This window comes from Salipaludibacillus daqingensis, from assembly GCF_029891575.1.
Lineage (GTDB): Bacteria > Bacillota > Bacilli > Bacillales > Salisediminibacteriaceae > Salipaludibacillus > Salipaludibacillus daqingensis.
Genome location: NZ_JARZHF010000005.1, coordinates 1 through 57,671, shown reverse-complemented (window position 1 = coordinate 57,671; position 57,671 = coordinate 1). Strand labels below are relative to the sequence as shown.

Here is a 57,671-nt window from a genome sequence, read left to right as displayed (position 1 = left end):
TCATTTAAATGGTTGGCGACGCTTTTTCTTACATAAATTGATTCATCTTCTATGAGATTTTCCAACATAGGAATCAAAGGGAACGGATTCTTTTTGAATGAAGGTACCGATTGTCCCCATGGTAGTTTAGGCCGACAGCCTTCGCTCGCAAATCGTCGGACATGTTCATTTTGACTTTTCATCCATATAAAAACTTGCTCTAGCACCTTTTTTTCATCCATTAATAGAAATGGACGAATGGCAAATTCTGAAGTAGAGAACTTTGTAAACTCTTCTAATGCTTTCATAGATAGATCCCAATCGTTTCGTCCGTAAAGTTCAACATAATCGGGGAAAATAATCCCCGCTAATCCTTCAAAATGAGGGGCCACCTCATGTAAAACCTTTAATGCGTCTTCATACTCTTTAGGTAGTGTTTCATACATTGCTGTTGAAATGCGCCGAACGCGTTGCTTAAATTCTAGTTGATTCCAATCTTTCTGAAATACAATATTTTCAAAATGGTCGATATCAAACGTCGATTTACTATGCTTGGAAAGGCTTTGCCCTAACATGCTAATAAAATGATGATCAAAGATATTTTTTAACTTTTCCATGATGAGTCCTCCATAACATAATTTATTTAGTGATATATCAATAATTTTTTCTAGTATAGGTCAATTTTATTAAGACATCATACGTATTCCCAATTATATTACTTCAAAAATGGTATTCTTAGGATAAGGAATAACTTCAATAAGTTTGTAGCATGTGATTGAGGGGGATGTTTTGATAATTTAACCTAGGGAGATAGATATTTTTCAAACGAATCTTAGAAAAAGATAATAGAAATTTTGGGAGATAAAGTAGATTGCCATATGAAGTCTGATCCTTATTAAAGGAGGATCTTTTTGATCAGATATGATTTTTATGCAAGGACTTAGATATCTGTATGATCATACAAAAGACAGCCAGTTGAAAGCACAAGCAATGGAGGTACTCGAAACCGTACAAGAACTAAAATATCTTAAGAAGTATACGAACCTCTGGAAAAACACGTAAACTTATGAACATCAATCAAAGCACTCCATAAACCTCAGCATAAATAAATGGGAGGAAAAACGATGTCAATAAAAATTGGATTAATAGGAACGGGATCTTTTAGTAAAATGCATGCAGATATTTTAGGTAATATGAAAGATGTGACGATTCGTGGCATATGTGGAACAACGAAAGAAAAAGCAATAGAATTAGCTAAAGGTTTCAAAGAAGCCAATGGGTACGCTGATTTTAACAAGATGCTCGATTTTGAAAATTTAGATGCTGTGTACATTTGTGTTCCACCTATGTCTCATGGAGATATAGAAAAAGAACTGATCCATAGACAAATTCCGTTTTTTGTAGAAAAACCTCTTGGAGCAGATCCAACAATTGTTGACTCTATTTTAGCAGATTTAAAAGAGACTTCGTTGATTACATCGGTCGGTTACCACTTTCGTTACAAACAATCTGTTAAGAATTTAATAGAATTTGTAGAAAACACCCAAATAGGATTGGTGACAGGACATTGGATGGGGGATATGCCAGAAGTTGCTTGGTGGCGAAAGCAAGAAGGATCTGGGGGACAATTCATTGAACAAACGACCCATATTGTCGATTTACTTAGGTTTGTAGCAGGAGAAGTAGAGGACGTTTACGCATCATATGGAAATCGGTTGACAGATAATAAATTTGATAGGGTGACGGTAGCGGATGTTGGTTCAGTAACGTTAACATTAAAAAGTGGCATCGTTGTTTCATTATCAAACACTTGCATATTGCCCAAAGGGATTTCAAAAGTTGGAATGAGTATTTATACGGATCAAGGAATGGTAGATTGGGAACCTGACCATTTAAGTATTTCAGATGCTCAAGGTAAAACAAATGAAACATTAAATTCGGATAACCCTTATGTGAAAGAAAGTGAAGCTTTTATTAAAGCTGTTAGAACTGGAGATACATCGGACATTCTTTCAGATTATTTTGATGCGTATGAAACACACAAAGTAACGTTTGCGGCGTTAGAGTCTTCTAGAACAGGATTACCAGTAAAAATATAAGTTTTATCTATATTTAATCCAATAAGCGATAAGAAAAACGCCATCTTCTAGGGGAAGTTTCCTCTACTTGATGGCGTTTTTGATGATTTAATTTAGATATTGCTGAAATTATTTCTTAGCAATATGCACCTTTAATTGTTTACCTTTGACGGTTTTTTCTTTCATTTCTTGCAAAACAATCGAACCTTTGCCGTTTAGTATGTCGATATAAGTGACGTTTTCTTTGATTGTAATAATACCAATATCATCGGCAGTGATATCGGGAATGTTCGTAATCGTACCAACAAAATCAACAGGTCTTAGCTTTTTTTTCTTGCCGCCATTAAAGTATAGTTTCATGATATTTTTATTTAATACGGCGCTTTTTTCTTTTTTCAACACAACATGTGCATTCATTTTTTCATCAAACGCTGCTTTTTGTCGTTTCACTTCTGTATAAGTCGGAGGTTCCACTACAGGAATAGTAAATCCAACATATCGCTCAATATCAGAAATGAATTTCGACTCGTATCTTGTCACGAATGTGATCGCTTTTCCTGTTTTACCAGCGCGTCCGGTTCTGCCGGTACGATGAACATAGCTTTCTCTTTCTAATGGAAAGTCATAGTTGATGACAAGTGAAATGCTATCAATGTCAATACCTCTTGCTGCCACATTTGTCGCAACTAAGTAACGAAATTTTCCACGTTTGAAATCATTCATCACAGAGAAACGGTCGTCTTGATCAAGACCGCCATGAATTTTTTCACAAGTATAATTCTCTTTTGATAATTCATTGTATACGTAATCCACTTTTTCTTGTGTCCCACAAAAAATCAAACAGCTATCAGGATTTTCAACAATTGTCATGTCTTTCAGTATGGATAATTTGTGATCCTCGGTTACTTCCACAAGGGAATGTTCAATATTGCTCGTCGTTACGCCTGTCCCCACTACTTCAATTTCGATCGGCTCATTTAAATACTTTTGACGAAGATTCTGAACATCATTTGGAATCGTTGCAGAAAAAATAGACGTAACCCTATTGATCGGCAATTCCCGGATAATTGCTTCCACTTGATCGATAAACCCCATGTTAAACATCTCATCGGCTTCATCTATGATGAAGTATTTAATATGGTCTAACGCTAGTGTTCCTTTTTCAATGTGATCCAGTACTCTTCCAGGCGTCCCTACAACAACATGTGTTTTTTGTTTTAATTCTAATTTTTGCAACTTAAACGGAGATTTTCCATAAACTGCTGCTGCTTTGATCCGTTTGAATCTACCGATGTTTGTTATATCATCTTTAACTTGTGTCGCTAACTCTCGAGTAGGTGTAAGGATTAACGCTTGTGGCTTATTTTCCTCCCAATCTACTAATTCACAAATAGGGATACCGAAAGAGGCTGTTTTTCCACTTCCAGTTTGTGATTTAACAACAAGGTCCTTTTCTTCAAGTGCTAATGGAATAACCTTTTGCTGAACTTCCGTTGGTGTATGATAATTTAAATCTGTTAGTGCGCGTTCAATGTTTCCACTTAGTTGAAAAGTCTTAAAATGTTCTGTACTCATGTTTTACCCTCTTTTTTTGATATTAGATTATTAAGCTTATACTATGTCTTTTCCCGATTAATCTCTATTTATTCATGCTTTTATTAGTAATCGAAATGATCTTTCTCAACTTCATGAATGCTTAATCTATAGTTAAACCTACCAATGATTTATCAAAAAGGAAAGAATTCTTTTTTACAATGGAGTAGTTTATTAAATTTTTTACTCATACAATGGTTCATTTAGCAATTGTTCAGTGACAGAAAGTACGAGAAGAATAAACACTCGTATAATAATTTAATATAGAGAGAAAATAATGTCAGGAAATGAAAAGGTGCAATGAAGGAGGAAGGGATGAAAACGACCCAATTTAAAAGAGCGATACCGTTGAAATCTCTTATTAAAAGAAAAAAAGGAGCAGATGTTGATACCTTTAGTGAATCAAAAGACGAATCGGGAGCTCAGCAAAAATCTAGCATAGAAGCTCACGTGGAAAAAATGAATAATACCATGGGTGGAACAAGTGATTTAATTGAGCGAGAAATAATCATAAATACTAAGCCATTAATAAAAGGTGTCGCTTTTTTTATCAATGGCTTAGTAGATAATGAACAAGTCAGTGATTTTATGCTTAAATCGTTGCTAAATGATTCGTTTGATTTGGAAGAGGCAAAGGAATTTTCGAATACAACGTTAGAACATTTAATAGAAAAACAATTATTAACCGTTAGTGAAGTGAAAATGGAAACAGATTGGGACAAAATAATTCATCATTTGTTATCAGGAAATACGATTTTATTCGTGGATGGAATCAATCAGGCTTTCATAGGTTCAACAGAGGGTGGAGAATGGAGATCTGTTGAAGAACCAAAAGCTGAAGTAGCTATTCGGGGTGCAAAAGATGCTTTTATTGAATCTGTGTTCACAAATATGGCGTTGATTAGAAGGCGTATTAAAAGTCCTAAGATGCAATTTGAAATGTTTCAACTTGGGAATTCTAGTCAGACAGATGTGGCGATTATATATATGAACGGCATCACGAATGCTAAATTAGTGCAAGAAGTTAGGAGAAGAATAAATAAAATTGATGTGGAACATTTATTAAATTCGGCTACTATAGAAGAATTCATTCAAGACAAAACATTAACAATTTTTCCAACAGTTTATAATACGGAACGCCCTGATACTGCAGCTAATTCTCTTACAGAAGGAAAGATAGTTATCATTGTAGATGGTTCACCTTTTGTCCTTATAGTTCCGGTCACTTTCTCCCAATTCTTCAAATCAGCTGAGGATTATTATCAACGATATGACATCTCAACACTAATCCGAATATTAAGATATATTAGTTTTACGATAGCTGTATTGGGTCCATCCCTTTATATTGCGCTAATTACGTTTCATCAAGATTTAATTCCAACGAGGTTGGTCATCAGTTTAGCAGCCCAACGAGAAGGTATCCCATTTCCTGCATTTATTGAAGCATTAATTATGGAAACTACTTTTGAAATATTAAGAGAAGCAGGAGTCCGAATGCCACGTGCAATTGGACAGGCGGTGTCAATTGTTGGCGCACTCGTGATAGGACAGGCGGCAGTGCAGGCAGGGATTGTTTCTGCAGCAATGGTTATTGTTGTAGCAGGAACAGCAATTGCCAGTTTCACAACACCTGCTTATAACCTAGCAATTGCAGGAAGAATTCTTAGGTTTGCGATGATGATATTAGCCGCAACGATGGGGTTATATGGGATTACAATTGGGCTCATTGCCCTTGTAGCACATTTAGCCAGTTTACGGTCATTTGGAGCGCCTTATTTAGCCCCTTTTGCGCCATTTATCCCTGAAAATCATAAAGACGGATTGTTTCGTCTCCCGAAAAAAATATTTAATAAGTAAGCAATGAATTGTTTTTATCCAAAGAGAATTTAAAGCATCCCCATTAAAAAAGGAGATTAGGTAATGTCTAAAAGGATGGACTTACATATATTATTAATCATACCTTTATTGTTAACAAGTTGTTGGAATGCAAAAGAATTAACAGACTTGACGATAGTATCGGCTGTTGGAATTGATGAAACAGAGGAGGGGGAATTACTTGTCTCCCTTCAAGTCGCTAATTCTAGCGAGGTGGCGATAGGTCAAGAAGGTGCAGGAAGAGACGCTACAACGACACTTGTTTATACTTCGACAGGTAATACATTAGCTGAAGCGATGAGAAATGTATTAGAAACGCTGCCGAGGCAAGTATATTTTCCTCACATGACTTTAATTATAATAAACGAGAAATTTGCAGAGACGAAAGGTCTTGATCGTGTTATCGATTGGTTTGAAAGAGATTCACAAGCACGGACGAATGCAAACGTTATGATCGCGAGAGAGGCAGATGCTAGAGAGGTCTTAATGGTTCAAACTCCAATTCAAAGGATTTCTGCAACGAAACTAACGGATCAGATTGAGGTAATAGAGAAACGACTAGGCGAAAACATGGTCATGGACGTTGATGATGTTGTTCGTGATTTATCTAGTGGTGGAAAAGAATTGCTTTTAAGTGGTGTAAAAATACAGGGTGATAATAAATCAGCTATTAAAAAAGAAACAATACAGCAATCAGTACCTGACGCGCTATTAGAAATAAATGGAATGGGAATATTTAAAGATGAAAAATTAATTGGATGGCTAGAGGATGAAGAAGTTAAAGGAGCATTGTGGGTTTTAGGACAGATAGAAGGAGCGATTAATAATGTTGAATGCGATGGAAAAAAAGATGCAATTGCGATTGAAACGAAAAAAGCAAATTCAGACATTCGATCAAAGATTAACAATGGAAATCCAGTCATTGATGTTTCTATAGGTCAAGAAGGGATTTTAGATGAAATCAATTGCTCAAAAGATATTACAAAACACAAAGAAATTCAAGAATTAGAAAAATTACTTGAAGAAAATATCAAAAAGATAGTAGAAAAAGTAATTACTAAAGCACAAGAAAGTGAGACGGATATTTTTGGATTTGGGGAGGTATTACATCGACAGAACCCTAAATATTGGAAAGAGAACGAAAAAAAATGGCCTGAAATGTTTGCAAAACTAGAAGTGAATGTTCATGTTTCCTCATACATTCGCCGATCAGGAATGAGGAACAATTCATATCAAAATAAAACGAATGAATAACAAGCACATGTAGGGAAACATAGTAAAAATATAAATCATAAAAATACATTTGAATAGTAGTGAAAAAAATTAACCATGGTCGTAATCGTTATAAAGGGGGGGAGCTCTGTGGAAAATATAAAAATCACTCCTTTTCAACTGTTTGTTTTAATTGTCCTTTTCCAATTAGGCAGTGCGATTGTTGTGGCACCTGGAGTAGAAGCTAAACAAGATGCATGGATGTCAATCATGCTTGGATTAATTGGTGGATTGTTTGTATTTATTATTTACTATCATTTATATAAACAATTCCCTGAATTATCATTAATAGAATACCTACCAAAAATATTGGGGAAACACTTAGGATGGTTCGTTGGATTTTTATACAGCCTTTATTTTCTATATATTGCTACAAGAGTGTTAAGAGATTTTGGAGATCTTTTAGTTACGGCAATTTTCCCTCAAACTCCATTGTTTATCATTAATTTGTTGATGACACTGTCCATCGCGTATGTTATTTACCTTGGAATAGAAGTGTTAGCGAGAACAGGGGAGTTTTACTTTCTTTTATTAATGTTTATCGGTGTTATTGTTAATACGCTTTTTTTTATTTCGGGTGAAGTAGAAACCGACAATTTACTTCCAATTTTAGGAGAAGGATGGACACCGGTAATAAAAGGCGCCGTTCCGACTTTATTAACATTTCCATTTGGTGAAATTATTGTATTTACAATGGTGTTTCCTTATTTACATAATCAAAAATATACGCTAAAAGTAGGACTTATTGGATTGGTTTTTAGTGGTGTACTAATTGCATTTGCTACGATGATGAATATTGCTGTACTCGGTATTGATATCGTAGAGCGTTCTTCTTATCCTTTGCTCTCAGCCATAAGTAAAATTCGAGTAGGAGATTTTTTGGAAAGGTTAGATGCATTAGCCGTTATCTCATTAATTGTTGGAATGTTCTTTAAAATTGCAATATTTTTTTTTGCAGGGGTTTATGGTGCTACTACTTTGTTTAAAGTCAATCAATATCAAAAATTAATAATGCCAATGAGTATCATTGTCTTAGTTAGTTCTATTTCTATAGCTGAGAATTTTTCTGAACACATAGAAATTGGATTAAAAATAGTACCAAACTATTTGCATTTACCTTTTCAGTTTTATATCCCTACAGCATTATTAATGATTACGCTTATTAAAAAAAAGTTTACGATTAAAAGTCATTCTTAAAAATATTAGTTGCTACTAAATATTGAAACTAAATGTTTGAAGTAATGTTTAAGGGGGACCAAAAGAGCGGCTATCAAAAAGATAAAGAGAAAAGCTCGTTCTCCTTTATCCGTTACTGCAAAGGGGTTTAAAATATGAGGTATGCTTGTATTCAAAGGGATACCCACTAATAAATCTAAATATACGATTAGAGATGACATAGCAACAAAGTAAAAAATAAAGATTCCGATTATTTTAGTCATAAAAATCCCCGCCTCATCATGCATTCTTACAATTACAGTATTAGTGTTATTCACCTGTTTTTAATATGTCCACTTTAAAAGGATTAAAAACTCGCCTATATTTACTAATTAATCTTTAAATCATAATATTAATCCACATAAAACGTATCGATAAATTGTATTCAAATTAATTGGTTAAATCTGCATTTCATAAATTCCAGTTGTAGCGTGGACAATAACAAAAAGACATTTCGCTAATTTATGGAATGGAGTGAGGCATTTGTTAAGTAAGAAAACAGAAAAAAATCTCCTTCGAACTATGATGGTTTTTGCTCTAGGAATGGTTCCTTTTTTGCTTAGAAAACCCCCAATTAAAGACTGGCTGTTCGTATTTTTTTTAGATGGATTAAGTAATGGATTTATAGATCAAATCCTTGTCCGGAATAATCTCCTAAAGTACCCAAACAGATTATTACCAAAATATTTTAAATTTCATATCGTATTTGATTACATTCTTTATCCTACTTTCACGATCATTTACAATCAAATAACGATCAAGGACAGTCCATTAAAAGCTTTTATTAAGCTTTTTCTAATTGTTATCCCTTTAACCGCTATAGAAACAGTTGCTGAAAGAAAAACACGTTTAATTCAATGGGGAGATAAATGGAAATGGTACCATACATTTATTTTTGTTGTGTTTAAATCATCATTCACGCGAATTATCATTGCTGTTGTTAGAAAAATTAGTAAACAACAGCATAAAAATGAAGCAGAAAATATCTATTAGAAAGCAGGTTTGTGTATGCATTTAATGTCTGGTCTAGCACTATTGATATTAAATATTCGATTTAAAACATGGCAGCAAATAAGGGGAACAGCTCCTGGAATCCTTTATGTCGTGATGTTTAACGGGCTTTTTTATGTGATATCTCATAAAATGCATCCATTACCTTGGGAATTTAACTCTAAACAAATGAATCGTAAAACGTTGACATATTATCATCTCTTTATCATTATGCCCTTATTAATTTTACTGTTTTTAGCAAACAGACCTCAATCATTATTAAAAAAATTCACGTACGTGATCAAATGGACTGTTGGTTCTTCCATCATTGAATTCTTTGGGCATAAATGGCATGCCATCTCTTTTTACCATAATTGGAAAATGAGATGGTCAACATTGTTGTATGTGCAAATGTACACTTTTTGCCAACTCTTTCTAGTTAAGCCGTGGGTTACATTAGGTTTGTCGTTCATTTCGACTGCTTATTATTATAAACGATTCATTCTATCGTCTTTGCGAATAAAACATTTCATGTATTGAAACGGAATTTAGGATTACATTTATTTAGCATTATAATACAAAGAAATTTTAGTGAAAATTCATTTCGTATTGGTGGAATGTGCTATGAGTATCTTTGATTTTTGGAGGAACAAAAAGAAGACAAAGGAAGAGGATAAAGAACAAAAAGAGAAGAAATCTCAAGACAGTGAATCCTTATCATTTCACCATGTGCTAAATAACTTTGATAATTGTGCGGACTTTAATAAACGAACATTTACATCAAATGATGGATTTGCTCTATTTTTTGCAAGCTTGTTAAACACGGAAGAGTTCGAACGAGATGTCATTCGTTCTATTACAAAAATGGATAATCACCAATTAAGAGAATATTTGGCACAAGAGCATTTTGAAGAAGTGACGACTAACAAAGATATGATTTTAGGGATTGTTGCAGGGTCTGTTGGGTTTTTTCTTGAAGGGAAAGGTTATTTGATTGAAATGTATGGGCCAGAAGGGAGGTCTATAGAGGAATCAGAAACGGAAACGGTTATTACAGGTCCTCATGACGGCTTTGTAGAATCAGCAGGGAAAAATGTGTCCTTAATTCGTAAACGTGTCCGAAGTTCTCATTTGAAGTGTGAAAAAATGGTAGTTGGTGAAGTGTCGAAATCGGAAGTATATTTTCTTTATATAAAAGACATTGCGAATGACCAAATCATTGAAGAGATGAAAAGAAGAGTTGAAAATATTGAAACAGATGGTGTATTTGAGGCGAATACTTTTGTACAAATCCTGGAAGATTCACCTAACTCTGTGTTTCCACAATTTCAAACAACGGAACGACCTGATGTGGCATGTTCTAAATTGTTAGCTGGAAAATTAATTTTGGCTGTTGATAGCAGTCCGGCTGTGATTTCAGCACCGAGCTCATTTGTAGAATTTTTCCAATCGCCGGACGACTATTATAATCGTTGGGTTATTGGGTCTAGTATTCGTTTGCTCCGTTTTGTTTCGTTTATTATTACGATTTTATTTACTGCTCTCTATGTATCCGCCACAACTTTTCATTATGAAATAATTCCTGACCAATTGCTGATCCCTTTAGCAGAGTCTCGAAAGGCTGTCCCGTTTCCACCGATTATCGAGGCACTCCTTATGGAATTTACGATTGAATTATTAAGGGAAGCGGGGGCAAGACTACCAACAAAAGTTGGTCAAACGATTGGTATTGTAGGTGGGATTGTCATCGGACAAGCAGCTGTTGCAGCGGGATTTACAAGTGATATATTAATTATCGCTGTAGCAACATCTGCCATTGCTTCGTTTGTCATCCCCAGTTATATCATGAGTGGATCTATTCGACTTATCCGGTTTGGTTTTATTATTTTAGCTGGGATACTGGGAAACATCGGTATCGTAATCGGAATAACAGTGGTGGCGTTTCACTTAGCTACTCTTACCTCAATAAATAAACCATATTTAACCCCAATTACGCCTTTAATTCTTAAAGACTTCAAAGACGTATTTCTTAGAGCCCCTTATTGGGCGATGACAGAAAGACCGAACCAAGCCGATGTGAAAAATAAGATTCGCACAAAAGTCAAAGAGTAAGGGGCGAGGAGAATGAATACAAAAACGAACTTTTCAACGATAGACTTCACGATTTTAACTTACATGTTGCAGTCTGGCATAACATTTTTTGTTCTTCCTCGTCTAATGGCAGAAAACTTCGGTTATAACGGATGGTTAGCTATCCCGGTCATTTCAATCGTTCTCTTAGGGCAGATAATATTACTTGGACACGTTTGCAAAAAAATGAAACGTACTTCTCCATTAGATAGGATAGACAAGGTCATGCCAAAAGTTCTTAGATATCCAATTTATATATTTTTAGCAGGGACGTGGGCGGTTTTAGGTTGCAGTGTTGGTGCTAATTATTTTCAAATTATTCAAATGATGTCTTTTCCTAATACTCCTCAATATATCTTTAAAGGTATATTAGCAGTAATCGCTTTTTTTATATTAGTTAGTGGGTTCGAAGGATTTGTGAAAGGAACAACTGTTTTTTTCTTTCTAACGATTTGGACCCTTTTTAGTTCTTTTGTTGTTTTAAAAGATTTTCAGTTTGATCAATTAACGCCGTTTATTTTTGCTGGTGACACAAACTTTATTAATGGGTCCTTTGAAGTGTTAAAAGCTTTTCTAGGTTTTGAACTATTTATTATATTTTCTTCCTACATACAAAAGGATATTAACATTACAAAAGCGATCACTTTGGGTCATTTATTTACAACGGTAGTATATACTTTTGTGACCTTTATTGCATTTGGTTTTTTCAGCTTTCAGCAGCTTTTAGATATCGAATATCCTGTTATTCAAATGCTTGATTATGTTAAGGTACCTTTTTTAGAACGAATTGACAACTTAATTTTCAGTTTTTTTCTAATGAAAGTAGTTGTGACTGTGACGGCTTATTATTGGGCGGCAAAAGAAGTTTTACAGCAAATTTTTATAAATATAAATGAAAGTCTGCTTATTTTTATCATAGTTACAGGAAATTTTTTATTAGGTTTCATGATGGAAACGGCTAGAGAGATAGAAACAGTAGTCAATATATTTTCTAAATTAGCCTTTGGTATATCGATTGTCTTACCAATTTTTCTCCTATTGATTATGAAACGGTCCAAAAATCAAACGAACGAGGTGAAGGACCATGATTAAGCTAAGTCCTTACATAGTTATGTTTTTCATATTAATGCTGATATCGGGGTGTGGCGCTGACGAAAAAGTCATTGAAGACCTAGCCTTTATCCAAACAAAAGGTTATGACATTATTGCAGGTGAAGATTTAGAGGATGATGGGGAAGAAGTTATGTATCGTTTAACAACGTCTGCCCCATTAGTCGAACCTGATCGAGAAAAACCGAAAATCTCAAGAGTCACAACAGCAAGATTAAATAAAGAAGGGATTCAGTTAAATGCTAGAACAACGGAAAGAAATATAGTGTCAGGCCAATTACGACTGTTGTTATACAGTAAAAAAGTGGTAGAAAATGGATTGAGACCTTTATTAGATGTGTTAGAACGGGATCCACAAATTCCAGCTAGAGCTAAACTAGCGATCGTAGAAGGAGAAGTAAACCCACTGATGGAAAGGGAGTTTGATGAGCACCCTAGAACGACCATTTACTTAGACGAACTTCTTGAAAAAGAAGCACGTTTTAATGTCATTCCAGAAATAAAAGTGTATCAATTTTTAAGGGATTTAAAAGATGATGGCAAAGATCCTACATTACCAATGATTAAGTTAGAGGAAGAAGGTGTGGCTGTTAATGGCCTTGCTTTTTTAAAGAACGATGTATATAAAACAAAATTAGAGTTAGATGATTCGCTTATTTATTTTTTTTTAGAAAAAGACGTTGATCAAGGAGATTTAAATATGTCATTACCAAATCCTGAAACTGGGAAAAATGAACTCGTGTCATTTACGTCTATTTCCACAGAAAGAGATATTAGTGTAGAAAAAATGGAAGAGAGTTTTGATGTGAATATTGAAGTAGAAATGAAAGGAACCATTTTAGAAAATATTGGAGATATAGATATTTCAGATGAAGAAGGACAAAAAGAAATTGAAAAGTTGATCGAAGAATATGTCACTACTAAAGCAGAAGAAATAATCTCATTCACTCAGCAAAGCAGTGTAGACCCATTGGGGATAGGGAAAAAAGTTCGAAATAGTATGTCTTTTAAAGAATGGGAAGAACTAAATTGGCGTGAAGAATGGCCTGGTGTTCGGGTGAACGTGGAGGTGGATATTGATATCCGTGATTTTGGAATGTCTGTCAGAGGTTAAATGTTGAGATATATGTAAACCTTCCAAAATAATTTTATCTGTTCATTTTATGTTCATATTCATTTGCTATGATCCTCTTATAGAATAACCGTGTGGAGGCGAAAAGGAATGGAACATAAGATAACGGTTTGGAAAAATTTTTTATTACCTTATAAATTTGCCCTAGATGAATTAAGAACGAAAGTGAACATTATGGTGGAAGAAACAAAATATATGGAAGAAGATAGTCTCATTGAACACGTAAAAACAAGATTAAAGACACCGCAAAGCATGATGGATAAATTAGAAAGAAAAGGGATCGAACCAACAGTAGCTAATGCAAAAGCAAACTTGTTTGATGTAGCGGGAATGAGAATTGTCACACCATTTAAATCAGACGTTTATCACTTATATGAGTTGATGATGAACCGGAATGATTTGAAAATAATGGAAGTGAAGGACTATATTCGTTTTCCAAAAGCCAATGGATACCAAAGCATGCACTTGATTGTTCAAGTTCCAATTACTCTTTCAAAAGGAATGGAACACGTTTACGTTGAAGTTCAGATTCGAACACTTGCGATGGATTTCTGGGCTAGCCTTGAACATAAAATTTATTATAAATATCAATCGGATATCCCTCAGTATTTGGAGAAAGGTCTAAAAGAAGCTGCCGATACAGTAAAAGAAATGGACGAGAAAATGAAAGTTATTCATGATGCAGTAGAAGGTCTTCATGAAACGAGTACAAAAAAAGTCATTTCACTGCATTCGGATGGAGGGAGGACAAAGTGATGCCTGTTGAAAAATCTCGAAAATCACTTTATGACATCAAGGACAAACTTAAACAGCGAGGAATTCAAGTAGAATTGTGTTACCGACCGAAAACAAAACCAGCTAGATAGAATAGCTGTTTATAATAAATTTGTTAGAGCTTATGTGGACAAATAAGTCCCATGAGCTTTTCCATGTGTATTCATGAGATAATCAGGCTAGACAGATAGATTGGTGTAGGAGGTGGTTCCATGACAGAAGCGGTGAAAGTACTTATTATCGAAGATGATCCGTTCATTTCTGATTTATTGGAATTATATTTAGTCCAAGAAGGGTTTCTTGTCTCAATGGCCTATGATGGCGAAGCTGGATGGGAAATGTATTATGATGAGGCGCCAGATTTTGTTATTTTAGATATCATGTTACCAAAAATGGATGGTTGGGAAGTCTGTCGAGAAATACGAAGAGACGAGAGACAAGTTCCAATCCTTATGCTTACTGGTAAAGGAGAAAGTTATGACAAAATTAAAGGATTGCAGCTGGGTGCCGATGATTATGTAGTGAAACCTTTTGAACCTAAAGAAATTATAGCTCGTATGCAAGCTATTTTAAGAAGAACAAGTCCTTATAAACATGAAAGAAAGTCATTGTATTTTGAGAACATGCAAATAGATGTTCAGCAGCATCAATTGTTGAGAAAAAATGAGTCTGTTATTTTGCCTTCAAAAGAATTGGAACTCCTTTACTTTCTTGCATTGGAAAAAAACCAAGTATTCACTCGTCAACAGTTAGTGGATTCGATTTGGGGTTATGATTATGAAGGAGATGTTCGAACGATTGATGTCCATATTAAGCGAATTCGTGAGAAGATAGGCGATGAGTGGCCTTATTGGAAACTAAAAACAATTCGCGGAGTAGGTTATAAATTCGAGGTAAATGACCATGTTTAAAAATAAAGGAATGTTTATAAAACTCTTTTCGTCACATTTATTAATTTTACTATTTTCCTTTCTTGTATTTGCTCTTTTATTAAACTCTTTGATTCATAACGAGATGACAACTCGATATAATAAAACATTTGATCATCAAGGGGAACGATTAGTTGAACATTTCCGTGAAGCTAGGCAACAAGGATGGGATGAAGAAACGCTGCTTACATCATTAGAAATGAGCATGAATCAAGAAAACAGACAAATATTACTTTTCGATGGTAATGGTGATGCTTTATACCACCATGGGTTCTTAGAAGATCTTGGTGTATCTCAAAGTGTCGTTCATGATGCTCTTCAAGGAGAAACGATGAATAGGCGTGTTCGAACGGATGGATTTGAGATCGTGTATATGATGGCAGCTCCGTTAACGATACCAGATGCGGATTCTCCTGAGCATGCGATGGTCATGTTTTTTCATGAATTTGATCGTGAATCAAGTCAAATTGTATGGATAAACTTTATTACGTCTCTTGTTACCGTTTCTTTGACCGCTATTATAATCTTTTTTGTTTCAAGAAGAATGACAGCACCTTTGAGAAAAATGAGAAATAGTGCGATGCAATATGCAAAAGGAGATTTCTCTCATAGAATACATGTTGATAGCAAAGATGAAATCGGTCAATTAGCGAATACTTTTAATCATATGGCTAAAGAACTTGGTAGCCTTGATCAGTTAAGAAAAGATTTTGTAGCAAATGTGTCGCATGATCTTCGCTCACCTTTGACGTCAATTAGAGGTTTTTTGGGGGCAATGATGGATGGAACGATCCCTGCTGAAAAACAGAAACATTATTTAACGATTATGCGAAATGAAACAGATAGACTGATGAAATTGGTGAATGATCTGTTGGACACAGCGAGTATAGAAGCAGGGAATTGGAATTTAGAGAAAAAACAATATAATGTAGCAGAACAACTTCGTATGATCATAGCAAAAATGGAACCGAGCGCTTCTGAGCACCAAATTGATATGGAGTTAACGTCAGAAGATGAAATAATTATATTTGCAGATGAAGAGAGAATGGAACAAGTTTGGATTAATTTATTGCAAAATGCTGTACAGAATTCGGATCCAAACAGTAGTATACAATTAAAAATAATCGAGAAAGAAATTGACGTAGAAGTACTCATTAGTGATAAAGGAAAAGGTATGACAAAAGAAGAGCTGAGCCATATTTGGGATAGATTTTATAAAACGGATAAGGCAAGGTCGAAAAGATCAGGAACTGGAATTGGTTTGTCTATTGTAAAACAAATTATTGATCTACATGATGCTACTATCAATGTGGATAGTGAAATCAATGAAGGAACTGATATTAAAATTGTTCTTCCAAAACAGTAATCGATGAGAGGATCTTCAAAACAGTTTTATTAGGATGTGAACGAATAATGAAAGGCATGTATCGAAAAAATATAAAGCGAAGTATTATCATGTATCTCCTATTTGCTTTTGTTTTTGGAGGGCTTATCTTTCGTTGGATGGAGCCTGAAGATACATTTGTCGAACATGATTATGTTTCTAATGTTAAAGGCGACCATCGAGCTGCTGTTTTAGAAGAAAGGGAAGAATCTGGAATTGCTAGACTTGAGTTGATTGATCAAGCAGAACATAGCCTCGACATTACTTATCATACGATTCACGCAGGTGAATGGGCAGACTTATTTTTTGCAAGTGTTTTGGAAGCAGCTGATCGAGGGATTGAGGTTAGAATTTTGTTTGATGGATTGCTTCATAATATGAGAGGTGACTTACGATCCCTTCCACATTTACTCAGCTCTCATCCGAATATCACGCTTAAATATTACGAATCATTTAATCCCTTTCGTCCTTGGACATGGAACAATCGTCTTCACGACAAACTCATTCTAGTAGACGGTACATTTGCGATGACAGGTGGAAGGAACATCGGGGATAAATATTTTACAAATGATGAAAATGATAAATCGGTTAATGACCGAGATGTCGTCCTCATTTATACAGGTGATAAGGAGGACAAAGACAAAAGTACAGAAAATGTTGTCACAGCCCTTAGCGACTACTTTGATTCGTTATTTGATCATGAGTATACTACTGAAGCAATTTATAAATTAAGCAAGAATCAAGAGCGAAAAGCAACAATAAAGAATAAGCAAATGACGCAAATGTTGCGATCTTCTAATCATCGAATTGATGGAAAAATAGATTGGCTAAAGTTATCCGTTCCCATCGACGAAGTAAAGGTCGTGCATAATCCTTTAGAGCGTTTGAATAAAAAACCTGTTGTTTGGCATGAGTTAATTCAAATGTTTGAAAAGGCGGAAAAGTCAATTGTTGCACAAAGTCCTTACATTATTCCTACAAATGAAATGATAGCAATGGTTGACCTGAAAAAAATTAATGCAGATGAGAATATTATTTTGACGAATTCAAAACAAGCTACACCAAATCTCTTAGCTTTTTCTGGCTATGTTTCTCGCAGGGACAGTTTGATGGAAAGTGATCTAGCTTTATACGAATATATTGGTCCTCATTCGATTCACGGTAAAACGTTCGTCTTTGATAGTTATATTAGTGTTCTGGGCTCCTTTAATATCGATGCTAGAAGTGCTTTTTTAAGTACGGAAACAATGGTCATTATTGAAGGTGAAGAGTTTGCTAGAAAAGTAGAAGGAAATATAGATGAATTAGTTGATAAAAGCCAACTTTATATAGGGAACAATGCTAAGGATAACCTTGATGTTTCCTTTATAAAAAAGGTAGGCATCCGTCTTCTTCAACCATTTACGACTTCTTTTGACTATTTATTATAGGTCTCATTTGTTCATATAAAAAGCCAACATTTAACGACATGTTGGCTTTTTATCATTTTCTCTGTTACGATTCACTGTTATTTTTTACTTCTTTGCTCATATACAAACTTTTGTAATTAATAAGGTTCCTGCTCCAACGAGGAATGTAGTTCATTTCCTTTATTATGGGTAACGCAACGTTTTTGATTCTTCTTTTCGTTTATCTTCTTTAAATTTTGCATATTTTTCTTTGGTTAACTTTAACATTTTATCGCGATTTTTATGCTTTACAACGGGGACATTATTAAGTTCTTCTTCCATATTAGACTCATTTTGAATCATTTGCTGAAAGAAAACACGTTGATTTTGGTTGAGTTTCTCCCAGAGACCTTCATCTTTCATTGTGTCAAACCAAATCTTCAACGCATCAAAACCTTCAAACATTTCTGACATGATTTCATAATGCAATATCTCTAGCATGGACGAAGTTTCAATAGCGAGTTCTAGTTCTGTTTGAGAAATGGGCTGTTGTTGCTTATTTAAGCTTGATAAATGAGTAAAAAAATGATCATAAATACCTTTAAATTGCGATTGTTTATCAAGAAGTGTTTGAACAAGATCATGCCCTTCTTGAGAAGCGGTAATTTCCCTTTCACTAGATAGTTTAAGTGGGTCTTTAAAATATGTAAGATCTATATTTGAACGCATATAACCCGTCATATGAATATGGTTCATCAATCTATAAAATAAAAAAAGAGGTTGATGAGCTTGTTTAGCATGTTGAGGATTTTCTTTACTATCAGATAAAATAGCCACCCCTTGAATATGAGAAGACTTTGTATATGTAATTAAAAAGTAATTCTTGTCGTGAATCAACCATGGAAAAGGATTTACAGATATTTTTTCAAACCAATTTCTATATTTTTTTGCCCGTTTTCTCACTTTGTATATAGCTTTTTCCAAATGAAACACTCCTCTTATAGATTATTCTCTCATATTCATTAACTAAAAGTTAAGAACATTGGTTTATAGATATGCGAACGTATGTTTGATATAATGGACAAGCAATTTGATTTAGCGGTGTTCAGTCCTTTAAGAAAGGGGGAATGTATTTTGACGTCATATGAAGCACTAAGTTTACTCTCGCAATTTAGTTTAGTATTTCTTGCCGTTTTAACATTAGTTGTAACTATTGTCGTCGTTTTAAACAAAAAGAAATAGCCCCCAAACGACTACGAAGGTGACTATTTCTTAAGTGAGAACAATGACAACCGTTTTTATACGGTATCATTACTCGGACTAGGCGTTGCTGCGCCTAGTCTAATCTATTATACATCATTAAAAACAGCTATGACAATGGAGGACGTTGGTACCTTAAACATATGGTTAGAAAAATTTATAGAAGTTTGGACAAAAGGGTATAGAGTGTGAATTGTACGTGAAGTTTCCTTATTTTATGGTATTGCATATTAAATTGATGTATGATCACGTTGAACATATTTTTACTATGGTTAAATGATAAACATAGGTGATGAGGTGATAGGATGAAAAAGTTATGGTATAGTGTGTTGTTTATTAGCTTTGTAACTTTAGCGGTTGCTTGTGGAGAGTCAGAGCCGGAAAATACAGGACCGACAAACGTCAATGATATTAATTTGGATCCTTTAGAAGCGGAATTAATGATCCCGGAGTCAGCAGATCCTGGAGAAGAACTTATCTTAGAAGTTGTCGTAACACAAGGAGAAGAAATCGTAGATGATGCTAGTGAAGTGATCTTTGAAGTATGGATGGACGGGGAAAAAAGTGATAGTGAGATGATTGAGGCAGATCTACCTGGAGTGGACGGCATGTATGCAGTTTCTTATTTATTCCAAGAAGAAGCTCATTATAAGGTTCAACCTCATGTTACAGCAAGAGGAAGTCATGTCATGCCTGTAGGAGATATTCTCATTGGAGATGTTCAGATGGATGAAGAAAACAATGAAGCTCATCATAACGATCACGAACATAGTCATGAAGAACATTTACATGAAAGCTTAACATTGGAATGGAATACAACGGAAACTGCTTCTGTTGACGATAACGTGACGGTATCTATAAACGTAGAATGGGAAGATGAAGCTTGGGTTGATGGAGACGTTCAATTTGAAATATGGAAACATGGAGACGAGATGCATGAATGGATTGATGGTGAAGAAATAAATGATGGTCAATATGAAGCAATTCATTCATTTAAAGATGAAGGAGACTATCATATTATTGTTCATATGGAAGATGAAGATATTCACGAGCACGTTCAATATTCTCTGACAATTGAATGAATGTAACATATAAAACTTACACCTTTGGTTCTTTTCATGAGCCAAGGGTGTTTTTCAGTATGGTGGAGAGAAGAAGTTGCTCTTTTATAAAGGATATTATAATATATAAGTAAATGATTATATAAAAGGTGGCGGAAATTATGCTGAATGAAATCGATCGCTATGTTGAAAGATATGAAAAAGAATTGCGTCAGTTTTTCAACCATCGAGTATCCAATCGATTTGATGCCGAAGATTTATTTCAAAATTTATGGTTAAAAGTATTAATAAATCAAGATTCTCTTCACAAAGTAGATAATATTCGAGCTTGGCTTTTTCAAATTGCTAGAAATAATCTTATTGATTTTTACAGAAAAAATAATAAGGAAATTCCTGCAGACTCCATTGGAGATGTATCAATATTGGTTGAAGAAACTGAAAGTGAATCTGATAACTACAATAAAGAGTGTAGTTCATATTTACTTCGAAAGTTGAAGGAAATGCCTGAAAAATATCAGCTTCCTCTTTGGTTACATGTAGGAGAAAACTGGAAACATCAGAAAATATCTTCACACATAAATGTATCGTTATCTGGGTCAAAAACGAGGGTTCACAGAGCAAAATCAAAGTTAAAACAAACGTTGATGGACTGCTGTCATGTTCAATTTGATTCGTATGGAAATATTGTTCGCTACGAAAGTAAAAAACTATGTTGCGTTTCTTAAATTGCGACCTATTTTGTTCTTCTTCGTCTTCATAAGTGAAAGTCACTTAATAACTAGGAGGAACGATCATGAAAGCTGATATTCAAAGAAAAAATGTACGAGAAAGGTACGGAAAGATTGCAACGAGTTCTACTGAAGCGTCGTGTTGTTCAAACGATAGTCAAGATGTAATCCAACTATCAAAAACAATGGGGTATGCTGAAGAGGATTTATTGAAACAGCCAAATGGAGCAAATATGGGGTTAGGTTGTGGGAATCCAACCGCATTGGCAATGTTAAAACAAGGTGATGTGGTGCTTGATCTTGGAAGTGGTGGAGGTTTTGATGCTTTTTTGGCAAGGCGTCAAGTTGGGGAAGAAGGGTTTGTCATAGGCGTTGATATGACGCATGAAATGATCGAAAAATCTCGTCTAAACGCGTTAAAACAAAAATATTCAAATGTCCAATTTCGTTTAGGAGAAATTGAACATTTACCTGTAGCTGATGCAAGTGTTGATGTGATTATTTCTAACTGCGTTATCAATTTATCCCCAGAAAAAGAACATGTATTTAAAGAGGCTTACAGAGTTTTAAAGAACAACGGTCGCTTGCATATATCAGATATCGTTCGAATCCATGGAGACGTGGCTAAAGACGTTCATGACGATCCTGAAGTTTCTCAATGTGTTGTTGGTGCTGAAAGAGTGGACGTATTGGAAAAAATGTTAAGTGATGCAGGTTTCACAAGTATTCAGATCACAAAAACAAACTCCAGTGATGACCTAATGGCAGCTTGGAAAAAGGGAGATATGCCAATAAATCATGCTGTTTCCGCAACGATACAAGCTTTGAAGAAATAAAACGATAGGACCAGCAGTACCCATAGGTGTTGTAATATTATTGAACGAAAACGATTCAAAACTTGAAAAACCGAGCAAAACGTTGTTCGGTTTTTTTAGCGAATTTCATTAGTTATAGGATATTCATTTACTCCATTTATGATAGCGTTTTTATACCTTTACTATCTTGTATATACAAGTTATAATGTAAGGAGTTATGACACGGTACAAATCTAAATTTTTATTTTATGGAGGGTCGTAAATGAGTATGCAAATGAATGAATGGTGGAGAAAATCTGTTGTCTATCAAATATATCCAAAAAGCTTCAATGATACGATGGGAAATGGTGTTGGAGACCTTCAAGGGATAATCGATAAATTGGATTATTTAAATGATTTGGGGGTAGACGTTATTTGGCTTACCCCAATTTATGAGTCACCACAAAAAGACAACGGCTATGATATAAGTGACTACTACAAAATACATGAAGAATATGGCACGATGGAAGATTTTGATCGCCTTCTTCAAGAAGCACATAACAGAGGTTTAAAAGTAATTATGGATATTGTTGTTAACCATACATCTACAGAACACCGATGGTTCAAAGAAGCGGAGACATCAAAAGAGAATCAATATCGTGATTATTATATATGGAAAGACCCTGTTGCTGGAGAAGAACCAACAAATTGGCAATCAAAATTTGGTGGAAATGCTTGGAAGTATGATGAAAAAACAGGACAGTACTATCTTCACTTGTTTGATGTAACACAAGCCGATTTAAATTGGGAAAATGAGGACGTTCGTGATGATGTTTATGATATGATGCATTATTGGTTTAAAAAAGGTGTAGATGGTTTCAGATTAGACGTCATCAACTTGATCTCGAAGGATCAGCGGTTTCCGAATGATGATGGGAAAACAGCCCCTGGTGATGGTAGAAAGTATTATACTGACGGACCGAGGGTGCATGAGTTTATGAAAGAGATGAATAAGGAAGTATTCTCGCACTACGATGTGATGACAGTTGGTGAAATGAGCTCAACAACGATTGATAACTGCATTAAATATACTCGTCCAGACCGTCAAGAGTTAAGTATGACATTTAATTTTCATCATCTCAAAGTTGACTATCCAAATGGAGAGAAATGGGCAATTGGGGAGTTTGATTTCCAGTCATTAAAACAAATCTTATCTAAATGGCAAGCAGAAATGTATCAAGGCGGAGGCTGGAATGCTTTATTTTGGTGTAACCATGATCAACCGCGAGTTGTTACTCGTTATGGGAATGATGGTCTCTATCACCGGGAATCTGCTAAAATGCTGGCCACAACGATTCATATGATGCAAGGAACTCCTTATATTTATCAAGGGGAAGAGTTTGGGATGACGGATCCGAAGTTTTCTTCTATTGATGATTACCGAGATGTGGAAACGCTAAATATATACGAAGCAAAAAAACAACAAGGTTATTCTGATGAAGAAATATTAAAAATCATTCAGGTTAAATCTCGCGACAATTCACGTACACCGGTACAATGGAATGACTCACAGCACGGTGGATTCACTAATGGCACACCATGGATTCCTGTAGCAAATAATTATCAAACGATAAATGCAGAAGCTGCTCAGAAAGACGAAGAGTCGATTTATTTTCACTATAAAAAATTAATTGAGTTGCGTAAAGAATTAGATATTATCACATACGGTAGCTACAAATTGCTTTTAGAAGACGATGATAAATTATTTGTTTACGAACGCGCTTTTGGAGACGAAAAATTACTTGTTATTAATCACTTTTATGAAGGCGAAGTAGAATTCAGATTACCATTCGACATAGATGTTAGTGATTATCAATCTGAATTAATTATTTCAAACTATGCAAGTAACAGAAAGTTGCAAAACTCCATGACTATTAGACCTTACGAGTCTTTGGTTTATCATTTAAAGAAAGGATGATAAACTGAAGATGGTGATGTCCATGCAAAATAAATATTTACAAATCTATCGGGAAATAGCGGATCAAATCCATGAAGGAAAATACCCTGCTCATTCCAAGCTCCCATCTGAACATGAGTTGATGAGCGACTTTTCTACATCAAGAGAAACAATTCGAAAAGCGTTAAACCTTCTCGCTCAAAATGGATTTATTCAAAAAGTCCAAGGAAAAGGGTCTATCGTCCTTGATGCACGTAAATTTGATTTTCCTATATCTGGCCTCGTAAGTTTTAAAGAACTTGCTGGAAAGATAGGAGAGAAACATCAAACACACGTGGAGGAATTAGAGCTCATTCACCCGAATCAAGAAATTCAACAGCAATTGAATATGAAGAAAAACCAAAACGTTTGGAAAGTTCTTCGGGTGAGAGAAATTGATCAAGAGCGAATTATTCTTGATAAAGATTATTTTAATCAAATGTATGTCGAACATTTAACGAAAGAGATATGTGAGAATTCGATTTATGAATATATTGAAAATGAATTAGGGATGCAGATTAGTTTCGCGAAAAAAGAAATTATTGTTGTCGAACCTACTGAAGAAGACAGACGCTTACTACATCTGAATGGCTTCTCGAATGTCGTCGTCGTAAAAAACTATGTTTATTTTGATGATGCCAGTCTTTTCCAGTATACAGAATCAAGGCATCGTCCTGATAAATTTAAATTTGTTGACTTTGCTAGAAGAACACACGGATAAAGAAAAAATGAGTCGTTGAGAGCAAAGAACACTTGCTCCAACGGCTTTTTTCATTTCACGTCTGTAAACAATCTATTGCGGAAAAAAAACGATTTAAGGCGCGAGTAGTTGATGGGACTAGTGGCCTTAAAAGAAAGAAAAAGTGAAAGAGAGGGCAGTAGTTGAGTTTCAACTACTGCCCTCTAACTCATAGCAAAGCATGCCAATAAATAAAAAACAGACCATCTAGGTCTGTTTTTAGTGACTATCATTAAGCCTTCTTTTTTAATATCTCAACGATTGATGAGCGAAGAGATTGATCGTGCACGGTTTTATTTAACCATTCTTTTGTGGAGTCCTTCGTTTCACTCTTGACTCGTCTGAACAATTTAACCAACAATTGTCGTAGAACGGAAGAGTAATGAACGTGATCAATTTTCTGAGCTTGATGTAAAATTTTCTCTATTAGATCCGGATTATCAATTTCCACATTTGCAACGGCAAGATAGAGGAATTGTTCTACGATTTTAGCTTGATCAAAGCTCAAATAATATTCGGGAACTTCATCTATCAACTGTGGTTGATCTTGGATATACTTGGCAAGTAAAGGGATGTATGTATCCAAACGATGATGTAAAAGATACTTAAAAGCCTTAAGTGCATTCGCTTGTTTTAAAGCTTCTTCTAATGACGTTAAAATCAACGATTGATCTGATTTCCCATCGGCATTTTGTAATGCTATTAAGCGTGATGGCCATTGATGTTTTATGTCTTCAAGATGTTCATCAACTAAAAGTTTCATGATTTTCTTATTTTTCATTTTTGCTTCTTCTTTTGGACGAAGGGCATCCTTTAAGTCATCTTGTGTTACTTTGTGTTGCTTCTTTCTTTCGGCAATTTCTTTGTAACGCTCCGTTGCTTCAGATGACTCCGCCGTCGTTTTATTAGATAAGTAAAAGGAATCTAGAAACCTCCCATGATAATCTAATACTGCAAAAATAACAGGAGTTTCTTGATCAAATAATAATGCATGAACTTTTCGGTCTCCACTTAACTCTTCATACTTTAATACATAATGGCGTTCATTGCCGCCATCTAAAAAGACTTTCTTTCCTAAAAAACTGGGTGGTAAAACGGACATTTACTTCACCGGTCCTTTCTCTGTTTTTATAGTCATATCGTTTGAAAGATGGATGAAGAATGTTGTTTCAAGTAGATCAAACTATACGTCGTTTCGAATGATAAGGTAAATAATGAGGCCGATAATTGGGAAAAATAACGTACAAATTAAAATAACGATGCTGAACTCTTTACTGTTTCCTCTCCTTAACGAGTCACGATAAGCCCAAATGCTTGTCACAATATTGAACAAAACAATACCCAAACCAATGAGTAAAATAAACAAAATCAAGCTGCTGAGTTCAAGCATTTTATTTTCTCCTTTATTATACTACAAGAAAAGTAGAGGCTATTTAGGTTGAGAGAATAACTACGACTAAGGCTTTCGCCATAGAATGGTGACGAAAAGCCGGAATTCGTTTAATATCTCTCTCTTTATCATAACGGTCTTAAGGCAATTTGTGTAGGTTTGGGAGAAAAAAATTTCATTTCTGCATAAAATGACTAGAAATATTGTACGTTAAAAAACATAAAAAGTAGCACCTATATCTTGATTAGGGGGCTACTTTAGAAGATATTAGATGTTTTCTTTATTCACTCGTTGAGCCGCAGCTTTTGCTCGATCAACCGCTTCACGGTCTTCAACATCAGCTAATTCTTTACTATACTCTACGTCTGTATTATCCGTTTTTTCTTTATGAAGACGACTTTTTTCATTATTTTTAGTCAACCTAAACGACCCTTTCTGTAGCCATGTTTAATTATTGATTAAGCATTTACTGTGAATAACCATATTTCTTGAAAAATAACTCAAATTTTCATTTACAATTAATGGTTTTTAGTACAGACGTTAGGAATTAGACCTAAATTTAGAAAAAGCACGATCCGCTGCTTTGAATTCAGATTGGTAAGAAACTTCCTGGGCTCGTGACAAGGTACGCTTCTCTCCTTTATCTTTACGAGACTTTTTCTCCATAGTAACCATCCTCCTTATTCTTCATCTATACTTAGTATAGCCGTCTAAAAAGGAGAATATACGAAGACCATTTTAGATATTTATCATTATTCTTCTTTTGATAATAAATCTGATAAAGCTTCTGATAAATGTGGATAAGTGAACGTATACCCGCTATCAAGTAGTTTTTTTGGAATAACCTTTTGTCCTTCAAGGACTAGCACACTCATTTCACCTAATAATATATGAAGTACACTGCTAGGAACCGGTGCCCAAAAAGGTCGGTTCAGTTTATCGGCTAAAGTTTTACCGAAGTCTTTCATCCGCTGAGGTTCGGGAGCGGTAAAATTAACCGGTCCATCTATTTCTTCGTGGAGAATACAGTGGACAATCCCTTTTGCAACATCTGTGATATGAACCCAAGACATCCACTGTTCTCCTGTTCCAAGTTTACCTCCAGCAAATAATTTAAAGGCAGGAAGCATTTTTTTAAGGGCACCGCCGTTTATATCTAACACGACACCGAATCTTGGACAAACTAAACGAACGTCTTCAGGGACTTTCATTGCTTCCGTTTCCCAACGATGGACAACATCAGCTAAAAAGTTATCTCCTGGTTCTCGATCTAGTTCTGTAAACGTTTTTGAGTAAGAGTTTCCATAATAACCCACAGCGGAACCGTTGACTAAAACATTAGGTCTATTTTTCATCGCTTCGACAATTCTGATCGTTTCTTGTGTTGCATCTATACGACTTTGCATAATTTCTTTCTTTTTATCCGTTGTCCATCGACCACTATTTAAATTTTCGCCTGCAAGATTAATAAAAGCATCAATTCCATCAAGGTCTATTTCCGGTTGTGTTCCTTCACTTAACCATTCGACAAAGGATAAAAGATGTTTGTCTTGTTTTTGGGACTTGTCTCTTGTCAAAATATAAACGTGGTGACCTTCTGAAATTAATTCATTTGTTACAGCTTTTCCAATTAAACCTGTACCTCCGGCAATTGCTACTTTCATTGTATCGCCTCCTGTTTTATTATGTACTATACAATAGTATTTTCCTTTTATAAGCAATAATCAAACTACTAATCGAAAGAGATTCAACGGAGTAAGTATTTTAGGTAATCAAAGATCATCGAATGAAAGAATAATTTTTAAGAAGAGGGTGAATATATTATGCCAAAAATAACGAAAATTACTGCAGCAAAACGAACGAAAGGGCGTTATCATATTTTTTTGAATAAAGCAGATGCGGAAGAATACGCCTTTTCTGTTTCGGATGATTTACTCGTAAGTGAACATCTGGCTAAAGGAAAAGAGCTGTCAAATGAGGATATTGCAGCATTAAAAGAAAAAGATAATTTAAGCAAAGCAATGCAAAAAGTACTTAACTATCTCTCATATCGAATGAGGTCGGAAACCGAAGTCATCCAATATTTAAAAGGGCTAGAAGTACCTGAAGAAGATATAATGAGTATGTTAGAAAGGCTGCGAGAGCTTCAATTCGTTGACGATAAGCGATTTGCAGAAGCTTTTGTAAGAACAAAAAGAGATACAGCCAAAAAAGGTCCTTTACTCATTGAACAAGAACTATATCAAAAAGGAGTTAGTAAATTAATTACTGGAGAATCGATTAAACAATACTCAGAAGAGTTGCAGTTAGAGCATGCAAAATTAATGATAGAAAAAAAGCAAGTTTCATATAAAAATGAAGGCCCTAAAAAGAAACAACAGAAATTAATGCAGTTTGTCATTCAAAGAGGGTTTCCACATTCTATCGCAAGCAAGGCATTGAACGAAGCAACGATAGAAGAAGATCCAGAACTTGAGGTAGAGGCAATAAAAAAGCATGGAGAAAAAGCTTGGAAGAAATATTCATCAAAAGAGAGTTGGGAAAGAAGGCAAAGGGTAAAACAATACTTATATGGACGAGGATTTACGGTTGAAAAAATTGAAGAGTGGCTAGACTTGAAAGAAAATGAGTCAGAAATAGAATAAAGTATAAACTGTCAGATTGGTTAATTTAAAAAGTGACTCGCTTGTAAACGCTTCATAATTAGAAACATAATCGTCACCTTTCATTGTGAAGCAATGTACATACAGTGTTAAAATGAGTATATAAAATCATATTTTATGTTATCAACTATGAAAAGACAGAAAGGATAATGTTTATGACTACTCTTATCGCATTGACACCAATTATAGCTGTTATGTTATTTTTAGTGGTTCTAAAAATGACCGCCGTAAAAGCTATGACAATAAGTCTTATAGCAACAGCTATACTTGCAATTTTGTATTGGCAAGTACCTTTAGTTATTATTGCAGCATCGACAATTGAAGGAATTATCATAGGTTTATCGATATTATATATCGTTTTTGGAGCTATTCTTTTACTTAATACACTTCAGTTATCTGGAGCTATCAATACCATTCGAACAAGTTTTATGGGCATATCGACAGACCGTCGTGTTCAAGTTATTATTATCGCTTGGTTGTTTGGAGCGTTTATCGAAGGTGCTGCTGGTTTTGGTACACCTGCAGCAATTGCTGCACCGTTATTGGTAGCTTTAGGTTTTCCTGCTATGGCAGCAGTTGCTCTTGCATTGATTGCGAATAGCTCTCCAGTTCCTTTTGCTGCTGTTGGTACACCAATGATAATTGGTGTAAATCAAGGTCTTTATGAAGGTGGTAGTGTTAGCTCCGTGATTCAACCTGCTGTTGAAATGAGCGGTGGAATGAGACCCCTTCTTCAAGAAATAGGAATTCAATTTGCTCAAATTGATGTGTTTGTTGGTACTTTAATGCCGCTTATTATAGTAATGTTAATGACACGTTTCTTCGGAAAGAATCGTTCGTGGAAAGAAGGACTTGCCGCTTGGAAATTTGCGATTTTTGCAGGTTTGGCCTATACAGTTCCAGCTCTTATTGTCGTTACGTTTCTTGGTCCAGAATTTCCAACAATTTTTGGTGGATTAATTGGACTTGCAATCGTTGTTCCAGCCGCTAAAAAAGGGTTTCTTGTTCCGAAAAAATCTTGGGACTTCGAAGAACGAGAAGCATGGCTCGATTCATGGATTGGTCGAATAGCGACTGGTCCCGATGAACACCAAAGTAAACAAAAACTTCCTGCGATTAAGGCCTGGATTCCTTATTTAGCTGTTGGTGTTCTTCTTGTATTAACGAGATTGGAATTCCTTCCAATTCGGGAACTACTTCAGAGTGTTTCCATTGGATTGTCAGATATATTTGGAACAGGAATTTCAGAATCATTTGAACCATTTTATCTACCTGGCTTTGTTTTTATTGTCGTTGTACTAATCACATTTTTTGTTCACAATATGACACCTAAACAATTAGGCTTATCCTTTCAACGTTCGGGAAAAGCACTTATAGGAACAGCTTTAACATTATTCACCGCTTTACCTATGGTTCGTATTTTTATAAACTCTGGCGGCGACATGAATATGAGCGGACTTGAGAGTATGCCTATAGAGTTGGCAAATTCAATTTCTGGATTGATGGGTCCAATGTATCCGTTACTTGCACCACTAATCGGTTCATTAGGAACATTCATTTCCGGTAGTGCGACTTTTAGTAACATGATGTTTAGCTTATTCCAGTCGAGTGTAGCTGATCAAATTGGCACAGATCCAAGACTTATCATTGCACTTCAAGTAATGGGATCAAGTGCAGGTAACATGATATGCGTCATGAATGTAGTGGCAGCAGCTGCAGTGGTTGGTATGAACGGACGTGAAGGCGCAATTATAAGGATAACGATTATTCCAATGCTTTATTATACCTTTTTTGCAGGTGTCATTGGTTTAATACTTTCGTTCATTCTCGTTTAATATGCTATATGTTAAACAACCTTTTCTTTTAGGGAAAGGTTGTTTTTATGTTATTAGGTGTCATATTAAGCAGGAATACTTTACAGACATGGACCCAACACATTATAGAGTCAGCACATATTCGATAAATCAAGATGAAATTCCTATAGATTTAATGTAAAAGGTATTTCCTTTTACATCTGACATAAAAACTTTATAATATAAGAGACTATTGTAGTAATAAAGGAGAATGTTCTAATGGAACCAAAATTCAGCCAGATGCCAATGGCAGAACTACAGCAACTCATTGCTGATTTGAAAGTGAAAGCACAAAAGGCTGAACAAATGGGCATGGTTAATGAATTTGCTGTTTATGAACGGAGAATGCTCATGGCTCAAGCATATTTATTAGATCCATCTGACTTTAAGCCTGGTGAAAGATATGAGATGAAAGATGCACCCGATGAATATTTCGATATTGATTATATGAATGGTGTGTTTGCTTGGGGATATAGAAACGATGTACCGGAACTTGAAGGAGTTCCAATCTCAGTTTTTGGAGACAGAAGAACTAAAACATTATAAAATTTTAGGTTCTGTTATCGTTCTGTGTTGATTTTTAATATTCATTTTGCTCGCCTGCTGAGCGCAGTCTCGGGTCCGCCTCGATAAAATCAACATAAGCTTTAACATAGCTAAGTTTAAAAAAAACGAAGGGATAGGCGTTATTTAAACCTATTCCCTTCCTAAGGAAATTACGTTCTTTTGCGCACATCTGTCAGCATTATTTGATTGTGCAAACTTCGTTCTGTTTCACCATTAACTTGGTGAAACGAATGTTTTGGGTTAGCTCTTGGTGACTGAAACGGATCTTCATAAAACGACTTATTAGCTTTGTTCTTTTGAGACTTTTCCATTTAGAAACTCCTCCTTGAACATTAGACTAAAGGATTTAATGTGTTTCATGTTGAGTTTTCCCACTGTTGCTCATTCGTTCCTGAGGATGATCTTTAATCGATCCATTAGGACGCTTTGAAGCAAAGCGAGACATTTCTCTCTTATCTTTGCTAAGTGAGATGCGATGTGGTAAATCTCGATCGTTATTACGCAAAAGAAAACCTCCTTTTGATGGGGGAGTCTTATTATTACCACATTTACTGGTGATGAATGCTGAGAAATTATTGAAAGGAGAGTCAGTCATGGATGATTATTTTGAAAAATTGACTAATCGACTACTTGAACAAAATGATCAGTTGTCTTACTCAGAAGCAAGAACATGGGTTGAACTTTTATGGGAAGATTTCGAAGCGACATATGCAAAAGCTGGTCGAAGCTACAAAGGAAAGGAAATGACGGAAAGAATTTTAAATCAATGGATAGATAACCATGGATATCGTCTTCATGAAGTACTTTTAGAAAAACCTAAATATAAAGAGTGGTTTGATAAGAAAAAGTTTTTACATTAGTGCAGATTTTCATTGATTAATGAAAACGGAAATAAAAGCGCCACCGAAGCTACATCGATGGTGCTTTTTTTGTTTATTCGTTTGTCGCAACTTCTATTTTACGTTTTAACGTCTCAGTATTGTAAATCCAGCCTGTGTAAGAATTAAGAATATTTAAATCTTCATCAAGCCTTACAATTGCCACAAAGGGATAATAACCTTTACTACGATACCTTAAGTCGATAAATTTAACGGAATAACCGTGGCTTTCAATCGAAGTTGTCCAACGATAAGCTGGTGAAAAAGATAAAAAAGCGGCAAGGTTTTTATCTTTTCTTGCTGCATTAATTACCGTATCATCAGGGATGGGTTCAAAGGGGTACGATTCAAAATAAGTGATTGTACCTTTCCTTGAGGCAGCAACATACATCATTTCTTTCGTCCTAACAACGATATGCCATGAGCTCCATTTAAATGTTGGAGAAGTAAAAATATGAGTCGCGTCTGGATGCAGTGATCTCATTTTGTTATATACTTTTCTTTGAGCGCTTATTCTCCAAAAATAATAGATGGTAATGATTACAAACATGATTAAAAAAGTCGGTCCAGGTTCGAATCCTATCCGCCAAAAGGTTATAGCAATAATGTGAGCAATGAAAATAAATGGATCAAAAATATTGATGACACCTAGGGCAAGCCATTTTGGAAATATAGGTGAAAAAGCCTTTGTACCGTAAGCGTTAAAAATATCAACAAACACATGAATAAACACAGCAAAGAATGTCCAAGTCCATAAATGGAATAAATTTAAATTGGGCATAAGCAAGTAGAGAAATAATGTAATTAGTGTTGGCCAAATAAACCAAAAAGGGATGGAATGTGTGACTCCTCGGTGGTTTCGGATATAGGTAGCATTGTTCCGAAGTTTTAAAACCGTGTCGAAGTCTGGTGCCTGTGATCCAATAAGAACACCAACCATCGCAGCTTGGGTCATCTCAGGACTGCTAGCAACAACCGGATCTAGCGTCGCTAGTCCGCCTATGGCAATGCCCATGACAACATGAGTTCCCGTGTCCATTTGATTCCCTCCTTGCCAACTAGTCGTGTGTGTAGGTTCGTCTATAATATCATGAGTGGTTGGTCGTTACAAAAAAATAACTCTATACAGTTATTAATACCCGATTTGAACCTGTTTCAAAAGGAGAATGTTTGTGAAAAAAATAGATAAGCAAGAATTCCAACAAGATTTACTTACATGGTACGATGAGAATAAACGAGATTTACCTTGGAGAAGAGAAAGAGATCCATATAAAATTTGGGTTTCTGAAATCATGCTCCAACAAACGAAAGTAGACACAGTTATTCCATATTTCCAACGGTTTATGAGTTTATTTCCAACAGTTTATGATTTAGCAGAAGCAGATGAAGAAACAGTTTTAAAAGCATGGGAAGGTTTAGGGTATTATTCTCGTGCTCGAAATCTTCACCAAGCGGTTAAAGAAGTGAAAGAGAGCTACGGAGGAATAGTACCAAAAACTGAAACGGAAGTAGGGAATTTAAAAGGCGTAGGACCATATACAGCTGGTGCGATTCTTTCGATTGCTTATAATATTCCTGCCCCTGCTGTGGATGGGAATGTCATGAGGGTGTTATCTCGTATTTACGCAAATTATGATGACATTGCAAAAGCATCAACAAGAAAAACATTTGAAACGGTTGTAAGGGAGATTATTTCGAAAGAAAGGCCTTCTGAATTTAATCAAGCGCTCATGGAACTAGGTGCAATGGTTTGTTCCCCTAAAAATCCAGCATGTTTATTGTGTCCTGTTCAAACACATTGCTCAGCAAAAGAAGAAGGAGTGCAAGACGTATTGCCAATTAAGGCAAAGAAAAAAGCTCCGACAAAACGGAAGATGAAAGCAGTTATTATAAGAGATCAAGAAAATAATGTATTAATTGAACGACGCCCAGATACAGGACTTCTTGCAAAACTTTGGCAGTTTCCTAACATCGAAACAGATGAGCTGAATGCTATTCATTCGTATATTCAGACTTTAGGATTAGACGTGGAATTAACGAGGAAAGTACAAGAAGTGAAGCATGTATTTTCCCATATTGTTTGGGAAATTGATGTGTATGAAGCGGATGTGAAATCAGTTGAAAATGAGGAATTATACGATGAACAATCCAAGTGTCATTTTATTTCTATTGAGGATATAAACTGGTACCCATTCCCAGTGTCACATCAAAAAATCATTGATGGTGCTTTAATAAAAAAGGAGGAGTAAAAATGGATTTACAATTAGTTGATAAAAAGGTATTTGTCACAGGTGGATCAAAAGGAATCGGAAAGGCAATTGCGAAAGCTTTTTTAGCTGAAGGAGCGCAAGTGGGAATCGTCGCGAGAGGAAAGAAAGACTTAGATAAGGCGAAGCAAGACTTACCAGGTGTAGAGATTTTTCAAGCAGACCTTACGAAAGAAGCTGATCGTGCCAACGTCTTCAAGAAGTATATCAAGACATTTGGTGATATTGATATATTAATCAATAATGTTGGCGGTAGTAACGGTGGGAAAACAATGGATACGTCAATTGATCAATTTCAAGAAGCGATGCAACTGAACTTCTTTTCTGCTGTTCAGTTTAGTAAATTAGCTGCTGAAAAAATGAAGCAGAAAAAACAAGGTTCTATCGTTAATATATCATCCATTTTTGGACGAGAATCTGGTGGGAAACCGACTTACAATAGTGCAAAAGCTGCAATGATTAGTTTTACTAAATCCCTTGCTGATGAATTAGTTCAAGATGGTATCCGAGTGAACGGGGTAGCACCAGGATCCATTCTTCATCCAACTGGAAATTGGCAAAAGAAGTTAGAAGAAACACCTGAAAAAATCGAGAAATTTGTAGAGGATCAAATTCCAGCTGGACGTTTCGGGACAGTTGAAGAAGTAGCAGATGTTGCACTATTTTTAGCATCAGAACGCTCAAGGTGGGTCATAGGTGCAACGTTAAATGTGGATGGTGGACAGTCTAAATCGAATTTTTAGACCAGTCTTTATTAACTATTTATATAGGTGAAACAAAACTAACTTTTTAAAACGGAAGCTTCGTTACTCGAAATATGTTAAGATGATGAAAAATAAAAAGGAGATTTGACCATATGAAAAATTTGAATCCTTTACATTATCCTTATTCTTCCCAGCGAATGGTTACATACGGAAAAAATGGGATGGTTGCAACTTCGCAACCTCTTGCAGCCCAAGCAGGATTAGATATTATGAAAAGAGGAGGAAATGCGATAGATGCAGCGATCGCTACAGCCGCTTGCTTAACTGTCGTTGAACCTACTTCAAATGGAATTGGCGGAGACGCATTTGCTTTAGTATGGGTAAAAAATAAACTTCATGGTTTAAATGCGAGTGGTCCAGCACCACGAGGGATTTCTATTGAAAAGTTAAAAGAAGCTGGCATAGAAGAAATTCCCAAGTTCGGGTGGACACCGGTCACTGTTCCTGGAGCCCCAGCAGCATGGGTGGAGTTATCTGAAAAATTTGGCAAGTTACCATTGGAAGAAGTGCTTGCTCCAGCAGTTTCATATGCGAAAGAAGGATATCCTTTAAGTCCTACGTTATCTTATTTTTGGGAACGGGCGACAAAAGGGTTTAGCAAAGTATTAAAAGACGATATGTTTCAGCATTGGTTTGATACGTTTGCACCTAATGGACACGCTCCAAAAGCTGGAGAAATGTGGCGTTCAGAAGGACATGCAAAGACATTAGAAGCAATCGGTAAAACCAAAGGTAAATCCTTTTATGAAGGTGAAATTGCAGATGAAATGGACGCTTTTTCAAAAAAACACGGAGGATACCTACGTAAAGAAGATTTGGCAGCTTATAAGCCAGAGTGGGTAGAACCTATTAATGTAAATTACCGTGGGTACGATGTTTGGGAAATCCCGCCAAACGGTCAAGGACTTGTTGCATTAATGGCGTTAAACACCTTGAAAAATGATTCATTTGAAACAAGAGAACATGAGGATACTTACCATAAGCAAATAGAAGCAATGAAATTAGCGTTTGCTGATGGAGAAAAGTATATAACAGACGAAAATGATATGAGTCAAAAAGTAAAAGATATGTTAAGCGAAGCATATGGAAAACAACGTCGTGAGCTCATTGGTTCGGAAGCACTTCAACCGGAAGCGGGAGACCCGTCATCTAGCGGAACGGTTTATTTAGCAACAGCTGATAATGATGGAAATATGGTGTCCTTTATACAAAGTAATTACATGGGCTTTGGATCAGGTCTTGTTGTTCCAGGAACAGGTATTTCCTTGCAAAATCGAGGTCACAACTTCAGTTTAGATCCTGAACATGACAATGCTTTAAAGCCAGGAAAACGAACGTTCCATACGATTATTCCAGGATTTTTAACAAAAGGAAACGAAGCTGTTGGACCATTTGGTGTTATGGGTGGATTTATGCAACCACAAGGACACCTTCAAGTTGTTATGAATACTATTGATTTTGGTTTGAATCCTCAAGCTGCTTTGGATGCACCAAGGTGGCAGTGGATGAAAGACAAACAAGTTTTACTTGAGCATACTGTTCCTAATCATATTGCGCAATCTTTATCTGCCAAAGGTCATGATATTCAACTTACCCATATGAGCGGTAATTTCGGGCGTGGTCAAATTATTTGGCGAAATCCTAATACAGGCGTTTTATCTGGTGGTACAGAAGCGCGAACAGACGGATCTATTGCTGTGTACTAGAAAGGTGAAAAAACATGAAACAAGCAAATTTATTTAAAGCCTTCCTACGGGTTGGACTATTGGGGTATGGGGGCGGACCTGCCTCGATTCCCCTTATTCAAAAAGAAGTGGTCGATACTTATCAGTGGATGGATGACGAAGAATTTTCTGATATGTTAGCGATCGGAAACACACTCCCTGGACCTATTGCAACAAAATTGGCAGGGTACATTGGTTACCGTGTCTCTGGTATTTTTGGAATGATCAATGCAATATTTGCTTCTGTTATTCCTACTGTCATTTTAATGATTATACTCTTAACTTCATTATCAGCTTTTAGGGAGTTCGCCTGGGTACAAGGAATGACCCGAGGAGTTTTACCAGTTGTTGCCGTGATGCTAGGATTACTAACTTGGGGATTTTTTAAAAAATCTCATACAGATTTAGGGTGGTTAAAGGCTAGTATCCTTGTGATTGCTTCTGTAGTACTGATTCAATTTGCTGGTATTCATCCGGCTGTCATTATCGCTGCTCTAATTTTATTTGTTTTATTAAAACCTTCGCGAAGCATAATGAAGAAGGCAGGTGAAGATAAATGATTTATTGGGAAATTTTCCTTGCCTTTTTTATTCCAGGTATCGTTGGATATGGAGGGGGACCTGCTACAATTCCTTTGATTGAATATGAAGTGGTTCACAGATATGGTTGGATGAATATTGAAGAATTTGGTGAAGTATTAGCATTAGGAAATGCATTACCTGGACCTATCGCTACAAAAATGGCTGGATATATTGCTTTTGAGCAGGCGGGTATACCAGGAGCAATCATAGCTTTATTTGCGACAATTGCTCCATCACTCATTTTAATGATTATTTTATTAAGTGTTTTAATGAAATTTAAAGATTCACCTAAAGTAAAATTACTCTCATCAATTGTTAGACCAACAATTGCTGTTTTATTAGGTGTGATGGCGCTCAGGTTTGTTGAAACATCTTATATAGACAGTGGCTGGATTCAAACAGGATTTATGTTAGTTGCTAGCTATTTTTTATTAGAGAAGAGAAAAGTGCACCCAGCTTTTGTCATATTGGGGGCATTAATCTATGGTGCTGTTTTTCTTCGCTAATTATAATTTAATCAAATTGAATTCTCGTTCCACTTGTCCAATCTGCCTCCATTTTGGGCAAACCACCTCTATCGATAATTTCTTCAACGATTTCTCGGTGAATCGTAACACCTTCTACACTTAAATAAGGAGAAGTTTGTTGAAAAAGGTGATGAAAATATGCCAATTCTTTCTCTGTCCATTCATTTTTTGGTATCATAGTTAATGCTGTCATGTCTCGACCAACATACATGGGATAATCAACTCCTGAAATTATTATAATTATATTTTTCACAGTCGAACCATGATCTTATACAAAAAACCAAAAGGAGTCATCATAATCATGACGAATTCAACAGAAAAAGTAGCGTTAGTAACAGGAAGTAGCAGAGGGATAGGCAAAGAAATTGCGATTAAATTGGCTAAAAAAGGCTATCACATTGTGATTAACTATGCTAGAAGCCGTTCGAAAGCGGAAGAAACTGCTGCAGAAATTCGAGAACTAGGTCAAAAAGCGATCACTGTAAAAGCAAATGTTGCAAAAAAAGATAAAGTGGAAGAAATGTTTAAAGAAATTGATGAGCAGTTTGGACGCATTGATATACTTGTAAATAATGCAGCATCTGGTGTTTTGCGACCATTACTGGAACTTGAAGAGTCCCATTGGGATTGGACGATGAATATAAATAGCAAAGCGATGCTTTTTTGCTCACAAATGGCTGCAGAGAGAATGAAAAACCAGCAATCAGGAGGGGCGATTGTGAGCATGAGTTCATTAGGTGCAATGCGCTATTTACCAAACTACACGACAGTTGGTGTTTCAAAGGCAGCTGTAGAAGCATTAACAAGGTATTTAGCAGTAGAGCTTGCCCCTTTTAATATTCGCGTGAACGCTGTCTCTGGAGGAGCAGTAGATACAGATGCACTTACGCACTTTCCAAATAGAGAAGAACTGTTAGAAGAAGCGAAAAAACGAACTCCAGCCGGTAAAATGGTTGAACCTAACGATTTAGCGAACGCAGCTGTGTTTTTGTTATCAGAGGAAGCAAGTATGATCCGAGGTCAAACAATTATTGTCGATGGTGGTATTTCTTTACTAACGTAAAAAGCAAAACTTCGGATAGAATCTCTCCACATGGTTATATTAATGCGTGTGGAGGTGATACACATGCAAAAAAACCAACAACAAAATGCTTCTAAAACTAATGCTCAACAAGTAAAGAAGCAAAACCAAAAGTCCGCTCAAAATCAAGGTCAAAAAACTGAGTTTGCAAGTGAAACTGATGCACAAGAAGTGAAGCGTCAAAATCAACAATCTGCTCAGCGCAAGCAGCAAGCTTCATCAAGGCAGCAACAACGATAATTTGTCACTATGTTCGTTTCTCTTTATTATAGGGAAATGAGAATATGTCCCACCCTTCCCAGAGACGACGGGAAGGGTTTTCTTAATTAGTGTTAGCTTGAAAGAGATAAAAGTAATGACACAAATATGGTGTAGTGTTTTAAAAATAGTTGAAACAATAGTATAATAAAAGAGATAAGAGAAAATGAGTTCCAAGATAGTGAATGAATGTAACAACTTATTTCTTTTTAAAGGAAAAAAGATTTTTCGAGGGAGGAAAAATATGATTTTCCGACGGAAACGAAAGGGGAAAGATAAGGTTCAGGAAAAGAAAATTGTGAAAGAAGTTTCTGTCACAATTGATGAGGTTCGATCAGCAGTTAATCGATATGCTCTCCAGATGGATAGTGGAGTATCTCTCCGGAGCATTGTTTCTGATAATCATGAAATCGATTTTGAATTATTGCACTCCTATATAGGGGGGAAGCCTGACAAGCCTTTTTATATGTCAAAAGAGACATTTGAAATTTTTGAAGACCCAGAATATCCAAAGCATATTGATTTTTGCCAAATTGCTTGTGATCAGTATTTATTGGAAACAGGTGAAGAACCTATCATTCCTGGAGACCGCACGAAGAAAATTAGTTATTTTAAATTACAAAATTATCTCATACAAAAGCCTCCCTTCGATTTGTATTTAGATTCGGGTGATCGAATGGTAACTCATCGGAAACCTTCGGATCAAGAGAGAAAGGAGTAGCAATGTGGATTTCCCAAAAGTAGGTAGCAATATTGAAGTACAAAGCTATAAACATAATGGAACGCTTCATCGAGTTTGGGAAGAAACGATTATTCTAAAGGGAACAACTCAAGAGGTTATAGGTGGAAATGATCGGATTCTTGTACAAGAATCCGATGGAAGACAGTGGAGAACAAGAGAGCCAGCTATTTGTTTTTTCACAGCCCATCAATGGTTTAATGTAATTGGAATGATTCGAGATGATGGCATTTATTACTATTGTAATTTAGGAACACCGTTTACTTATGATACAGAAGCTTTGAAATACATCGATTATGACTTGGATATTAAAGTATTTCCTGATATGACTTACAAGTTATTAGATGAAGATGAATTTGCTTTACATAAGAAACAAATGAATTATCCTGATGAAGTTGAGGTCATCTTAAGAAAAACAGTAGATGAACTTGTGTCATGGATTAGCCAGAAAAAAGGTCCGTTCGAACCCGGATTTATCGAATACTGGTATGAGCGCTTTTTACACCACCGATAAAATCATGAACGAGAATCTATTGAAGAGCGGTTCTACATTGGATAGAATCGCCTTTTCTTTTTGTTTTGAATTTGAACATAATAAGTTAAGGACAACAAAAAGAGTCGAAGAAAGTAATGGAAAGCTTTTGGCAATAAATCAAGGAGATGTTTGATTTGGAAAGTATTAAACGGTACATGAAATTCGTCAAACCTTATTGGAAAGAAATCATCTTAACAGTGATTATTGGAATGATGAAGTTTGGAATTCCATTAATTATTCCGTTGATTTTAAAATATGTGATTGATGACATTATAGGCGCAGATGGTCTTTCTGCAAGCGAACAATTGAACACCCTTTATTGGTTAATGGGGATTGTTCTTGTTGTATTTATTGTGTTTCGTCCACCTATAGAATATTATCGACAATATTTAGCGCAATGGACTGGTAATAAAATATTATATGATATTCGTGAGAGTCTGTTTGTTCATTTACAAAAATTAAGTTTGAAGTTTTATTCCAATAGAAAAGCGGGAGAAATTATTTCAAGGGTTATCCATGATGTAGAGCAAACGAAGAATTTTATTATTACTGGAATGATGAATATTTGGCTCGATATGTTCACGATTGTTGTTGCTATTGCAATTATGCTTACGATGGATGTAGGGTTAACACTAATTGCCATCTCATTATTACCTTTTTATGGGTTTGCGATTAAATACTTCTTCTCGAGATTACGTCTGTTAACAAGGCATCGTTCTCAAGCATTGGCAGAAGTTCAAGGGCACCTTCACGAAAGGTTGCAAGGAATGAACGTGATCCGTAGTTTTGCTCTTGAAGACTATGAACAGCGAGAGTTTGACAAGCAAAATGATAACTTCTTGAACAAAGCTGTTGATCATACGAAATGGAATGCTAAAACGGCTGCTGTTGTTAACACTATTACTGACATAGCCCCAGTAATGGTTATCGGAGCGGCTGGGTTTATGGTTATTCAAATGGGTTTAACGGTCGGAACGATGGTCGCTTTTGTATCCTATATGGACCGCCTATACAATCCGTTACGACGCCTCGTAAACTCTTCTACAACGTTGACGCAATCGATAGCTTCGATGGACCGTGTTTTTGAATTGGTGGATGAAGAATACGATATTGTAGATAAAAAAGATGCCGTTCCTTATGCATATCCGCAAGGGGAAGTGATTTTTGATAATGTAAGTTTTAGTTATAATGAAGGTGAACCGGTCTTGCAAGACGTTAGTTTCCGGATTAATCGCGGAGAAACAGTCGCTATTGTAGGAATGAGTGGGGGAGGGAAAAGCACAATTATGAGTTTGATCCCTCGCTTTTATGATGTAACGAGCGGGCGAATTATCATTGATGGAAAAGATGTTCGTGATTATCAAGTTCGATCTTTACGAGATCGAATTGCGATGGTTCTTCAAGATAATATTATCTTCAGTGATTCCGTGATGTTTAATATTCGTATGGGGAACCCTGAAGCAACGAATGAGCAGGTTTATGCTGCAGCTAGAGCAGCAAATGCGGATGAATTTATAAGAAACCTTCCAGAAGGGTATGAAACGAATATTGGGGAAAGAGGCATTAAACTTTCTGGTGGTCAAAAACAGCGTGTAGCCATTGCAAGAGTGTTCTTGAAGAGTCCAGAAATTTTAATATTTGATGAGGCGACAAGTTCTCTCGATCTAGAAAGTGAGAGTTTAATTCAACAATCATTATTTCAATTAGCAGAAGATAGAACAACATTTGTCGTAGCACACCGATTGTCTACGATTACTCACGCGGATAAAATTCTCGTCGTAGACCACGGTAAATTGGTGGAAGTAGGAACGCACGAAGAATTAATGAAAAATGAAGGACCTTACCGAAGTCTTTTTCAAGTACAGCAGTTAACATGACTGACAAAAAAAGCGCCCATTGAGGCGCTTTTTCTTTTTAAAATTATTAATAACCGAGCGTAAGTTTTAGCGTTAGTAGAAACGAAGAATGTCCACCAAATTCTAATACTGGTCTCTTTCTCTAATTTTCACTTCATTATCATCTGTATGATAAGTAAAGAAGCCATCAACAAGACGATCTAAATGCTCCAACTCTTCGCTATACTCAATGATAAGAGCAATAACAGGAAGGAAATGTACCCATTCTTCTTGTTCTATTTGACTATCATTATGATAAGTCATAAATACATTAATAAGTTGGTGTTTTCCATCGTTGATTTCTTGATAATAATCTTGTGTAGACTGAGGTTTAACTTTGCCCATATACTTCAATAAAATGCGTTCATGATAATTTGTTAAGTAATCTACTTGAAGCTGCAATAGTTGACTCATCTCATCCGGAAGACTATTCACGGCGTTATCATGTTTACTTAAACTCTTTAAAATCTCTTTTGCTTTTTTTGTACAAGTAATCATCTGTCTAAACAAGACAACTTTTCGCATCCGTGAGTATTCATTTTTTCGAAAATAACTCCGTTCTTCTTTGTATAACGTAAATACATTTTCGAGCTTTAGAACAGATTCACGGATCTTTTTCATGTCTTGTTTTAACGTACTGTAATCAATTTCATGATGAAGAATGAGTCGGATCCATTGAATTATCTGATCATTGGAATCACTTATTTTATGATAAAGTTGATTTTCATGTTTTGGGGGTAAGAAAATCATATTTACTATAAATGCAGAAAACACCCCAATCATAATGAGCAAAAATCGATTGGCTGCGAAATTAATGAAGTCATCAGTCGGGCTTCCCATAATAATGATGGCAGTAACAACAGCTAGCGGGATGATGGTTTCTTTTTTCCATTTAATATTTATACTAATAATTAAAACAACTACAACACCAACGACAAAAGGTTCGTGACCAAATGCTAACACAAAAACGATCGCTAATACTGCACTGATGATATTTGCTTGAATTTGATCCCAAATGAGAATAAGACTTTTATGAACAGACGGTTGAACAGCAAAAAAAGCAGCTAAAGCACCAAAAGCTGGTGTTTGAAAACCAAGCCACATTGCTACATACAAAGCAAAGGTAACCGCCAGTCCTGTTTTGAAAATACGGGCTCCGAGCCTCATAATGATAATAATTCCTTTCTTTCTTGTAATATCTAAAACTATCGTATACGAGTAAATTTCATGCTTTAATCAAATTTTTTAATACGGATGTACTATACACCTCTTTTCCAAAAACATCAAGGTACAAAACATGAATATTTTAATATTATTATTGAAATGGAGGTGTGAGATACTATTGTTCTTAGACGTTAATATAACTATTTTGTTTCATGTTTTTTTGTATTTTATAAAAGAGGGAAAAAGTGATGCATGTATACTTATGACACATATTAACTTACTTTTAGTAAGGGTAATAATATAAGCAATAAAAAAGATGGTCGCTAATCTCAGTTAGCGACCATCTTTTATAAATTTATACTAGTATTATTCTGTAGAAACGGCAGGGTCAGCTTGTTGTTTTACTGGAACCACTTGCCTGAAGTTTGCAGAAGGATCTTCTAACAGTTTCTCCACTAATGCAACTTCATCATCTTGTTTCAGTGCAGATAACTCATCACGATATAAACTTAGTAGTTCGATCACTTCATCTTTTCCATGATCAGAAAGAGGTTCGATTGCTACTTTAGCACCTTTGGCAATTCGACTGTTTAATAACTTGTCATCTAAGCCCATTTCCTCATCAATGCGTAAATAGATAACACCACCTGTCATACCGGCACACATCCATGGTCCAGGGTCTCCCATGACTAACCCTCTTCCATTGGTCATGTACTCAAAGGCAAAACCTTTGATGTTAGCATGAACACCAGCATTATAGAGATTAGCATTTGTTAATGGTTTTCTTAAACGACCACCAAAAATCATATCAGCACCGGATAAGCGAATACCAGCACGTGAATCTGCGTCACCTTGTATGATAAATGTCCCTTTTTGTGCGCCGTATCCAATTCCTTTACCAACAGATCCGTTGATTAACGTACCATTGACACCTTTAGATTTAAAGACTTTAAAGGAACCACCGAAAGATGTTTTCCCAACACCGTCTTGAGCACCACCAGTGATGTGAATATTGACACCTTCACTGTTATAAGCACCAAGTCCATTTCCAAGGATGGAACCTTTAGTATAACGTAAGTCAATTTCAGGTAATGAACGATATGATCCATCTAGTTTTCCGCGGACGCGGTGACCAGATACACGGCTACCGAGAATGCGTTGTTCTGCAGTAACGGATTCATATTCTCTTGATGATGTTAGTTCACTAGTGTTACCATCTAAATACTCAAATTCTGCACCGACAGCAACAGCTAACTGTTGTTCTTCCACTTCTTCAACAGCTTTCGCAGGTTCAAATGGAGCGAGATCCTGTTCAGGTAGAGTAGAAAGGAGTTCAGTTAAGTCCAACTGGTCATGCCCACGAGTTTGTTCTAATAAATCAGCACGGCCAACGATGTCTTGTGTTCGTTTGAACCCAAGAGATGCTGTGACGGCTTGAAGTTCTTTTCCGAACTGAGTAAACATTGTCGTTAATCCTTGCACTGCTAGATCGTATTCACGCGGAACAAATCGACGAAGACCATGATCTTTTGCCTGTGCTTCTGTTTCAATTTGTGTTGCAATACCTACGTGGCAAGTATCTAAATGACAACCACGGCAAGCAGTACAGCCGACAGCAATCATAGATAATGTTCCAAAACCAATTCGGTTAGCGCCTAGCAACATGAGTTTAATCGCATCTTGAATACTCTTGACACCGCCATCAGCCCATAGTTCAACTTTGTGACGAAGTCCTGCTTCGAGAAGAGCGAAATGAGCGGCTTTTACACCGATTTCAGCTGGAAGACCAACGTGTTGAAGTGCGTGCACTCTTGCAGCACCCGTACCACCGTCAAACCCACTTAAAGTAATGAAGTCTGCGCCGGCTTTTGCAATACCAACGGCAATCGTACCGATATTTGGGACGATTGGAACTTTAACCGTTACTTTTGCTTGATCGTTTGCTGTTTTAAGTTCGGTAATCATTTGTGCCAAATCTTCAATCGAATAAATATCATGGTTATTCGATGGTGAGATTAAATCAGATCCAGTTGTCGCATTTCGAGCTGCAGCAACCTTGTCTGTTACTTTAGAACCTGGTAAGTGACCGCCTTCACCTGGTTTAGCCCCTTGACCAATTTTAATTTCTAAAAGATTCGTCGAGTTTAATAGTTCAACGTTAACACCGAAACGTCCCGATGCAATTTGCTGTCCACGTGTGTTTGGATATTTACCAAGCATATCCTTGATCTCTCCACCCTCACCGTTGAAACTGATCATATTAAGATTGTCAGCAGCTTCGGCGTAAGCTCGGAAAGCAACTTCGTTTTGTGAACCAAATGACATCGAACTAATCATAAATGGTAGGTCATGTTTGCCGACACCAATATCTACGGCAGATGGGTCAACATCTGACTCTACTTTTTTCAAGTCCGTCAAGTGTCTAATTGTTGTCGGGTTTTTCTCGTCTTGCTCAGCAATTTTATCGCCAAATTCTTTATATTCAATTTTTCCAGAAGCGATATCGCCAAGAGATTTCCAAATACGAGGGAATATATGGAACGTTTTACCTGCTCTAGCTTTTGGGCTATTAAAATCTTCTTTACGAGCAAGACTATCAAGTTTCATTTGAGCGTAATTGTAACTAACTTTAGTACTAGATAAATAGTTGACGATATTTAAATGGTCAGCTATTTCTTCATTTAAACCAATAGAAGAGAAGAGACGTCCATAACCACGCAATTCGTGAATACCTATTGTAGAAATGATCTTCTCAAGCCCTTTATTCAATGCAGAATATAATTTAACTGCAGGATCGGCATTTTCGTCAACAACAGTTGAAAACATGATATAAGGGTTAATCACATCTGCTCCAAGTCCAAAGACAACCGCAATGTCGTGAAGAGTTCGAATACTGCCAGACCTTAAAACTAACGAACAATTTCTGCGAATTTCTTTATGTGTTAGACCTTGGTCAACGGCAGAAATAGCTAAATGTGGATCTAGCCAATAAAGGTCATCTTCATGTGTACCTTGATCATCAAGAACAAGCAATGACTTGCCTGCTTCAATAGATTCGATTGCTTCATTTGTTAAACGCAGCAAAGCTTCATCTACTTCTTCGTGTTCTAATCGACCGAGTTTTAAAATATGAGCTTCATCGTTGTTTTGATAATGTACTAATAGAGCTTCATAAGAAGGATGATTATATTCTTCTTGTAATCCTTTCCCTGCAATACCTTCACTAATTACAGGCGAATCCAATTGAACAATTGTTTTCATTTCTTCTTTTTGGAATAAGCCAGGACGTCTTCCAATAACAACACGGGTAGAGAAATGCTCCATTTCACGGTCTCTATCAATCGCTGGGTTTGTAACAACAGCAACACTTTCTTTGATAAAGTCTGCAACGTTTTTTCTACCAGGATGCATTGCTGCTAAAGGAGCATCGTGACCTAGTGAACGGATTGGTTCAGCACCTTTTTCCGACATTTGTTCAACAAGTTGGATGTGCTCACGGTCCCAGCCATTTGCAGCGTAGACGGAAGGGTTGACGTTATTTTGGAACATAATTGTATCTTTTGAAGGTTTCCATTTTGTAGCAAGTCTTGAGCTGGAACCTTTCACGGGTAATTTATCAGCCATACGATTATAAACTTCTTCTTGTAACTCGTCGTGCCATAACACTTCAATTGTTCCTTGATCATTTCGTTTTAATGCGACTTTTTCGCCTGGAGCAAAAGGTTTCGGTTCAGATACATATAAATCTGATGTGAAGAGACCTTGCTCTGAAGAAAAGATATAGCTTGTAGTTGTTTCTAGCATCCATACCGGACGTAACCCTAAGGAATCGACACTAAATACTGCTTCGTTTCCTAGACGAGAAATGATACCCGCAGGACCTTGAGCAAAATGTCCCCATGCTTCACGGACATAAGAGTATAAATCTTTTAAATGATCTGGAAAATGCTTAATTTCATTGATGATTGGTGGGAAAAGAACTTCGAGTGTTTCAAATAATGACAACCCTTCTCTTGCAGTAAATGTATCAATAACTCTGTCTAAGTCTTGTGAGTCACTTCCTCCATCAACTAATGGGACTCCTACCATATTTGCTTCGTCACGTAATTTTGCTATCGTGTTAATTTCACCATTATGCCCAATGACGCTAAATGGTTGAACACGGAAAAAATTCGATAACGTGTTCGTAGAATAACGGTTATGACCAAGAGTTGTGGATGATGCAACAAGAGGATCTGCTAAGTCTGCATAGTATTTTGGTAGAATATCTCCAGCACCCATGACTTTATAAACGGCACTTTCATGGCTTAACGAAGCAACATGAACAGCGACGTTTCGCTCGCATTCAATCGTTAAATGGAAAAGAGTAGACCGTATTTCTTTGTCTGATGGAGATCCTTTTGCTTCAAGAGCAACTTGCCAAAACAAAGGTTCCGCTTTTTTCGCAATTGGACCTAATGCTTCTCTGTTTGTTTCGTCAGTGCTTTCAAAAAGTAGTGAGAATCCTTTCGCTTCGAAAAGATCTTTCATTTCTTGTTGAAATTTACTCGTTTCTTCCGTTTTTTCAATAAATAAATGGCCAACAACAAATGAAGGAGAGTCAACTATAGATGAATCTAGCTGAGCTTCCTCAAGCTTTTTTTTCCAAAGGACTCGTGGAATGTCGATATGAATACCAACACCATCGCCTTCTTCGTTAATAAAACCAGCTCGGTGATTCATTTTTAACAAAGCGTTAATTGTATCGTCGATATTTTTTTTCGTAGGGATGTTTTCCTTTTCAATGAATGAAACAATTCCACAACTGTCGTGTTCCTCTTTAAGAGCTCCACGAAAACGCTGAAGATCTTTTGATACTTTTCTCATAAAACTCGGTCTAGGTTCGACCTCCACCTCCTCAAAAAATAAAACAATTCACTTTGAGTTAGAAAACCTAACAAATGTAAAGTCTACTATCCCATGAATGCAGAATTGTCAGAATTATATCTAACCTTATCATTTTTCAAATGAAAAATCAATTAATTATACAAAATAAAGAATAGAAAATGCAATAACAGAATTGTAGCTATATACCAACAATATAGATAATAATGGTATTGAAAGCGTTTTCAACGATATGTACAACGAAAAAAAGAGACTGCGGAAAGTTCCACAATCTCTCATAATGCATATTTATGCATTAAACCATTTTGAAAATACGTCATCAACAACTTGTATCGTTTTTTCGATATCTTTTTCTGAGTGTTCGGTTGTTAAAAACCAAGCTTCGTACTTAGAGGGAGCTAAGTTTATTCCTCGCTTCAACATTTCTTTAAAGAAATAGGCAAACTTCTCGCTATTACTATTTTCTGCTTGTTCATAATTTGTTACTTCGTCTATATCAAAGTATACGGTAAGTGCTCCTTTCAATCTATTGATTGAGAGGGGAATATCGTGTTTATACGCAGATTTTCTTATGCCTGCTTCTAATTGCTCACCAAGTTGATCTAATTTTTCATAAACATTCGCTTTGTTTAATACTTGTAAACAAGCTATACCAGCGCGAATAGATGCTGGATTACCGGCCATAGTTCCTGCTTGGTATGCAGGACCTAGCGGAGAAATTTGCTCCATAATCGCTTTTTTCCCTCCGTAAGCGCCGATCGGAAGCCCTCCTCCAATAATTTTTCCGAGAGCGGTTAAGTCTGGTTCCACGCCAAGAAGGTTTTGAGCGCCACCGTACATAAATCGAAAAGCGGTGATGACTTCATCATAGATGACCAATGCACCTGCATCGTGTGTTAGTTGATTAACCGATTCTAGAAAACCGGGTTTTGGTTCAACAATCCCAAAATTACCGACGATCGGTTCTACAAGGACACCAGCTACCTCATCGCCCCAGTGGTTCAACGCTTCTTTATAGGCTTCGATATCGTTAAAAGGAACTGTTATCACTTCTTTGGCAATACTTTTCGTCACACCGGCTGAATCGGGACTACCTAAAGTGGCAGGACCAGACCCTGCGGCTACTAATACTAAATCAGAATGACCATGATAACATCCAGCAAATTTAATAATTTTATCCCTTCCCGTATAAGCTCGAGCAACTCGGATGGTTGTCATCACCGCTTCTGTTCCTGAATTTACAAAACGCACTCTTTCTAATGAAGGAATGGCATCTCGTAACATATTAGCAAATGTGTTTTCATGCGTTGTAGGCGTACCATAGAGAACACCATCTTCAGCAGCTGATTTAATTGCTTCAGTAATGTGCGGGTGAGCATGACCCGTAATAATTGGCCCGTAAGCAGCTAAATAATCAATGTATTTGTTATCATCTTCATCCCAAAAATACGGACCTTTGCCTTTTTTCATGAAGACGGGAGTTCCACCACCTATCCCTTTATAAGACCTTGATGGGCTGTTCACTCCTCCAAGAATGACGTCTTTTGCCTCTTTATAGAGTCGTTCTGATTTTTCATATGACATGGTTATAATCCTCCTATGTATACTCGTTTTACCAGATATGATTGTATCATGAATGGTTGGTTTTCAGCATAATCTCCTTGTTTAATCGTCACAAATCGTTGATCTATCTTGAAAAATTAGTCAATGAAAGATCAAAAGTAAGTATGGTGAAGTTGAACAAACATGTCCTAATTTCACCTTAAGGTACATAGATTGAAAAGGGGGGATTAAATGAAAGGCCTCTTAATTTTAGTAGCCATGATTGCATCAGTTGTAGGAATAGCGATGAGTTTGTATTTATTGATAAAAAAGCAGCCTTCCTATGGTAGAAAAATATCGATTCGCCACTTTGTTGTCCTATTGTTTGTTTATGCAAATGTTATGGTAGGTTTTGGTGTTTTGTATATTTCTCTTGAATTATCTGGAATATCTGTTTTGAAAGAAAGTGATTCTCTCCATACTGATACGTTTCTTCATTTAATTGAAGATGTTCTATATTTCAGTGCAGTGACTCTTCTCACGGTTGGATATGGAGATATTATTCCACAAGGTATTGGTCGTTGGATTGCGATGATTCAAGCCTTGATTGGATACTTGTTACCGGCAGCTTTTGTTGTTACAACGTTTATTCATTATGACGAAAGACCAAGTCGTCAACCAAATCGTTTGTAGCAGACGAAAAAATTGGTTATGATGAGAATGATAAACGTTAAGGAGGATGGATCATGACAATTGAAATAGGACAACAAGTTCCAGATCAGACACTAAAAGCGAATGGTGGCGGAGAAGTTTCTCTATCAGATTTCCGTGGGAAATACGTCGTGCTTTATTTTTATCCTAAAGACATGACACCAGGTTGCACGACAGAAGCGTGTGATTTTCGAGATAACTATGAAAGTTTCAAGGAATTAGACGCGGTTATTGTTGGGGTGAGCCCTGATCCCGTTTCAAAACATGAAAAATTCATTGATAAACACGATCTTCCATTTGAATTGCTTGCAGATGAAGACCATGAACTAGCAGAAGAGTTTGGTGTATGGAAGTTAAAGAAAAACTTTGGGAAAGAGTATATGGGCATCGAACGTTCGACGTTTGTCCTTGATAAAGAAGGTAAACTTATGAATGAATGGCGTAAAGTTCGTGTGAAAGGCCACGTTGAAGAAGCGCTTGAATATCTTCAAGATAACACGAAGTAATAATGTGACCCACCTGAATTAATATTTCAGGTGGGTCTTAGTTTTTTTAAAATTTTCACAATATTTACTCCACTAATCACTTAACGGTGGTCTCCAATTTACATCTCTAACATTAGGGAGTTTCACGCCTAATTTATTTTTAAAATAGGAATCAATCTCTACCCAATCATTTGTTCGGACCGATTCCCCTTCACTTGTAAGCAGCATAAAAACAGGTTCTTCATCATCTAAATCTAGGAAATTCACGAAATATCCAGGGTTTCCGTGTCTAATATCAATGTTCGTTTCATTCCTCGTCTCATGATGAGATGCATACTCATATAATGTTGAGAGATATTCTCTGTTGAAAGTTTCGTCGAATATATAGAGGATAAAGTGATTATCTTTGACTGGCGTATGAACATTGATAAAGTCATCCGATGTATAGGGTGACGTGATCACTTTTTCAGCTGTATAAATAGGAAGTAATCTTAGTTCATAGACAATATGACTTCCTGACTGTTGTTTTATAGGCTCGAATTCTTCTTGTACTTTTACAGATACGTGTTGGTTTGGCCAATGGAATGGGAAGTTTGTTTCAGTAAATGTCGTTTCTTCGCCTGTTTCTTTATCAACAAAAAGGGTGTCTTCGTTTAAATGTATTCGATACGCTTCTGCCTCATAAGGATTTGGTAACTCATAGGGAAGAACGTGAATATTTTTATATGTTTTACCAGAAAGAGAGTCTTCGACAAAAAGGGTAAATGAATGATCTCGCGAGGCTGTCTGCATATAACGACCTTCAATATCAACACTATCTTGTATTTTATTTTCTTCATTAGAACAACTGTTAGATATTAATAGGGGAATAAGTAACAGTAAAAAATACTTTTTCATGCAATCCCTCCTATTTGTTAGTCAACTACATTTTGAAAACTAACGTTTATTGTAGCTCTCGTTCTTTGAAAAAGCTTACAATATCTTCCCAATCGTCAGTTAATATCTCCTTTCCGTTGCGAGAAAGAACTATATGTTTAAAGGGGTCTAAATTTAGTTCTTTTCGTAATGGATGACTATCATCGAGGGAGAAACTTTCCCAACTAATCTTTTCTCGAGAACCTAGATGTGAACGTAATTCCTCGTCGGCAGTCGAAATGAATGTAAGGTCACTTTCGTCTTGGTGGAAAGTGAAGATAGCTAACTTTGACTCACTGAGTGGTGATTGGAAATCAATAAAGTCTTCTAATCTGTATGGAAACAACTCAATAGTTTCAGCAGTATAACTTGGAAGGAACCGAGGTTGATAACGTAAATAACGATCTAATTCCGTCCAGGTCTCCGTCCAGTCTTCTTTAGTAGTAATCCGAGTCTTTCTGTTCATTAGAAATAAATTTGTATGGTTATCTATGTCATCATATGTACTTTTATTACCATTTTCATCGATTATCTCAGTAGATGATTGGAGTTGAATTCGGTAAGCATTTGCTGAGTAATCTTGCTGTGGGTGACGACTTACATCATTTATCACTGTTTCACCAGCAAGGTTATCTTCTTTTAAGACAAGTAATATATCAAAACGACCAGGAAAACCTGCCACCATTCCTTGAAAATCAGGTTCTTTTTCTGTTGGAGAACAGCTTATGGTGAGAAGAAGCAAACATAAAGAAAACAATATTTTCAAGAGAATCTCCTCCTTTCGTTAGTGAAATTTTAACATGATTTTTATGATAAGTGATGGTTATATACAAGTTGAATGGATCTTCTCATCAACAAACCATTCCATTGTATTTGTTTTGTAATTATTTCAATAAACGGAGTATAGAAAACTATGGAAATAATCGTGTAGAGTTTTGAATTTGAAACTATTAACTTAAAACCTTTGGTAAAATAAGATTAGCTAGAACTAGAGGAGATGGAGAGGAAGGCTCATGAAACATATTATTCCGTTTGTATTAATTGGACTTATTGTTGTTGGGGTGATGATTTTCTTACAAGATGACTATGCGGAACCTTTTCGACCGGATTTAAGTGATGAAATGACTAAGAATGACTGGATAGCTACTTTTTATATTAATGACCTTGAAAGTGAAGATGCAACTATAGGGGTTAAATTAGATTATAGTAATGAAAATATTTCTATAGAAGATATGGAAGCAATTGAATTCTTTGTGGAAACTGAAGTAGGGGGATTTTTCTTTCAAGACTTACAAATAACAGATTTCGATGGTGAAATTGCACATGAGGAAGAATGTGAACAATGTCAGGACTTCAGTGGAGAAGAAATTCACGCTACAGCAATCGTTAATTGGAGAGTGAATGGTGAAACGAAAACAGAACATTATCAATTTCAACTGAATAGAAATGATTAAGTAAACCGTCATTTTAATTTAACGAATGAATTAATAGCACGTAATAAGTGAAGGTGGTTAACTAACTCATGAGTTTATTATCTGTTATGGTTCATTATTTAAAGAGTTTTTAGTTACTTTCTTCTATATAAGTGGTGCATGTTTCTTTATAAGGCTTGTGATAATATAATGGTTAAATAACAACTTACTTGGAGGTCGAAGAAATGATTGTCGTGACTTCTGCAAAAATCAGGAGAGATATAAGGATTCGACTTACTGCCACGTATCCAGAATTTCATTTTCGTTTTCATACACATATAGATGAAGCAGAGAAAGATTTAAAAGATGCTGATATTCTCATAACTTATGGAGAAGACTTATCAGATGAACATATAGAAAATGCTACACATTTGAAGTGGATCATGGTTATATCAGCTGGTTTAGACGAGATGCCATTTCATTCCATTAAGAAGAAAGAAATTATTGTGACGAATGCTAAAGGAATTCATTCCACTCCAATGGCTGAATATGCTATTGGGATGATGCTTCAAGTTTCTAGACAGACGAAAGTAGTTATTGAAAATGAAGCTAATCATAAATGGGATCGATCACCTAAAATGACGGAATTAAATGAAAAAACGTTAGGCGTATTAGGGGCAGGAGCTATAGGAAAAGAAGTGGCGAGATTAGCAAAAGCTTTTAATATGAGAGTTATAGGAATGAATAGAAGTGGACGAAAAGTAGAAAATTTCGATCAAATGGTTACTAAAGCGAACATAGATAGTTTATTGGAAAATGCGGACTATATCGTTTCTGTTCTTCCAAAAATGGATGATACAAATAAGATCTTGGCAAGAAATCAATTTGTGAAAATGAAAAATAATGTTGTTCTTGTAAATATGGGGCGGGGTAATGCCATTCATGAAAAAGACTTACTGATTGCCTTGAAAAATGGAGAACTACATCATGCAGTTTTAGATGTTTTCAATGAAGAACCATTGCCAGAAGATCATCCATTTTGGGGGGAATCGAAAATAACTGTTACTCCGCATTTGTCAGGGATATCTCCTCAATATCAACCGAGAGCTTTTGAAATATTTGAACATAACTTGAAAGTATTCCTTGATCGTGAAGGAGACTATATCAATTTAATTGATCCAAAAAAAGGATACTAAAAAGGAGGTTATCTAATGAAGCTAATGATATGTGTTGTGCAAAACCGCTATCGGGATGCTTTAGAAACAGGTCTGAAGGAAAGAAATTATCGTATGACTGAGTTAGCTAGTAGTGGAGGGTTTATGAAAAAAGGGAGTACAACATTCCTTATAGGTATTTCGGAAGAAGATATTGAAAATGTGAAACAAAATATGAAAGAAATTTGTCTATCTGTAGAGGAGAAAAAAGGAAAGTCTAAAGAGGCTTCTAGTAGATATACGTCATTTCTCATTGATGTAAAAGATAGTTTGCCATTTTTTAAACAAGTGGAAAATAAGTGATATTAATTCAGAAGGTTCGCTTTACCTTTTCCTAGTATGATGTGTTGTTTAGATTGACAATCGTTGTGTTGATTATGTATACTGATTGTAAATATTATAAAGTAATAATGCTTACTTCGAGAGTATTTATATTGTTTCGTTCGTGCATTCAATATCTTTAGTATTATAATCCAGTTTTAACTAGAAGAGGTGAAATCAATGGAAAACCTTCGACTTCAAGATGCTCTACATTCTTTGAAAGATACGAAAGTTCGAATGACACCGCAACGTCATGCTATTTTAGAGTTTTTATTTAGTGCAAAAGCGCACCCAACTGCTGATGATATTTATAAAGCTCTTGAGAGCAAATTCCCAAACATGAGTGTAGCTACAGTATACAACAATTTACGTGTGTTTAAGGAAGTTGGTTTGGTAAGAGAGTTAACGTATGGAGACTCATCAAGTAGATTTGACAGCAATACGTCAGATCATTATCACGTCATTTGTGAAGAGTGTGGGAAAATTGTAGACTTTCATTATCCTGGACTAGATGAAGTAGAGACATTGGCTGAACATGTTACTGGATTTAAAGTAACAAATCATAGAATGGAAATCTACGGCGAGTGTCCAAGTTGTCAAAAAAACCAAAAACATTGATTCTCAACTGGAAGCTTTTTGTTTCCAGTTTTTTTGTTCAATTGTACTGAAGTAGTAACCAGCTTAAAAATCAAAGAAAAGGCAAGAGGAATTATTATTTCCTCTTGCCTTTTCTTTGATTGTACTTCTCGTCAAAGTCTTTTCCTTCTAATGATTTATCTAACGTCAATGGTGCATTGCAATACATACAAGCGTCAACTCGTCCAAGCATCTTCGTATACTTTTCACAATCTGGACAAAGGACTTGGACTGTTTTAGACGACAGCATACCAATCCAAAAGTATATAACAGTACTTGCAATAATCGATAAAAACCCAAGTAGCATCAACAATGTCATGAAAAATGGACTCGTTTGAAAGAAAAGGCCTATATACATGATGATGATTCCTGCGAATATAAGGACGAGTGCGAAAGTTCTTATTTTATTAATTTTATTCGTGTATTTAACTGCCATAATAAACGCCTCCCAATATGGAATTATACCATATTGCATAGATTGAATAATAGTTTGTAAAGGTTTGATTAAAAAGTTTATCTGAAAAGATAAAGGAAATAAGTATAAGATGTCGAAAAAGAAGGAGGAGGCATGTGAATTATAAATGGCAGGTGTAGCTTTCCAAATGTATAATACTTAAAGGTTAACGACGTAACATTACTTCTCGAACTATTCGGTTGTTATTTTTGATGGGATCAAAAGTGAAGATAAATGAAGATTTAATAAAGAGAACTATACATTGCAGATACATAGGGGGGTTAATAATGGATGAACTACTTCGACAATTATATCAAGATCGGACAAATGATGAAGATACTCTAGGAATTATTTCAATGGAGAAACGGAAACAATTGGATGCAAATACAGATTATTTTGATGTTGTCTTGTTTGTGATTCTTTCTGACAACAAACCAGACTGGGAAATCAAACATTATGAATATGACGGATATAAAGTAGCTATGCATTTAGTTAATACACTTCAACTTAATGATTGGTTATTAAATAATTCAAATAGGAAAGTCATCGATTGGTTAGTGAATGGAAAAGTTATTTATGATAGAAATGAATTTATGAAGAAATTTCGGCAACAAATGATGGAGTTTCCGATAGAAGAGCGTCAAATCAAAATTGGGGTAGAATTTTCTAAACTTATTCGTCGATTTACTGACGGGAAATCATTGTATTATGAAGGGCATTATTTAGATTCTTATAATCAAATTGTTCATGCACTCCACCATTTAGCAAGATTGTCAGTCATTGAGCATGGATTTTATCCTGAAGTAACAGTTTGGCAACAAGTGAAAAAAATAGAGCCTGAAATTCATAAACTTTATTCTGAGTTAGTGACAGGTAATGAATCTATCGATAAAAAACTGGAACTTTTGTTAATTGCAAATGAGTTTGAGTTAATGACAAAAACAAAGCTAGGTAGTGCTCATTTATTAGAATTGATGAAAACTAAAGATGAGCCATGGACAATTCAGGAGTTGAAAGATCAGTTATCCATTCATGAGTACTCGTTGGACTTAAGTATACTGTTAGAGTATTTGGTTCAAAAAGGGTATGTTAATGTAGTTAAGCAGCAGACGAAGGGAAAAGCTATTTTTCATCGTCAATATGTTGTGAATGAACCTAATGGTTAACAAACTTTATGTCAATAGTATAGTCATAAATATACTACCTTTTTAATATAGGAGGTAAGCAGTATTAAATATAGTAGGTTGATTGTTCAATAATAAAAGAGGTTAATTTAATTTAGCCTCTTTAAAACATATTTTTATTAATGTTTTTTTGTGAGCCGTTATGTATTTTTACTACCTTCTATGTTAACCTCTAATTAAGATATACAAGGATAATTGGAACACAACATTAATATAAAATTAATTCTTTATAAAAAAAGTATTGCATTAATATAATTTATTATGGTATATTATATCTTGTCGCTAACGAGACGAAGATTTTATTTACTCTTAATTAGCGAGAAAGAAAAACAAAATGTTGTTGACTTAATCAGTGACATTATGTTATATTAATTAAGTCGCCAAAAACGACATTAGCAACAAATTGACCTTTGAAAACTAAACAAGAAGCCAAGCGAAGTGGGATATTTTAAAATATCCCGTCAATAGAAACAAATCGTTGAATGGAAACATTCGACAAACGCCAGACGAAAGTTTGGTTTTGATGTCATGGACATCAAACTTGATGAAAAGTCATCATACTTTATCGGAGAGTTTGATCCTGGCTCAGGACGAACGCTG

Annotated in this window: 59 protein-coding genes (1 of these 59 running past the window's edge); 40 read left to right on the top strand and 19 right to left on the bottom strand. The window is 35.7% G+C overall.

All coding sequences use genetic code 11. The annotated features are described in order from the left end of the window. Positions 1 to 596, bottom strand: partial view of a DNA alkylation repair protein gene (locus tag QDN89_RS10955; protein ID WP_280770175.1) — the 5' portion only. 484 nt of this gene lie to the left of the window's left edge; 596 of the gene's 1,080 nt are visible here — the first part of the coding sequence; it begins with the start codon at positions 594 to 596; the stop codon falls past the left edge of the window. A gap of 507 nt (positions 597 to 1,103) precedes the next feature. Between QDN89_RS10955 and QDN89_RS10950 the strand changes: the two genes are divergently transcribed. Next, entirely contained in the window at positions 1,104 to 2,078 is a 975-nt protein-coding gene (locus QDN89_RS10950; protein WP_280770174.1) for a Gfo/Idh/MocA family protein, read from the top strand. Positions 2,079 to 2,186: 108 nt separating this feature from the next. Here QDN89_RS10950 and QDN89_RS10945 read toward each other — a convergent pair whose 3' ends face one another. Further along, on the bottom strand, positions 2,187 to 3,632 hold the full coding sequence (locus QDN89_RS10945) for a DEAD/DEAH box helicase (RefSeq protein ID WP_280770173.1): 1,446 nt from the start codon (positions 3,630 to 3,632) through the stop codon (positions 2,187 to 2,189). A gap of 333 nt (positions 3,633 to 3,965) precedes the next feature. Here QDN89_RS10945 and QDN89_RS10940 point away from each other — a divergent pair, with 333 nt between their 5' ends. The 3 genes from QDN89_RS10940 to QDN89_RS10930 all read left to right on the top strand — a co-directional run bounded on the left by QDN89_RS10940 (position 3,966) and on the right by QDN89_RS10930 (position 7,994). Next, positions 3,966 to 5,507, top strand: a complete 1,542-nt coding sequence (locus tag QDN89_RS10940; protein WP_280770172.1) for a spore germination protein — start codon at positions 3,966 to 3,968, stop codon at positions 5,505 to 5,507. A 63-nt stretch (positions 5,508 to 5,570) separates the two neighbouring features. Next, positions 5,571 to 6,779 (top strand): Ger(x)C family spore germination protein, encoded by a 1,209-nt coding sequence (locus QDN89_RS10935; protein ID WP_280770171.1) that lies wholly within the window; start codon positions 5,571 to 5,573, stop codon positions 6,777 to 6,779. 108 nt (positions 6,780 to 6,887) lie between these two features. Then, a complete protein-coding gene (locus QDN89_RS10930; protein WP_280770170.1) occupies positions 6,888 to 7,994 on the top strand; it encodes a GerAB/ArcD/ProY family transporter in 1,107 nt (368 codons plus the stop codon). A 5-nt stretch (positions 7,995 to 7,999) separates the two neighbouring features. On the opposite strand, the gene QDN89_RS22050 is transcribed toward QDN89_RS10930, so the two are convergent. Beyond that, positions 8,000 to 8,236 carry a YczF family membrane protein gene (locus tag QDN89_RS22050; RefSeq protein ID WP_483414567.1) on the bottom strand — a complete coding sequence of 79 codons (237 nt, stop codon included), beginning with the start codon at positions 8,234 to 8,236 and terminating at the stop codon, positions 8,000 to 8,002. Positions 8,237 to 8,495: 259 nt separating this feature from the next. On the opposite strand from QDN89_RS22050, the gene QDN89_RS10925 reads away from it, so the two are divergent. The 9 genes from QDN89_RS10925 to QDN89_RS10885 all read left to right on the top strand — a co-directional run bounded on the left by QDN89_RS10925 (position 8,496) and on the right by QDN89_RS10885 (position 17,891). Further along, positions 8,496 to 9,005, top strand: a complete 510-nt coding sequence (locus QDN89_RS10925; protein WP_280770169.1) for a CBO0543 family protein — start codon at positions 8,496 to 8,498, stop codon at positions 9,003 to 9,005. A gap of 15 nt (positions 9,006 to 9,020) precedes the next feature. Next, complete coding sequence (locus QDN89_RS10920; RefSeq protein ID WP_280770168.1) at positions 9,021 to 9,542, top strand: hypothetical protein; 522 nt, start codon at positions 9,021 to 9,023, stop codon at positions 9,540 to 9,542. A gap of 84 nt (positions 9,543 to 9,626) precedes the next feature. Next, positions 9,627 to 11,114: a spore germination protein gene (locus QDN89_RS10915; protein ID WP_280770167.1), complete on the top strand. Its 1,488-nt coding sequence runs from the start codon at positions 9,627 to 9,629 to the stop codon at positions 11,112 to 11,114. Positions 11,115 to 11,126: 12 nt separating this feature from the next. Beyond that, complete coding sequence (locus QDN89_RS10910; RefSeq protein ID WP_280770166.1) at positions 11,127 to 12,224, top strand: GerAB/ArcD/ProY family transporter; 1,098 nt, start codon at positions 11,127 to 11,129, stop codon at positions 12,222 to 12,224. Next, the gene (locus QDN89_RS10905) at positions 12,217 to 13,356 is read left to right on the top strand and encodes a Ger(x)C family spore germination protein (protein WP_280770165.1); all 1,140 of its coding nucleotides are present in this window, start codon (positions 12,217 to 12,219) and stop codon (positions 13,354 to 13,356) included. Before QDN89_RS10910 ends, QDN89_RS10905 begins: the two co-directional genes overlap by 8 nt. 108 nt (positions 13,357 to 13,464) lie before the next feature. Further along, positions 13,465 to 14,130: a GTP pyrophosphokinase gene (locus QDN89_RS10900; RefSeq protein WP_280770164.1), complete on the top strand. Its 666-nt coding sequence runs from the start codon at positions 13,465 to 13,467 to the stop codon at positions 14,128 to 14,130. A gap of 230 nt (positions 14,131 to 14,360) precedes the next feature. Further along, positions 14,361 to 15,059 (top strand): response regulator transcription factor, encoded by a 699-nt coding sequence (locus QDN89_RS10895; RefSeq protein WP_280770163.1) that lies wholly within the window; start codon positions 14,361 to 14,363, stop codon positions 15,057 to 15,059. Further along, positions 15,052 to 16,443, top strand: a complete 1,392-nt coding sequence (locus QDN89_RS10890) for a sensor histidine kinase (RefSeq protein WP_280770162.1) — start codon at positions 15,052 to 15,054, stop codon at positions 16,441 to 16,443. The genes QDN89_RS10895 and QDN89_RS10890 overlap by 8 nt, the downstream gene beginning before the upstream one ends. Positions 16,444 to 16,490: 47 nt before the next feature. Next, on the top strand, positions 16,491 to 17,891 hold the full coding sequence (locus tag QDN89_RS10885; RefSeq protein ID WP_280770161.1) for a phospholipase D-like domain-containing protein: 1,401 nt from the start codon (positions 16,491 to 16,493) through the stop codon (positions 17,889 to 17,891). A gap of 162 nt (positions 17,892 to 18,053) precedes the next feature. On the opposite strand, the gene QDN89_RS10880 is transcribed toward QDN89_RS10885, so the two are convergent. Continuing rightward, positions 18,054 to 18,833: a hypothetical protein gene (locus QDN89_RS10880; protein WP_280770160.1), complete on the bottom strand. Its 780-nt coding sequence runs from the start codon at positions 18,831 to 18,833 to the stop codon at positions 18,054 to 18,056. A gap of 150 nt (positions 18,834 to 18,983) precedes the next feature. Between QDN89_RS10880 and QDN89_RS10875 the strand changes: the two genes are divergently transcribed. The 6 genes from QDN89_RS10875 to treR all read left to right on the top strand — a co-directional run bounded on the left by QDN89_RS10875 (position 18,984) and on the right by treR (position 24,409). Continuing rightward, positions 18,984 to 19,091, top strand: coding sequence for a putative holin-like toxin (locus QDN89_RS10875; RefSeq protein ID WP_280770159.1), 108 nt, complete (start codon positions 18,984 to 18,986; stop codon positions 19,089 to 19,091). Between the two features lie 323 nt (positions 19,092 to 19,414). Next, positions 19,415 to 20,191 carry a FixH family protein gene (locus QDN89_RS10870; protein ID WP_280770158.1) on the top strand — a complete coding sequence of 259 codons (777 nt, stop codon included), beginning with the start codon at positions 19,415 to 19,417 and terminating at the stop codon, positions 20,189 to 20,191. A 140-nt stretch (positions 20,192 to 20,331) separates the two neighbouring features. Further along, a complete protein-coding gene (locus tag QDN89_RS10865; protein ID WP_280770157.1) occupies positions 20,332 to 20,895 on the top strand; it encodes a sigma-70 family RNA polymerase sigma factor in 564 nt (187 codons plus the stop codon). 68 nt (positions 20,896 to 20,963) lie between these two features. Beyond that, positions 20,964 to 21,734 carry an arsenite methyltransferase gene (gene arsM / locus QDN89_RS10860; RefSeq protein ID WP_280770156.1) on the top strand — a complete coding sequence of 257 codons (771 nt, stop codon included), beginning with the start codon at positions 20,964 to 20,966 and terminating at the stop codon, positions 21,732 to 21,734. A gap of 247 nt (positions 21,735 to 21,981) precedes the next feature. After that, positions 21,982 to 23,670 (top strand): alpha,alpha-phosphotrehalase, encoded by a 1,689-nt coding sequence (treC, locus tag QDN89_RS10855; RefSeq protein ID WP_280770461.1) that lies wholly within the window; start codon positions 21,982 to 21,984, stop codon positions 23,668 to 23,670. Positions 23,671 to 23,692: 22 nt separating this feature from the next. Next, entirely contained in the window at positions 23,693 to 24,409 is a 717-nt protein-coding gene (gene treR, locus QDN89_RS10850) for a trehalose operon repressor (protein WP_280770155.1), read from the top strand. A gap of 250 nt (positions 24,410 to 24,659) precedes the next feature. Here the strand turns inward: treR and QDN89_RS10845 are convergent, their stop codons facing one another. From QDN89_RS10845 to QDN89_RS10825, 5 genes are all read right to left on the bottom strand, one after another. Beyond that, positions 24,660 to 25,529 carry a hypothetical protein gene (locus QDN89_RS10845; protein WP_280770154.1) on the bottom strand — a complete coding sequence of 290 codons (870 nt, stop codon included), beginning with the start codon at positions 25,527 to 25,529 and terminating at the stop codon, positions 24,660 to 24,662. An 81-nt stretch (positions 25,530 to 25,610) separates the two neighbouring features. After that, the gene (locus QDN89_RS10840; protein ID WP_280770153.1) at positions 25,611 to 25,817 is read right to left on the bottom strand and encodes an ABA4-like family protein; all 207 of its coding nucleotides are present in this window, start codon (positions 25,815 to 25,817) and stop codon (positions 25,611 to 25,613) included. Positions 25,818 to 26,084: 267 nt separating this feature from the next. Next, positions 26,085 to 26,237, bottom strand: coding sequence for a YfhD family protein (locus QDN89_RS10835; RefSeq protein ID WP_280770152.1), 153 nt, complete (start codon positions 26,235 to 26,237; stop codon positions 26,085 to 26,087). 120 nt (positions 26,238 to 26,357) lie between these two features. Further along, positions 26,358 to 26,483 carry a YfhE family protein gene (locus tag QDN89_RS10830; RefSeq protein WP_280770151.1) on the bottom strand — a complete coding sequence of 42 codons (126 nt, stop codon included), beginning with the start codon at positions 26,481 to 26,483 and terminating at the stop codon, positions 26,358 to 26,360. Positions 26,484 to 26,569: 86 nt separating this feature from the next. Then, complete coding sequence (locus QDN89_RS10825; protein ID WP_280770150.1) at positions 26,570 to 27,481, bottom strand: TIGR01777 family oxidoreductase; 912 nt, start codon at positions 27,479 to 27,481, stop codon at positions 26,570 to 26,572. Between the two features lie 159 nt (positions 27,482 to 27,640). Here QDN89_RS10825 and recX point away from each other — a divergent pair, with 159 nt between their 5' ends. The 3 genes from recX (at position 27,641) to QDN89_RS10810 (ending at position 30,879) form a co-directional block, all read left to right on the top strand. After that, positions 27,641 to 28,462 carry a recombination regulator RecX gene (recX, locus tag QDN89_RS10820; protein ID WP_280770149.1) on the top strand — a complete coding sequence of 274 codons (822 nt, stop codon included), beginning with the start codon at positions 27,641 to 27,643 and terminating at the stop codon, positions 28,460 to 28,462. Between the two features lie 173 nt (positions 28,463 to 28,635). After that, the gene (locus tag QDN89_RS10815; protein WP_280770148.1) at positions 28,636 to 30,315 is read left to right on the top strand and encodes an L-lactate permease; all 1,680 of its coding nucleotides are present in this window, start codon (positions 28,636 to 28,638) and stop codon (positions 30,313 to 30,315) included. A 237-nt stretch (positions 30,316 to 30,552) separates the two neighbouring features. Further along, positions 30,553 to 30,879: a YfhH family protein gene (locus QDN89_RS10810; protein ID WP_280770147.1), complete on the top strand. Its 327-nt coding sequence runs from the start codon at positions 30,553 to 30,555 to the stop codon at positions 30,877 to 30,879. A gap of 170 nt (positions 30,880 to 31,049) precedes the next feature. On the opposite strand, the gene QDN89_RS10805 is transcribed toward QDN89_RS10810, so the two are convergent. Both QDN89_RS10805 and sspK read right to left on the bottom strand, forming a co-directional pair. Continuing rightward, complete coding sequence (locus QDN89_RS10805) at positions 31,050 to 31,211, bottom strand: YpzG family protein (RefSeq protein WP_280770146.1); 162 nt, start codon at positions 31,209 to 31,211, stop codon at positions 31,050 to 31,052. 35 nt (positions 31,212 to 31,246) lie between these two features. Then, positions 31,247 to 31,405 (bottom strand): small acid-soluble spore protein K, encoded by a 159-nt coding sequence (sspK, locus tag QDN89_RS10800; RefSeq protein ID WP_280770145.1) that lies wholly within the window; start codon positions 31,403 to 31,405, stop codon positions 31,247 to 31,249. 88 nt (positions 31,406 to 31,493) lie between these two features. Between sspK and QDN89_RS10795 the strand changes: the two genes are divergently transcribed. Continuing rightward, complete coding sequence (locus QDN89_RS10795; RefSeq protein WP_280770144.1) at positions 31,494 to 31,760, top strand: YfhJ family protein; 267 nt, start codon at positions 31,494 to 31,496, stop codon at positions 31,758 to 31,760. Between the two features lie 73 nt (positions 31,761 to 31,833). Here QDN89_RS10795 and QDN89_RS10790 read toward each other — a convergent pair whose 3' ends face one another. Beyond that, complete coding sequence (locus tag QDN89_RS10790; protein WP_280770143.1) at positions 31,834 to 32,817, bottom strand: metal-dependent hydrolase; 984 nt, start codon at positions 32,815 to 32,817, stop codon at positions 31,834 to 31,836. 127 nt (positions 32,818 to 32,944) lie between these two features. Here QDN89_RS10790 and mutY point away from each other — a divergent pair, with 127 nt between their 5' ends. From mutY to QDN89_RS10765, 5 genes are all read left to right on the top strand, one after another. Next, positions 32,945 to 34,027, top strand: coding sequence for an A/G-specific adenine glycosylase (gene mutY / locus QDN89_RS10785; RefSeq protein ID WP_280770142.1), 1,083 nt, complete (start codon positions 32,945 to 32,947; stop codon positions 34,025 to 34,027). Positions 34,028 to 34,029: 2 nt separating this feature from the next. Further along, positions 34,030 to 34,788, top strand: coding sequence for an SDR family NAD(P)-dependent oxidoreductase (locus QDN89_RS10780; protein WP_280770141.1), 759 nt, complete (start codon positions 34,030 to 34,032; stop codon positions 34,786 to 34,788). Positions 34,789 to 34,901: 113 nt separating this feature from the next. Beyond that, complete coding sequence (locus tag QDN89_RS10775; RefSeq protein WP_280770140.1) at positions 34,902 to 36,515, top strand: gamma-glutamyltransferase family protein; 1,614 nt, start codon at positions 34,902 to 34,904, stop codon at positions 36,513 to 36,515. Between the two features lie 14 nt (positions 36,516 to 36,529). Then, entirely contained in the window at positions 36,530 to 37,093 is a 564-nt protein-coding gene (locus QDN89_RS10770) for a chromate transporter (RefSeq protein ID WP_280770139.1), read from the top strand. Then, entirely contained in the window at positions 37,090 to 37,620 is a 531-nt protein-coding gene (locus QDN89_RS10765) for a chromate transporter (RefSeq protein ID WP_280770138.1), read from the top strand. The genes QDN89_RS10770 and QDN89_RS10765 overlap by 4 nt, the downstream gene beginning before the upstream one ends. 7 nt (positions 37,621 to 37,627) lie before the next feature. Here the strand turns inward: QDN89_RS10765 and QDN89_RS10760 are convergent, their stop codons facing one another. Continuing rightward, a complete protein-coding gene (locus tag QDN89_RS10760; protein WP_280770137.1) occupies positions 37,628 to 37,852 on the bottom strand; it encodes a hypothetical protein in 225 nt (74 codons plus the stop codon). A 90-nt stretch (positions 37,853 to 37,942) separates the two neighbouring features. On the opposite strand from QDN89_RS10760, the gene fabL reads away from it, so the two are divergent. The 5 genes from fabL (at position 37,943) to QDN89_RS10735 (ending at position 42,131) form a co-directional block, all read left to right on the top strand. Continuing rightward, a complete protein-coding gene (fabL, locus tag QDN89_RS10755) occupies positions 37,943 to 38,704 on the top strand; it encodes an enoyl-[acyl-carrier-protein] reductase FabL (RefSeq protein WP_280770136.1) in 762 nt (253 codons plus the stop codon). A gap of 63 nt (positions 38,705 to 38,767) precedes the next feature. Beyond that, positions 38,768 to 38,962, top strand: coding sequence for a gamma-type small acid-soluble spore protein (locus tag QDN89_RS10750; protein ID WP_280770135.1), 195 nt, complete (start codon positions 38,768 to 38,770; stop codon positions 38,960 to 38,962). A gap of 262 nt (positions 38,963 to 39,224) precedes the next feature. Beyond that, positions 39,225 to 39,701, top strand: a complete 477-nt coding sequence (locus tag QDN89_RS10745) for a DUF3939 domain-containing protein (protein ID WP_280770134.1) — start codon at positions 39,225 to 39,227, stop codon at positions 39,699 to 39,701. Positions 39,702 to 39,705: 4 nt separating this feature from the next. Further along, entirely contained in the window at positions 39,706 to 40,233 is a 528-nt protein-coding gene (gene ntdP, locus QDN89_RS10740) for a nucleoside tri-diphosphate phosphatase (protein WP_280770133.1), read from the top strand. Positions 40,234 to 40,388: 155 nt separating this feature from the next. Continuing rightward, a complete protein-coding gene (locus QDN89_RS10735; protein ID WP_280770132.1) occupies positions 40,389 to 42,131 on the top strand; it encodes an ABC transporter ATP-binding protein in 1,743 nt (580 codons plus the stop codon). 102 nt (positions 42,132 to 42,233) lie between these two features. Here QDN89_RS10735 and QDN89_RS10730 read toward each other — a convergent pair whose 3' ends face one another. The 3 genes from QDN89_RS10730 to QDN89_RS10720 form a co-directional block, all read right to left on the bottom strand. After that, on the bottom strand, positions 42,234 to 43,316 hold the full coding sequence (locus QDN89_RS10730; RefSeq protein ID WP_280770131.1) for an FUSC family protein: 1,083 nt from the start codon (positions 43,314 to 43,316) through the stop codon (positions 42,234 to 42,236). 363 nt (positions 43,317 to 43,679) lie between these two features. Further along, positions 43,680 to 48,179 carry a glutamate synthase-related protein gene (locus tag QDN89_RS10725; protein ID WP_280770130.1) on the bottom strand — a complete coding sequence of 1,500 codons (4,500 nt, stop codon included), beginning with the start codon at positions 48,177 to 48,179 and terminating at the stop codon, positions 43,680 to 43,682. A gap of 306 nt (positions 48,180 to 48,485) precedes the next feature. Then, positions 48,486 to 49,781, bottom strand: coding sequence for a glutamate-1-semialdehyde 2,1-aminomutase (locus QDN89_RS10720; RefSeq protein WP_280770129.1), 1,296 nt, complete (start codon positions 49,779 to 49,781; stop codon positions 48,486 to 48,488). Between the two features lie 210 nt (positions 49,782 to 49,991). Between QDN89_RS10720 and QDN89_RS10715 the strand changes: the two genes are divergently transcribed. Next, positions 49,992 to 50,432, top strand: coding sequence for a potassium channel family protein (locus QDN89_RS10715; protein WP_280770128.1), 441 nt, complete (start codon positions 49,992 to 49,994; stop codon positions 50,430 to 50,432). A gap of 53 nt (positions 50,433 to 50,485) precedes the next feature. Next, positions 50,486 to 50,956 (top strand): thioredoxin-dependent thiol peroxidase, encoded by a 471-nt coding sequence (gene bcp, locus QDN89_RS10710; protein WP_280770127.1) that lies wholly within the window; start codon positions 50,486 to 50,488, stop codon positions 50,954 to 50,956. A gap of 72 nt (positions 50,957 to 51,028) precedes the next feature. Here bcp and QDN89_RS10705 read toward each other — a convergent pair whose 3' ends face one another. Both QDN89_RS10705 and QDN89_RS10700 read right to left on the bottom strand, forming a co-directional pair. Next, on the bottom strand, positions 51,029 to 51,832 hold the full coding sequence (locus QDN89_RS10705; RefSeq protein WP_280770126.1) for a hypothetical protein: 804 nt from the start codon (positions 51,830 to 51,832) through the stop codon (positions 51,029 to 51,031). 46 nt (positions 51,833 to 51,878) lie between these two features. After that, the gene (locus QDN89_RS10700) at positions 51,879 to 52,616 is read right to left on the bottom strand and encodes a hypothetical protein (protein WP_280770125.1); all 738 of its coding nucleotides are present in this window, start codon (positions 52,614 to 52,616) and stop codon (positions 51,879 to 51,881) included. A gap of 247 nt (positions 52,617 to 52,863) precedes the next feature. On the opposite strand from QDN89_RS10700, the gene QDN89_RS10695 reads away from it, so the two are divergent. The 4 genes from QDN89_RS10695 to perR all read left to right on the top strand — a co-directional run bounded on the left by QDN89_RS10695 (position 52,864) and on the right by perR (position 55,415). Next, positions 52,864 to 53,304, top strand: coding sequence for a hypothetical protein (locus tag QDN89_RS10695; RefSeq protein ID WP_280770124.1), 441 nt, complete (start codon positions 52,864 to 52,866; stop codon positions 53,302 to 53,304). Positions 53,305 to 53,507: 203 nt separating this feature from the next. Then, positions 53,508 to 54,458 (top strand): D-2-hydroxyacid dehydrogenase, encoded by a 951-nt coding sequence (locus tag QDN89_RS10690; protein ID WP_280770123.1) that lies wholly within the window; start codon positions 53,508 to 53,510, stop codon positions 54,456 to 54,458. Between the two features lie 15 nt (positions 54,459 to 54,473). Next, positions 54,474 to 54,779, top strand: coding sequence for a cyclic-di-AMP receptor (locus QDN89_RS10685; protein WP_280770122.1), 306 nt, complete (start codon positions 54,474 to 54,476; stop codon positions 54,777 to 54,779). Between the two features lie 198 nt (positions 54,780 to 54,977). Further along, positions 54,978 to 55,415, top strand: coding sequence for a peroxide-responsive transcriptional repressor PerR (gene perR / locus QDN89_RS10680; RefSeq protein ID WP_280770121.1), 438 nt, complete (start codon positions 54,978 to 54,980; stop codon positions 55,413 to 55,415). 94 nt (positions 55,416 to 55,509) lie between these two features. Here perR and QDN89_RS10675 read toward each other — a convergent pair whose 3' ends face one another. Continuing rightward, positions 55,510 to 55,869 carry a YgzB family protein gene (locus QDN89_RS10675; RefSeq protein WP_280770120.1) on the bottom strand — a complete coding sequence of 120 codons (360 nt, stop codon included), beginning with the start codon at positions 55,867 to 55,869 and terminating at the stop codon, positions 55,510 to 55,512. A 305-nt stretch (positions 55,870 to 56,174) separates the two neighbouring features. Here QDN89_RS10675 and QDN89_RS10670 point away from each other — a divergent pair, with 305 nt between their 5' ends. Then, positions 56,175 to 57,053 (top strand): nucleotidyltransferase-like protein, encoded by an 879-nt coding sequence (locus tag QDN89_RS10670; RefSeq protein WP_280770119.1) that lies wholly within the window; start codon positions 56,175 to 56,177, stop codon positions 57,051 to 57,053. The last annotated feature ends 618 nt before the right edge of the window (positions 57,054 to 57,671 follow it).

Bases quoted from the DNA above. Each gene is read 5' to 3' on its own strand.
- perR (WP_280770121.1), top strand. From the start codon at position 54,978: ATGGAAAACCTTCGACTTCAAGATGCTCTACATTCTTTGAAAGATACG.
- QDN89_RS10905 (WP_280770165.1), top strand. From the start codon at position 12,217: ATGATTAAGCTAAGTCCTTACATAGTTATGTTTTTCATATTAATGCTG.
- QDN89_RS10810 (WP_280770147.1), top strand. From the start codon at position 30,553: ATGGAACCAAAATTCAGCCAGATGCCAATGGCAGAACTACAGCAACTC.
- QDN89_RS10675 (WP_280770120.1), bottom strand. From the start codon at position 55,869: ATGGCAGTTAAATACACGAATAAAATTAATAAAATAAGAACTTTCGCA.
- QDN89_RS10685 (WP_280770122.1), top strand. From the start codon at position 54,474: ATGAAGCTAATGATATGTGTTGTGCAAAACCGCTATCGGGATGCTTTA.
- treR (WP_280770155.1), top strand. From the start codon at position 23,693: ATGCAAAATAAATATTTACAAATCTATCGGGAAATAGCGGATCAAATC.
- QDN89_RS10910 (WP_280770166.1), top strand. From the start codon at position 11,127: ATGAATACAAAAACGAACTTTTCAACGATAGACTTCACGATTTTAACT.
- QDN89_RS10705 (WP_280770126.1), bottom strand. From the start codon at position 51,832: ATGAAAAAGTATTTTTTACTGTTACTTATTCCCCTATTAATATCTAAC.
- QDN89_RS10790 (WP_280770143.1), bottom strand. From the start codon at position 32,817: ATGGACACGGGAACTCATGTTGTCATGGGCATTGCCATAGGCGGACTA.
- QDN89_RS10920 (WP_280770168.1), top strand. From the start codon at position 9,021: ATGCATTTAATGTCTGGTCTAGCACTATTGATATTAAATATTCGATTT.
- QDN89_RS10695 (WP_280770124.1), top strand. From the start codon at position 52,864: ATGAAACATATTATTCCGTTTGTATTAATTGGACTTATTGTTGTTGGG.
- fabL (WP_280770136.1), top strand. From the start codon at position 37,943: ATGACGAATTCAACAGAAAAAGTAGCGTTAGTAACAGGAAGTAGCAGA.
- QDN89_RS10770 (WP_280770139.1), top strand. From the start codon at position 36,530: ATGAAACAAGCAAATTTATTTAAAGCCTTCCTACGGGTTGGACTATTG.
- QDN89_RS10890 (WP_280770162.1), top strand. From the start codon at position 15,052: ATGTTTAAAAATAAAGGAATGTTTATAAAACTCTTTTCGTCACATTTA.
- QDN89_RS10805 (WP_280770146.1), bottom strand. From the start codon at position 31,211: ATGGAAAAGTCTCAAAAGAACAAAGCTAATAAGTCGTTTTATGAAGAT.
- QDN89_RS10745 (WP_280770134.1), top strand. From the start codon at position 39,225: ATGATTTTCCGACGGAAACGAAAGGGGAAAGATAAGGTTCAGGAAAAG.
- QDN89_RS10935 (WP_280770171.1), top strand. From the start codon at position 5,571: ATGTCTAAAAGGATGGACTTACATATATTATTAATCATACCTTTATTG.
- QDN89_RS10825 (WP_280770150.1), bottom strand. From the start codon at position 27,481: ATGAAAGTAGCAATTGCCGGAGGTACAGGTTTAATTGGAAAAGCTGTA.
- QDN89_RS10715 (WP_280770128.1), top strand. From the start codon at position 49,992: ATGAAAGGCCTCTTAATTTTAGTAGCCATGATTGCATCAGTTGTAGGA.
- QDN89_RS10730 (WP_280770131.1), bottom strand. From the start codon at position 43,316: ATGAGGCTCGGAGCCCGTATTTTCAAAACAGGACTGGCGGTTACCTTT.
- arsM (WP_280770156.1), top strand. From the start codon at position 20,964: ATGAAAGCTGATATTCAAAGAAAAAATGTACGAGAAAGGTACGGAAAG.
- QDN89_RS10945 (WP_280770173.1), bottom strand. From the start codon at position 3,632: ATGAGTACAGAACATTTTAAGACTTTTCAACTAAGTGGAAACATTGAA.
- QDN89_RS10750 (WP_280770135.1), top strand. From the start codon at position 38,768: ATGCAAAAAAACCAACAACAAAATGCTTCTAAAACTAATGCTCAACAA.
- QDN89_RS10885 (WP_280770161.1), top strand. From the start codon at position 16,491: ATGAAAGGCATGTATCGAAAAAATATAAAGCGAAGTATTATCATGTAT.
- QDN89_RS10765 (WP_280770138.1), top strand. From the start codon at position 37,090: ATGATTTATTGGGAAATTTTCCTTGCCTTTTTTATTCCAGGTATCGTT.
- QDN89_RS10795 (WP_280770144.1), top strand. From the start codon at position 31,494: ATGGATGATTATTTTGAAAAATTGACTAATCGACTACTTGAACAAAAT.
- QDN89_RS10895 (WP_280770163.1), top strand. From the start codon at position 14,361: ATGACAGAAGCGGTGAAAGTACTTATTATCGAAGATGATCCGTTCATT.
- QDN89_RS10870 (WP_280770158.1), top strand. From the start codon at position 19,415: ATGAAAAAGTTATGGTATAGTGTGTTGTTTATTAGCTTTGTAACTTTA.
- mutY (WP_280770142.1), top strand. From the start codon at position 32,945: ATGTTTGTGAAAAAAATAGATAAGCAAGAATTCCAACAAGATTTACTT.
- QDN89_RS10775 (WP_280770140.1), top strand. From the start codon at position 34,902: ATGAAAAATTTGAATCCTTTACATTATCCTTATTCTTCCCAGCGAATG.
- QDN89_RS10940 (WP_280770172.1), top strand. From the start codon at position 3,966: ATGAAAACGACCCAATTTAAAAGAGCGATACCGTTGAAATCTCTTATT.
- bcp (WP_280770127.1), top strand. From the start codon at position 50,486: ATGACAATTGAAATAGGACAACAAGTTCCAGATCAGACACTAAAAGCG.
- QDN89_RS10950 (WP_280770174.1), top strand. From the start codon at position 1,104: ATGTCAATAAAAATTGGATTAATAGGAACGGGATCTTTTAGTAAAATG.
- QDN89_RS10845 (WP_280770154.1), bottom strand. From the start codon at position 25,529: ATGTCCGTTTTACCACCCAGTTTTTTAGGAAAGAAAGTCTTTTTAGAT.
- QDN89_RS10865 (WP_280770157.1), top strand. From the start codon at position 20,332: ATGCTGAATGAAATCGATCGCTATGTTGAAAGATATGAAAAAGAATTG.
- QDN89_RS10840 (WP_280770153.1), bottom strand. From the start codon at position 25,817: ATGCTTGAACTCAGCAGCTTGATTTTGTTTATTTTACTCATTGGTTTG.
- QDN89_RS10915 (WP_280770167.1), top strand. From the start codon at position 9,627: ATGAGTATCTTTGATTTTTGGAGGAACAAAAAGAAGACAAAGGAAGAG.
- QDN89_RS22050 (WP_483414567.1), bottom strand. From the start codon at position 8,236: ATGACTAAAATAATCGGAATCTTTATTTTTTACTTTGTTGCTATGTCA.
- treC (WP_280770461.1), top strand. From the start codon at position 21,982: ATGCAAATGAATGAATGGTGGAGAAAATCTGTTGTCTATCAAATATAT.
- QDN89_RS10670 (WP_280770119.1), top strand. From the start codon at position 56,175: ATGGATGAACTACTTCGACAATTATATCAAGATCGGACAAATGATGAA.
- QDN89_RS10720 (WP_280770129.1), bottom strand. From the start codon at position 49,781: ATGTCATATGAAAAATCAGAACGACTCTATAAAGAGGCAAAAGACGTC.
- QDN89_RS10815 (WP_280770148.1), top strand. From the start codon at position 28,636: ATGACTACTCTTATCGCATTGACACCAATTATAGCTGTTATGTTATTT.
- QDN89_RS10760 (WP_280770137.1), bottom strand. From the start codon at position 37,852: ATGTATGTTGGTCGAGACATGACAGCATTAACTATGATACCAAAAAAT.
- QDN89_RS10725 (WP_280770130.1), bottom strand. From the start codon at position 48,179: ATGAGAAAAGTATCAAAAGATCTTCAGCGTTTTCGTGGAGCTCTTAAA.
- QDN89_RS10780 (WP_280770141.1), top strand. From the start codon at position 34,030: ATGGATTTACAATTAGTTGATAAAAAGGTATTTGTCACAGGTGGATCA.
- recX (WP_280770149.1), top strand. From the start codon at position 27,641: ATGCCAAAAATAACGAAAATTACTGCAGCAAAACGAACGAAAGGGCGT.
- QDN89_RS10690 (WP_280770123.1), top strand. From the start codon at position 53,508: ATGATTGTCGTGACTTCTGCAAAAATCAGGAGAGATATAAGGATTCGA.
- QDN89_RS10900 (WP_280770164.1), top strand. From the start codon at position 13,465: ATGGAACATAAGATAACGGTTTGGAAAAATTTTTTATTACCTTATAAA.
- QDN89_RS10830 (WP_280770151.1), bottom strand. From the start codon at position 26,483: ATGGAGAAAAAGTCTCGTAAAGATAAAGGAGAGAAGCGTACCTTGTCA.